This window comes from Ruegeria sp. AO1 (assembly GCF_056535985.1).
This window is the reverse complement of record NZ_JBQFJC010000001.1, coordinates 2,817,672-2,872,723: the sequence shown is the minus strand read 5'-3', so window position 1 is coordinate 2,872,723 and position 55,052 is coordinate 2,817,672. Positions and strand designations below refer to the sequence as shown.

Here is a 55,052-nt window from a genome sequence, read left to right as displayed (position 1 = left end):
GGTGCCCTGAACCGTCTTGTTGGCCAGGGGGCGGTATTTGTCCTGCGTCAGGATCTGGTAATCCGCGACCGAGATACCGCGCACGAACAGGTTGGGGTCGAAGCTGGGGGCCGAGGCCATTGCCCGCAGATCGCCGGTTTCGCAATCAATGACAACGGCGGCGGCGCTTTCTCCGGCAAGCCGTGCCTGAGCATATTGCTGCAGGTCCGCGTCGACCGAGAGTTGCAAATCGGCGCCCGGTTGGCCTTCCTGCCGGTCCAATTCGCGCATGACGCGGCCGGTGGCGTTAACCTCGACCCGTTTTGAACCGGCCCGGCCGCGCAGGTCGATCTCTTGCTTGGCCTCAAGGCCGACCTTTCCGATCTGGAAACGGGGGATGCGCAGTACCGGCTCTGGGTCTTCGATTTGGCTGAGGTCATAGTCGCTGACGGGGCCGACATAACCGACGATATGGGCGAAGTCCTCATAGCGCGGGTATTGCCGGGTCTGGCCGACCTCAGGCGTGACACCGGGCAGAGCGGGCGCATTGACGGCGACTTTCGAGATATCTTCCCACGTCACCTGATCGACCAGCGTGACCGGCAGGAACGGGGCCGAGCGTCGCATTTCCGTGCGCGCGCGCTCAATCTCATCCTCGTTCAGGGGGATCAGGTCCGAGAGTTTGGCGATCACCTTGTCGATGTCACCGGCATCCTCGCGCACAATAACGATGCGGTAGGACGGTGAGTTCTGCCCGATGACCTGCCCATTGCGGTCATAGATGCGCCCCCGCGTCGGCGGGATCAGGCGGATGTTGATGCGGTTTTCTTCGGCCAGAAGGCGATATTCATCCGCTTGATCGACCTGCATGTACCGCATGCGTGCGGCCAGCCCGCCAATGAAAACCGCCTGCAGACCACCCAGCAGCAGTGCCCGCCGGGGCAGACGTTTGTAGGCGACACCTTCGCTTTTGATTTTGCGCTGTTTCATGCACGCGCCCCCGCAGCACTGGCATCGGCGGCCGAGACGCGGCGCACGCCGAATACACTCTGAGACAGCAGCACAATGACCGGATAGGCCAGAATTGTCAGCACAAGCTGGATCATAACCGGTAACAAAGCCGCCTGATCAACAGACAGGATCGCAAGGAAAACCCGGTTGCCCAGAAACACGCCAGCAACGACTGCTGTGACTGACATCCATTCCGCCACAAAGCCCGCATCTCGCATCCCAGGTGCCGCAGACCGCAAGTAAGCCGCGCCCAGCACCACCAGTGCGGCCAATAGGCCCGGAGGGCGTTGCAGCAGCAGATCGGCCAGCAACATGACCAGCGCAACCAATAGGGTCGGCACGTAGTCCGGCCGCCGAAGCACCCACGCAAAGGTCAGAACGATCAGAAAGTCCGGAAAAGGCCAGCGGTCCGGCTGTGTATCCAGCGGCAGCAGATGCAGGAAAAGAACAAACACTGCGAGCCCCCCGTAGAGACCGCGCATCGCCCATCTATGAGAGGCAGGTTTATCCATCACCAGCTTCCTCAGGAGACAGTGACGCAGCAGGCAGTGAGGGGCCAACAATCTGACCTGGATCGCGGATTTCGGGGGCCGAGTTGTAGCGAAGAACGCGCAGAAACTCCAACCGTTCGAAATCGGCAGAGAGGCGCACGCGCAAGCGGCCTCCGGGGTCGGCGGCGATCTGGCCGATCAGCAGGCCGGCGGGAAACACGCCGCCATCGCCCGAGGTCACGACCCGGTCGCCGGGGCGCACAAGCTCACGGTTTTCCAGAAACTCGACGGATGGGGCCGGGGTATTGTCGCCCGTGATCAAAGCGGTCTGGCCCGAGGGCTGGATGGTTGCGGGAATGACGCTTGAGGCGTCAGTCATCAGAATGACGCGCGCAGTATCTGGCCCAACGCCCGAGATACGGCCAACCAGGCCGATCCCGTCCATCGTGGCCCAGCCATCGACGATCCCGTCCCGTTCCCCTACATTCAACAGCACTGACTGCCGGAACGGAGAGCCACTATCGGCCATCACAACGCCAGTGACATAGGTTAGGCGCGGATCGAGCCGCACATTGTTCAAATCCAGTAGCCGCGCGTTTTCCTGTTCCAGCTGCAACGCTGCCTCTTTCCAGGCGCGCATCAGCCGCAGTTCCGAGCGCAGCTCGCGGTTCTGCTCGCTCAGGCTCTGATAGCTTTGGAAATCACGGAACAGGTTGACGGTTGCGGTGACCGGAACCATGGCCCAATCCATTGAGGGCACAACAGCATCTACAACCTGCGCGCGGAACCGTTCAACCCGAGGGCTGTCGATCCGCCAGACAATGAAGATGCCCAGCAGGCACAGTACAACGATCCCCAGAAGCAAACGCCTCAGTGGGGCCGTGTAGTCGTCGCGCTGTGATCGGTCTTTTGCCACAGGTTACCTTCCCGTGCTGCTCGGGCCGAGTTTACCCTATTTTCTAAAGGGTGCGCGCCTTAGCTTTCGTAGTCAATCGCGTGGCGCAGCTGTTTTTCGTATTCTAGCGCCTTGCCGGTGCCCAAAGCCACACAATTCAGGCTTTCATCGGCAATTGACACGGCCAGACCTGTCTGTTCGCGCAGGGCAAGATCCAGATCACCTAGCAGAGCGCCGCCACCGGTCAGCATTACGCCGCGATCCACGATATCTGCTGCCAGATCGGGAGGCGTGGTCTCCAGCGCGGTCATTACAGCCTCGCAAATCTGCTGGACGGGTTCCGATAGTGCCTCGGCCACCTGAGCCTGACTGATCTCGATTTCTTTCGGCACGCCGTTCAGCAGGTCGCGACCGCGGATATGCATCGACTGGCCGCGGCCGTCATCGGGCATGCGCGCGGTGCCGATAGTGGTCTTGATGCGTTCAGCGGTGGATTCGCCGACCAGAAGGTTCTGCTGACGACGCAGGTACGATATTATCGCCTCGTCCATACGGTCTCCACCCACGCGGACCGAGCGGGCGTAGACGATGTCGCCCAGCGACAGAACCGCAACCTCGGTGGTGCCGCCGCCGATATCGACGACCATGTTGCCGGTCGGATCGGTGATCGGCATGCCTGCGCCAATCGCCGCTGCAATCGGTTCGGCAATCAGACCCGCGCGGCGCGCGCCTGCGGACAGAACCGACTGACGGATCGCACGTTTTTCAACCGGGGTCGCGCCATGCGGGACGCAGACGATGATCTTGGGCTTCGAGAAGGTCGAGCGTTTATGCACCTTGCGGATGAAATGCTTGATCATTTCCTCGGCGGTGTCGAAGTCGGCAATCACGCCTTCGCGCATCGGGCGAATGGCCTCAATCGATCCCGGCGTCCGGCCCAGCATCAGCTTGGCGTCTTCGCCAACCGCCAGAACCTTTTTCACGCCATCCTTGACGTGATAGGCCACAACCGAGGGTTCAGACAGGATCACACCGCGCCCCTTGACGTAGACCAGCGTGTTTGCCGTTCCAAGGTCGATAGCCATGTCCGCTGTGAACAGGCCGCCCAGATTGCCAAAGATCCCCATGTTTCCCCTGATCCTGTATGTCGGTTTTTCTACTGCCCGCGACTCGACGGTTCCGGGACGGATGACTTATAGGGTGCCAACTCGCCCGGTAAAAGGGCTGATTCCGCGGCAATCAGCACCTTTTCGCCTCATTTGCAGGGACTGTAGAAGGCAATATGCTCTCATATCAACATATTTACCACGCCGGGAATCTGGCTGATGTGCAAAAGCACGCTTTATTGGCATGGACGCTGTCCTATCTGACCCAAAAGGACAAACCGCTGACCTATGTCGAAACCCATTCGGGACGTGGGCTTTACAAGCTAGATTCAGATGAGGCGCGCAAGACCGGAGAAGCAGCCGCCGGGATCGAGCGGGTGCAGCGTGGTGCATGGTTTGGCGATGATCATCCGCTAGCGCAGGCGATCGAGTTGACCCGCGCGCGTTTTGGAGAGGCCAGCTACCCCGGATCGCCCCTGATTGCGGCTAGCCTGCTGAGGTCACAGGACAGTCTGCACCTCGCCGAATTGCATCCGCAGGAATATGCGGCATTGTCACTGGCAGTTCCGGGGGGCAATACGCGTGTCTACAAGCAGGACGGGTATGCGCTGGCGCAGTCCCTTTTGCCGCCGACGCCCAGACGGGGTATGCTGTTGATTGACCCCAGCTACGAGGTGAAGGTGGAATATGACCGCCTTCCGGGGATCATCGCCAAACTGCATCGCAAGTGGAACGTGGGCGTGATCGCTTTGTGGTATCCGATCCTGAAAAACGGGCGTCAAAAGTCGATGGTGGATGCGCTGACGTCTCAGGATTTCCCGAAGGCGCTGAAACACGAGGTGACATTCCCCGCAGCGCGCAAAGGGCATGGGATGGTCGGGTCTGGAATGTTTGTGATCAACGCGCCCTTTGGTTTGGATCAGGAAACCCACAGACTGTCTGCTTTGTTCAAAAAACTTTGAGGTCTTGGAGAGGAGTAAGCAAAGCTCCCGTCCCGTTTGCCTGCATCAAAGATGCCGTCAAACGTGTTGGGCAGCGCGCCGCAGGCGCGCGCCGGCCCAAAACCCAAGGTGGTTCGGCGAAGCCGGACCGCCGCGGGTGCGGGAGCCCTTTGCCGTTTCTAGGTCAGGTCTTTGTAGCTGATCTCACGCGTGTCTGCTCCGGGGCCGGTTTTCTCGCGACGAACGATCAGGCGGTTCAGCGCATGGATATAGGCCTTGGCTGACGCAACAACCGTGTCTGTGTTGGCCGATTGGCCGGTTGCGATCATGCCGTCTTCGCTCAGGCGGACCGAGACGGTGGCTTGCGCGTCGGTACCTTCGGTCACTGCGTGAACCTGATACAGCTGCAACCGGGCGGTGTTGGGATAGATCGCGCGGATTGCTTTGAACGTAGCATCCACAGGCCCGTCACCATGCTCGGTGGCGATGATGTCCTTGCCGTCCATCTCAAGCTCAACGGTTGCTTCGGCCTGACCGCCGGTGCCGCAGGTCACTTTCATCGAGACAAGCTGAAGATAGTCGTCATGCTCGTCCATGGTCATAAGTGCGATGAGGTCGTCGTCAAAGACTTCTTTCTTGCGGTCGGCCAGGTCCTTGAACCGCACGAAGATGTCCTTGAGCTGGTTATCGCCCACATCAAATCCCAACGTCTCGAGCTTGTCGCGCAGCGCGGCGCGGCCCGAGTGTTTGCCCAAGGGCAGTGAGGTCCCGGACAGGCCGATATCCTCAGGGCGCATGATCTCGAAGTTTTCGCGGTTCTTCAGCATGCCGTCCTGATGGATGCCGCTTTCATGCGCGAAGGCGTTCTTGCCGACGATGGCCTTGTTGAACTGCACGTTGAAGCCCGACACGGTCGCCACGCGGCGCGAGATATGCATGATCTTGGTAGTGTCGATGCCCGTGTGCCAAGGCATGATGTCGTTGCGGGTACGAAGCGCCATCACGACTTCTTCCAAAGCCGTATTGCCCGCCCGTTCGCCCAGACCGTTGATGGTACACTCGATCTGACGCGCACCGCCTGCAACAGCGGCCAGAGAGTTCGCGGTCGCCATGCCAAGGTCGTTGTGGCAGTGGGTGGCAAAGATCACCTCATCCGCGCCCGGTACGGTCTCGATCAGGCGTTTGATCAGGTCAGCAGACTCCACCGGGGCGGTGTAGCCCACCGTGTCAGGGATGTTGATCGTGGTTGCGCCCGCTTTGATCGCAATCTCGATTACACGGCAAAGGTAGTCCCACTCGGTCCGCGTCGCATCCATCGGTGACCACTGCACGTTTTCACATAAGTTGCGCGCATGGCTGACGGTTTCGTGGATCTTCTCGGCCATCTCGTCCATCGTCAGGTTCGGAATGGCGCGGTGCAGGGGGGATGTGCCGATGAAGGTGTGAATACGGTTCTTCTCGGCGTGTTTCACCGCCTCCCAGCAACGGTCAATGTCGGCGAAGTTCGCACGGGCCAGACCGCAGATACGGCTGTTTTTCGCTCGTTGCGCAATCTCGGAAACGGCCTTGAAGTCGCCCTCGGATGCGATGGGGAAACCGGCTTCGATAATGTCGACGCCCATTTCGTCCAGCAGCTCGGCAATCTCGAGCTTTTCGTCATGGGTCATGGTTGCGCCGGGGCTCTGCTCGCCGTCGCGCAAAGTGGTATCGAAGATCAAGACGCGGTCTTGGTCGGTCACGTTAGTCATGGGGTTCTCTTTCTTCTTCTGTCCTAAAGCCTCTTGGCGCGCTGGCGTCCTCCTCTGAGCGGGCGCGCCGGATGGCACGCTCAGAGGCGGATTAGGATCAGTAGGCCACGCAGCGATGCACCGCGATGGGCGGTGTCGGCAACAAGGATATCTGCGCGGTCGATCATGAAGATGAGGTTATACCCAGCTTGCGCGGAATGAAAAGAACCAAAATGAGGGCATGTTCCTTTCTCTGCGAATTCTTCGAGACCTATCATTGATCCACCCATCGCCGCCGCTAGGTCCTGAGACATGAAAACAGCTTTGGTTATAGGTGCCTCTGGCGGAATTGGCTCGGCGCTTTGCATGTGTCTTCGGGAGCAGGACATTCAGGTCACCAGCCTGTCCCGGTCGGTTGACGGGTTTGACCTGACCCAACCGGAACAGGCGCTGAAGGTTTTGGATGACTTGCCTGACCCGTTCGATCTGGTTCTGGTGGTTTCTGGCGCGTTGGAGATCAACGGGGCAGAGCCGGAAAAGACGATCCGCACTGTATCTGCGCAGGCCATGATGGATCAGTTTGAGTTGAATTCGGTTGGTCCGGCCTTGGTCCTCAGCCGTGCGCACAGGTTGCTACCACGCGATAGGCGATCTGTTTTTGGTGTCCTGTCGGCGCGTGTGGGGTCGATCGGGGACAACCGGATCGGGGGTTGGATCAGCTACCGGGCCGCGAAAGCTGCGGTGAATCAGATCGTCCACACCTCGGCCATTGAACTGGCGCGCACGCACAAACAGGCGATCTGCGTGTCTTTACATCCCGGCACCGTCAAAACGGCCTTCACGCAGAAATACCTTGGACGGCATCCGGCAGTAGAGCCTGAAGAGACCGCGATGAACCTGCTGAACGTGGTCAACGGTCTGACGACTGATGACACGGGCGGGTTCTTCGACTGGGCCGGAAAACCCGTTCCGTGGTAGTGGGTTAACCGTCGGAGGGTTCAGCCTCGGTTGGTTCCTCAGCGTTTTCCGCCTGAGCGGGTTCATCCTCTTGAGCAGGCGCTTCTTCTGCTGCGCTTTGCGCAGGCAGGGCGTCATTCTCCCACACGCCAGACTCCTCTTGGCCGTTGGCATAGCGCATGGTGCCTTCGCCGTGGCGTTTGTTATCGAGGAAACCGCCTTCGTACACATCGCCTGTGCTGTAGGTCGCGACACCCACTCCGCTGATTTTGCCGTCAACCCAATCGCCCGTGTAGGTGAAGGTGCTAGGCGTTGTGATCGTGCCTTTGCCGTGGCGCTTGCCATTCAGGAAATCTCCGTCATAGATCGTGCCGTCCGCGTAGCTGGCCTTGCCTTTGCCCTGCCGCGCGCCATCGACCCATTCGCCCTCATAACGGTAGCCATTGGCAAAGGTGACGACGCCGGTGCCGTGGCTGACCGCATTCCGGAACTCGCCGGTATAGACGACGCCGTTTGGGTATGTGGCCTTGCCTCGGCCCTCGAAGACACCCGCAACCCACTCACCATCATAGACGGTGCCGTCGGGATAGGTGTTCTGGCCCTTGCCATGCGGCAGGTCCGCACTGAGTTCACCGATATAGGTTGAGCCATCGGGATAGGTGATCTCACCAAAACCTTCGATCTGACCACGGGACCAGTCGCCTGTATAGCTGTAGCCATCTGTCCCGGTGAAGGTGCCTTTGCCGTGGCGCTGATCGTCTTCGTAGTCGCCCTCATAGACGTTGCCGTTGGCATAGGTTTCCTTGCCTTTGCCCTGACGGCGCCCGTCCAGCAATGAGCCCTCGTAGACATCCCCGTTGGCCAGCGTCAGCCGCCCGGTGCCTGTCATCACGTTGTTCTGCCACTGACCGTCATATTCAACGCCGTCCGACTGAACCAGACGACCTTGACCATGGCGCTGACCCTGTTCGATCTCACCTTCATAGACAGATCCATCGGCCGAAGTGATCTTGCCTATGCCCTGCTTTTCACCCTCAACCCAGTCGCCCTCGTAGGCGTATCCGTTGGGGTCGGACAGAGTGCCCTTGCCGTGATGGCGCGCGTCTTTGAACGCGCCTTCATATCGCAGGCCATTGGCATATTGGGCCACGCCGGTTCCGTTGATGGCCCCGTTGGACCACGTCCCTTCGTAGGTGCCGCCATCGGGATAGGTGATCTTGCCCTGGCCGTCTGGCTGGCCATCGGCGAAGGAACCTTCGTAGATCGCGCCATTTGCAAAGCGCGCCGTGCCTTGCCCCTGAATCTTGCCTTCGATCCATTCGCCCGAATACTCGAACCCGTTGGGTAGCCGATACGACCCGGTCCCGTGCCGCAAGCCGTTCAGGAAGGTGCCTTCATAGACACCTCCGACCTCGTCATCCTTGACGATGACGGTTCCGTCCTGTGCAAAGGCTGCCGCTGCGATCAGGGTCATGGCCCCTGCAGCAATCGAATTGCGGATCACATCCATTGTTGTTCCTGCCTGCCCGGTCATCATTGCTTGCTTTCTTCGGCGCAAAACTAAGGGACCGTCACGGGCAGAGCAACGGCTTTTGCCGCATGGCCCTTTCACTCGCGCGGTGATCTGCTAAATGCAAATGGACTGACGAAGGCAAGAGGGCAGCATGGCCGACCGTTTCCGCATCACTCTGGCGCAGCTTAACCCCACCGTGGGGGATATTCCCGGCAATGCTGCCAAAGCGCGCGCAGCGTGGCACGAGGCCCGCGAGGCCGGGGCTGACATGGTGGCCTTCCCTGAGATGTTCATCACCGGCTACAACACGCAGGACCTTGTGATGAAGCCCGTGTTTCACCGCGCTGCAATGGCCGCGATTGAGGCATTGGCCGTGGACTGTGCCGAGGGTCCCGCCATTGCCATCGGTGGGCCGTGGGTCGAGGACGGGCGCCTCTACAACGCTTATGTGATTCTGAATGGCGGGCGAATCACCAGCAAGTCCCTGAAACACCATCTGCCGAACGAAACGGTCTTTGATGAGGTGCGTCTGTATGATTCCGGCCCGCTGGGTGGGCCGTACTCGGTGGGCAATTTCCGCATCGGTAGCCCAATCTGCGAAGATGGCTGGCACCCGGACGTGGCTGAGACGCTGGAGGAAACCGGGGCCGAGTTTCTACTGATCCCCAACGGCTCGCCCTATTTTCGTGATAAATACGATGTGCGCCTGAACCACATGGTGGCCCGCGTGGTCGAGACCGGCCTGCCGCTGATCTATCTGAACATGGTTGGCGGGCAGGATGATCAGGTCTTTGACGGGGCAACCTTCGGCCTGAATCCGGGTGGTGAGCTTGCATTCCGCATGCCCGTATTCGACGAAGCGATACGCCACGTGGACCTTGAGCGTGGCGATGACGGCTGGCGCATCGTCCCGGCCGAGATCGTCCCCCAACCGGATGTGTGGGAGCAGGACTACCGCGCGATGGTCCAATCCTTGCGAGACTACATGGGTAAGACCGGTTTCAAAAATGCGGTTCTCGGGCTGTCAGGCGGGGTCGATTCAGCCCTGGTTGCGGCCATTGCCGTTGACGCGATTGGCGCTGACAATGTGCGCTGCGTGATGCTGCCGTCGGAATACACCAGCCAGGCCTCGTTGGACGATGCCGAAGCGGTCGCCAAGGCGCTGGGCGTTCACTATGACTACGTGCCGATCTCGGACAGTCGTGCTGCGGTGACCGAAACTCTGGCCCCTCTGTTCGCCGGTCGCGATGCCGATCTGACCGAAGAGAACATCCAATCGCGCCTGCGCGGTGTGTTGCTGATGGCGATCTCGAACAAGTTTGGAGAGATGCTTTTGACCACCGGCAACAAATCCGAGGTCGCCGTGGGCTATGCCACCATCTATGGCGACATGAACGGGGGCTACAACCCGATCAAAGACCTCTACAAAACCCGCGTGTTCGAGACCTGCCGCTGGCGCAACGCCAATCATCGCGACTGGATGAGGGGGCCTGAAGGCGAGGTCATCCGACCGTCGGTCATCGACAAACCCCCAAGCGCCGAGCTGCGTGAAGATCAGAAGGACAGCGACAGCCTTCCGGACTATCCGGTTCTGGATGGCATCTTGGAAATCCTGGTCGATCAGGATGGCTCAATCGCTGATTGTGTTTCGGCCGGTTTCGATGAGGCCGATGCTAAACGGGTCGAGCATCTGATTTACATCAGCGAGTATAAACGGTTCCAATCCGCCCCCGGCACGCGCCTGACCAGCCGGGCCTTCTGGTTGGATCGTCGCTATCCGATCGTGAATTGTTGGCGTGATCAGGGGTAAATAAGGCGCATTGTTTCCCGTTTGTGGTTTAGTGTTGCCCTGAGCTCTTGCATTGTTTCCGATAGAGCGCGTGCCCCGTTCATTTTCCGGGGTGATCCGCAGGCTGTCCTTGTTTTTGTGACATTTTTCCGCCACATTTATGCTTGGATATTGTCTCATGTGAGGCGGGTGTGACGTATTGCTGCGAGGGGCGCAGGGTCATGGCAAATTGTTTTTAGCCTGACGACGCCACATCCGGGTGGGATGTCTGAGTGAACAGTGTGGTGTTACGATGAATGAGCAATATGATAAATCGCTTCACGCGCCGTGGGCGCTGAATACTATGGAGTCGCCTCCTCAGGAATTGGATGAGGCGAAGCTTGATGCAGCCATTGCGGACATGCTGAGGGAAGAAGCGGGTCAACAGAATGTCGCGCCGATGAAGCGGCCTGAATTCCCTGATCTTGTCCCTCAGGAAGAGGTCCGAACCGGGTCAAAGCCCGAGGCGACCGGCTTCTCGGCCAATCTGCGTCAGAAATGGGCTGAGCTGTCAGGCGCGGCGTAAATCGCTGGGCTAAAGTCGTAGAAGGTGCTGCGTATTTCGCGGCACCTTTGACGTGCGCGCCACAGGTCTGCACAATCCTGTTGTGAACCTCAAAAACAGGTTGCCAGTGGCGCAGTGGTCGGTCTCCATGGCGGTCCATGCGATTGTCCATGAGCTTTTGATGCCCGGTCCCAAGCCTACTGTCTTCGATTCCGATCTTTCATTGCCGAAACAAACCGATGTCGTCGTGATTGGCGGCGGTATCATTGGTGTATCCACAGCCTTGGAACTGGCCGAGCGGGGCGTTTCTGTCCTGCTATGCGAAAAGGGTCAGATCGCGGGCGAGCAGAGCTCTCGCAATTGGGGATGGGTGCGTCTTGGGATGCGCGACCCGAGGGAGATCCCTCTGATGCAAGAATCGCTGCGCCTTTGGCGTGGGATGGATGACCGGATCGGGCGTCAGACCGGCTATACGCAGTCTGGGATTTTGTTCGGAGCTTCAGGCCAGCGGGATGCGCGCAATCTTGAACGTTGGATGCGCCATGTCGACGGGTTGGACACCGGCGCACGGATCGTCGCCGGGGCCGAACTGGCCGAGCTTATGCCCGGGGCGCAGTCGGATATCTCAAGCGGTCTTTATATGCCGCAAGACGGTCGGGCCGAGCCGCAATGGGCCGCCCCCGCCATCGCCGAGGCGGCGCGTGATCGCGGGGCGATCGTCATGACCAGTTGCGCCGTACGTAGCGTCGATATGCGAGCGGGTCGCATTGCCGGAGTGTTCACCGAACGGGGCCGCGTGGCGTGTGACCGGGTGGTTTTGGCCGGAGGGGCGTGGTCGCGCCTGTTTGCGGGAAATGCCGGGATCGACCTGCCTCAACTGAAGGTGTTGAACACGGTCATGCGCGTGTCGCCCGTGGCCGAGGGGCCCGAGGTCGCGTTGTGGTCGGATGGGTTTGCAATCCGAAAGCGGGCGGATGGCGGCTATACCATCGCTTCGGGCCATGAAAACACGGTGGATATCGTGCCCGACAGTTTCCGGCTGGCCCTCAAGTTCCTGCCAGCCTTCGCGCAGGAATGGAGATCGCTGCGCTTTCGCCTGTCAGGCCGATGGACGACCGAGGCGCGCGAGGATCGGCGCTGGCTGCCCACCGATGTGACTCCGTTCGAACATTGCCGCGTGCTGGATCCGGAGCCGTCGCAAAAGGTCATCCGCAGCGCATGGGCGAATGCGCGCAAGAGTTACCCGGCGCTGCAGCAGGCCGAGATCGTCCAAAGCTGGGCGGGGATGATTGACGTGACACCCGACGCGATCCCGGTGATGTCGTCTGTCGATGATCTGCCGGGCCTGTTCATTGCCACCGGGTTTTCTGGCCACGGCTTCGGCATCGGCCCCGGTGCGGGCCTGTTGATGGCAGATCTGGTAATGCACAGAACGCCCTGTGTGGATCCGGCCGCATTTCGCCTTTCTCGTTTCACCGATGGCTCAAAGGTCCGGCCGGACCCGGGGTATTGAGGGCTTAGCCCATCATTTGATAGCTGACGGGTACAAAGCGGAAGCCGTCGCCTCGGGTCTCGACATAGCCAGCGCCCGGGAAGGGCATGTGATAGCCGATCATCGGCACCTTGTCGGCGGCCAGCAGGCCCAAAATCTTGCGGCGTGATTCCGTTGCCGCAGCTTTGTCCATGTCGAACCGAACTTCCCATTCGGGGTGCGCAAAGGACCAGACATAGTGATTGGCAAGGTCCGCAGTCAGAATAAGACGCTGGCCGTTGCTTTCCAGGTGATAGACCATGTGACCGGGGGTATGCCCAAAGGTCGCCATCGCCGTCACGCCCGAGGCCACGTCGCCGCCATCCTCAATAAAGGTCATCTTCTCTGCCAGGGGGGTGACCTTGGCAGCAACCAGATCGCCGACCCGGTTCCCGGCTTCTTGAGCGGACCAGAAATCATATTCCGGTGCAGCAGTGACATAGCGCGCATTTGCGAATGTCGGCGCATCATCGGCGGTCATGCCGCCGATATGGTCTGGATGCATGTGGGTCAGCACAACCACGTCAATCTGATCGGGCGTGACACCTGCATCTGCCAAAGCGGCCTGAATGCCGCCCTGACCAAGTCCGGTATCGAACAAGATCAGCTCCGAGCCTGTATTTACCAGAGTCGGCGTGAAAAAGAATTGTGCCACGTCGGGCGAGATGAAGTTTTCGGCTGAAACTTTGGCGAATTCCTCATCCGAGGCGCCGCCACCAAAGATTTCCTGCGCGCCGTCGCGCGGCAGGCTGCCATCAAGCAGGGTCGTGACCGTGAAGTCGCCCAGCTGGAATGATCTTGCGATAGTCGAGTTCGCCTTTGTCTCGGCTCCGGCCGCCAAAAGTGGGGTCGCTGCGGATGCAAATGGAAGGGCTGCTGCGGCGCCCAAGGCCGCTCTGCGTGTTAAATTGATGGCCATTTCTTAGTCTCCCTGTCAGAACGCCAGCGAAAAAGGTAGTTCGCTGCGGGTCGCGTGCCACTTTATACACCGGTACTTAGTCTGCGTGGATGAACATTGCGTGTTAATATTTGTTCATCTTGCGATCTGGGGGGCTGAGGAGCTTGGGTAGTCCGAAACGCCTGCTGGACAAAAACGCGCCTTTGTGACAAGAGCCGCGCCAACAGGAGACACCCATGACAACCACCCGTTTCGCCCCGTCGCCCACCGGTTACATCCATGTGGGCAACCTGCGCACCGCTCTGATGAACTACCTGATCGCCCGCAAGGCAGGCGGCACCTTCATCCTGCGCATCGACGATACCGATCCTGAGCGCTCGAAAGAAGAATATGTCGACGCGATCAAACAGGATCTTGAGTGGCTGGGCCTGCATTGGGATCGGGTTGAGCGTCAGTCCGAACGTTTGGACCGCTACGCCGAAGCCGCTGACAAGCTCCGAGAAATGGGCCGGTTCTATGAGGCGTTCGAGACACCGACCGAGCTGGATCTCAAGCGCAAGAAGCAGCTGAACATGGGCAAGCCGCCGGTCTATGACCGAGCCGCGCTGAACCTGAGCGAGGCCGAGAAAGACGCGCTGCGCGCCGAGCGTGGCAATGGCGTCTGGCGGTTCAAACTGGATCACGAGCGGATCGAGTGGAATGACGGCATCCTGGGTGATATCTCGATTGATGCGGCCTCGGTTTCCGATCCTGTCCTGATCCGGGGCGATGGGCAGGTTCTCTACACGATTGCGTCTGTCGTGGACGATACCGAGATGGGCGTGACAGATGTGGTGCGTGGCTCGGACCACGTCACCAACACCGCAACGCAGATTCAGATCATCGAGGCGCTGGGTGGCACTTGCCCGCGCTTTGCCCACCATTCTCTGTTGACCGGCCCTCAGGGCGAGGCGCTGTCGAAACGTCTGGGCACACTGGCCCTGCGTGATCTGCGCGAACAGGGCGTGCAGCCGATGGCGCTGCTGAGCCTGATGGCGCGTTTAGGATCGTCTGATCCGGTTGAGCTGCGGTCCGAGATGGCCGAGTTGATCGACGGGTTCGACATCAACCGTTTTGGCGCGGCTCCGACCAAGTTTGATGTGCAGGACCTGTTCCCGCTGACTGCGAAGCACCTGCAATCGCTGCCGCTGGGGGATGTTGCAGACGCCGTTGCCGAGGCGGGCGTTCCTGCTGAACTGGCTGAGCCGTTCTGGGCCATGGCGCGCGAGAACATCACCACTCTGGCTGACCTCAAGGGATGGTGGGAGCTGTGCCGGGATGGGGCCGAACCTCTGATCGCCGATGAGGATCGTGACTTTATCGCTGAGGCAATTGCGCTATTGCCAGAAGGCCCCTTCGATGGCGACACCTGGGGCACTTGGACCAAGGCCGTCAAAGAGGCCACGGGCCGCAAAGGCAAGGGCCTGTTCATGCCGCTGCGCAAGGCGCTGACCGGGATGGAGCGCGGGCCTGAGATGGCTGCACTCTTGCCGCTGTTGCAAGTGATCCGCGCGCGAGGCTGATTGCCGGGCCTTAGAACTTGAAAGAGGCAGGCAGTTCGTCTGCTTCTTTTTGTTGGTGCGGTTGGATGACCCGCACCGACGCCCGGCGCAAGCGATCGTCAACAAAGTCTGTCTCGTCAGGTTTGAGCTGTTGGTGGCGCGGGTATCTTGGCTCGGCCCTGTCATTCACGACAGGTGCGTCCCAGCCATCCGTTGTTGCGAAGAACCGGTCGACCCCGTCCGGCCCAAAAACACGCAGATATCCTTGCACAACGACGTCGATGTAGCTCAGCAGTAGCGGATGATGATCTGTCGGCGCATTGTGTCGGTCCTGCGGCACTGCATAAACAGCGATTTCAACATCCTGCTTAAGCGAATGCGTGACTGACGGCGTGGCGGGGATGCGGTCATAGGCCCACTCACGCTCATCCAGCGCGGCCCAGTCGTTTTTAGGTACGTGGGCAATCATACCTTCGATCTCGGAATCAGGATCAGGTACCGCCGTCAGGAACGCGACCGAGCGCAAGTCGGTGTGCTTCCATGCCCGCCGCCAACCTTTGAGCTTTGCAGGCCGAGGATCGGGAAAGTCATGTGTGGCCAAGTTTACGAGGCTGCCATAGCCAAAGAAATAGGGGTCTGCCATCAGCGCGAGATGTCCTTTGGGTCGATTGATGTATGTCAAACCGCTTTTTTGCCGGACATGCAATAAGATCACATCATTGATTTAGGGAGGCCCTTATGCGGATTACCAAACGGACGAATATTGCCGTGCGCCTGTTGATGTATTGCGCGGCACATCCCGACAGGCTGGTGACCAAGGCCGAGATCGCCGAGGTCTGCAACATTTCCGAAAACCATCTGGCACAGGTGATCAACCAGTTGAGCCAACTGAACTATCTGAGCACCCAACGGGGCCGCAACGGGGGCATGTCGCTGGCGCGCTCGGCTGATGAGATCCGGGTTGGGGCGGTGTTCCGAGATGTGGAAGGCGCATTGCCAATTGCCGAGTGTTTTGCGGATGCCGACAACACCTGCCCGCTGACCGATGCATGCCGATTGAAACTGGCGCTGAAGGACGCGGCTGAGGTGTTTTATGCCTCGTTGGACGATATCACGCTGGATGCTTTGGTTTGCGACAACGATCCTTTGTTGAAAATCCTGCAACCCGTCGCCTGCGTGCGCTAAGGGGTCAATCGCTGGCGCGCAGGATGCGGGCTGGTCTTACCGATAGCGGACGTAGAGCGAATGCAAGCCCTGCACCCAGTGTCACGACCATTCCGGCCAATACGATGCCAACGGCTGAAGGCCAGATAACCGTATAGCCGGTGTCGAAGATATAGGTGGCGACGGCCCAGCCCCCCAGAATTCCGACCAGAAGGGCGACTCCCCCAGCGGCTGCTCCCAGCAAGACAGCACGCAGAGCAAAGCTTTGCAGGATGCGCTGCCGGTTCGCCCCGAGTGTTTTCAGCACCGCAGCTTCGTAGCGTCGCGCAGGCTCTCCGGCAGCGGCTGCGCCGATCAGGACCAGAAACCCGGTCAAAAGCGAGACACCTGCCCCGTAGGAGGTTGCCGCCGCCAACCCGGCCAGCAGGCCCGACACCCGGTCAATCGCGTCCCGCACCCGGATCGCGGTGATATTGGGGTACTGGTTGGCCAGATCGCGCAGGATCGCGGTTTCGGCCTGTTCCTCGGCATAAACGGTGGCGATGAAACTGTGTGGTGCACCGGCCAGCGCCGAGGGGTTCATCGACATTATGAAGCCCATGCCTGCCGTTGAAAAGTCGACCTCGCGCAATGACGTCAGGCGCGCTGTGATATCTCGGCCCAAGATGTTGACCGTCATTTCATCCCCAAGGGTCAGGCCCATCTCAGCGGCCTCTTCAGCGGCGAAGCTGACCTGGGGCTCGCCAGAATAGTCTTCGGCCCACCAATCGCCTGCTGTGACGCGGGCGTTTTCGGGCGGGCGGGTCGAATAAGTGATACCTCGGTCGCCTTCCAGTACCCAATGGTCCCCAGCAACGTCGCGCGCGGGGCGTCCGTTGATCTGGGTGATGATGCCGCGCAGCATCGGTGCGCTTTCGATGCGGCTGACGGATGGGTCGGTTTCGAGACGCTCGGTGAACCCTGGCATCTGGTCTTCTTGGATGTCGACAAAGAAATAGGACGGCGCGACGTCAGGCAAGTTGCCTGAGATCGCGTTGCGCAAGGTTCCATCAATCTGTCCAACAGCGGCCAGAACAGACAGGCCGAGACCGAGGGACAGGACCACCGATGCCGCACCCTCCCGCGGGTCGGAAATGGCCGAGAGCGCCCATCGCAGGGCAGGGCGGCCACGCGCGGCGGGTTTGCCCGCGCGGGCGATGCGGCCGATCGCGATGGCCGACAGGGACAGAAGGATGAGCGCGCCCACCAAGCCAGTACTGGTCCAGAGCGTCAGTCGGGCCGAGCCGCTGAACCACGCGGCGATTGCAATCAGCAGAACCAGCCCGAAACCGGTGGCCATGACATAGATGGGTCGAGGGAGGGCGCGGGCCGTCGTCAGCGCATCGCGGAACAGGGTGGCGGCGCGCACTTCCTCAGTTCGGGCCAGTGGCCACAGGGTAAACAGGAAAGCGGTCAAAATCCCGTAGGTCGCAGCCTCGGCCAAGGCTTGCGGGTAGAGGGCGAAAACCGCCGGGATCGGCAGCAGGCTTTCGATCATTGGGGCCAAAGCCAGCGGCAGAACCCCGCCCAATGTGACGCCGATTGCTATTCCGATGCCCGACAACAGCCCGATTTGGATCATATAGGTCTGGAAGATCGTCGCGCGGTCGGCCCCCAAGGTGCGCAAGGTGGCGATGGTTTCGGTCTTCTGCGAAAGGTACGCGCGGACGGCTGCGGATACGCCAATGCCTCCGACTGCCAGCCCCGAAAGGCCGACCAGAACCAGAAACGCGCTGAGGCGGTTGACGAATTCAGTGATACCCGGTGCCCCGTTGCGGGCATCGGTCCAGCGCATGCCGGTGCCATCGAAGGCCTCCTTGGCTTGCTGAGAGAGGTCTGCAAGATCAGTACCTCTGGGCAGGTTAAGGCGGTATTTGGTCGAAAACAGCGTGCCAGGGGCCAATAGGCCGGAGGCCTGCAAGTCCTCGGTTCGGACCAGTGTTCTTGGCCCAAGGGCGAATCCGCCCGCACCGTCCGGCTCATGACGCAGGGCCGCCATCAGGACAAACTCCTGTGTGCCCAAGGCGAAGTGATCGCCGACCGCCAGCCCCATCCGGTCGATCAAAGCGGGGGCCATGACGGCACCAGGCAGGCCGTCTGCGCCCGTAAAAGCGTCGTCCAGCGGCATCTCCGGGGCCAGAGTAACGGCCCCCACCAAAGGGTAAGTGCCATCCACCGCTTTGACTTGTGTCAGGGCCCGCTCGGTTCCGATGTCTTGCGCGGCGACAGCCATAGACCGGAAATCGACAACCTCGGATACCAGTTGTGCTGTCTCGTCCATCCAGCGCCGTTCTTCGTCGCTGGCAAAGCGATAGGTGAACTCAAGCTGCGCGTCTCCGCCCAGCAAGGCGGCCCCTTCCTGCGTCAACCCTGTCTGGATGGCCGAGCGGACCGTGCCGACCGCAGCGATGGCGGCAACCCCAAGGGCGAGACAGGCGAGGAAGATACGGAAGCCGCGGAGGCCTCCGCGCAGTTCACGACGTGCCAGCCGTCCGGCCAGTCGCAGGCTCATTCCGCTGCCTCTTGCTTGGTCTCATCCGAGATGCGGCCGTCGCGCAGGCGCACAACGCGGTCGCAGCGCGCCGCCAGTGATGGGCTGTGCGTAACCAACACCAAGGTCGCGCCGTGCTTGTCCCGCAGACCGAACAGTAGATCGACGATTGCGGCACCGTTGGTTTCATCCAGATTGCCTGTCGGCTCATCAGCCAGAAGGATCTGGGGTCGCGGGGCCGAGGCGCGGGCCAGGGCAACACGCTGCTGCTCACCCCCGGACAATTGCGCCGGATAATGGTCGCGCCGATGGGACAGGCCGACGGTGTCGAGTTCTGCCTCCGCGCGGGTGAATGCGTCCTTGTGGCCGGCCAGCTCCAGTGGGGTGGCAACGTTTTCCAGTGCCGTCATGGTGGGGATCAGGTGGAAATTCTGGAACACAATACCCATCGTGTCGCGCCGAAAGCGGGCCAGCGTATCCTCATCCATTGTCGTTAGATCCTGACCCAAAGCCGAGACGCGACCGCCGGTCGCTTGCTCCAACCCGCCCATCAGCATCAGCAGCGAAGATTTGCCCGACCCGGATGGCCCGATCAACCCCAAACTCTCACCCTTCAATACGGACAGAGAGATTTCATGCAGAATATCGACCCGCCCGGCATTGCCATCCAGAGACAAAGAGGCATTTTGGAGCGTAAGAACAGCTGAAGTCATCGGTCTTTCCATGGGAGGGCAGTCTATTGGGATATGGAGCGTTTGCAGCTCTTCGCAAGGTTCTGGTTTCAGGGCTGTTTGTCAGTTGGGGCTATACGGCAACAGCCGAGCCTGTCGTAATTGCAGCGCTGGGGGACTCGCTGACCCAAGGCTATGGGCTGGTCGAACAGGATGGGTTTGTCCCACAGCTGGAACGCTGGCTGCAGGCGAACGGGGCCGAGGTTCGTTTGATCAACGCAGGTGTCTCGGGGGATACAACGGCGGGCGGCGCGGCGCGGGTCGAGTGGACTTTGACGCCGGATGTGGACGCGATGATCGTTGCGCTGGGTGGCAACGACTTGCTGCGCGGTCTCGATCCCGATCTGTCGCGCGCCAACTTGACCGCAATCCTGAGCGCGGCTGAAACAAGCGATGTCGACGTTTTGCTGATCGGCATGCAGGCCCCCGGCAACTATGGTCCGGACTACAAACAGGCGTTCGACACGATCTACCCGGATTTGGCTGAACAGTTTGATGTCCTCTACGCCGAGAGTTTCTTTGACGGTCTCGCCTCGAGTGGTGATCCGAACGCAGTCAGCCAATACATGCAGCCTGATAGGATTCACCCGAATGCCCAAGGCGTCGTGCGGATTGTTGAGGCGCTTGGCCCATCCGTGCTGGAACTGGTCAAGATGTCGGGTGAACAGGGCTAGGGGCCGTCAAACCACTGTGACGACCGTTCCGATCGGCACACGGTTGTAGAGATCTACCACGTGTTCGTTCATCATCCGGATACATCCGTTCGACGCGGCCCGCCCGATCGTCTGTGGCTGCGTTGTGCCGTGGATACGGAAATAGGTGTCTACCCCGTTCTGGAATAGATAGAGTGCGCGCGCGCCCAACGGATTGTCGCCCCCGCCGGGCTGAACATAGTCGTTATCCTTGAAACGGGCATAGGCCACCGGATCCCGCTCGATCATCTCTTGCGTGGGACGCCAGGTGGGCCATTCCTTCTTCACGTCGATGGTCGCAGTGCCGGTGAACTCCAACCCGGCTCTGCCGACACCACAGCCATAGCGGACCGCCTTGCGCGGTTCGGTCACGTAGTACAGGTAGAATGATCGCGGCACGACCAGCAGTTGCCCCGGCTGAAACTGCTTTTTGATCCGGACAAATTGCGGTGTGGGATCATACTCGGCAGCCTTCTTGGCAACGGCAATACCGGGGAGAAGGCTCAGGGCCGTTCCGGCCAGAAAAACACGACGTGTAAACATGTGCGCCTCTTGAATTGACCTGAAAAATCATCACTCGAATTCCAGAATGATATCTTAATTGGTCAATTATGGGGCAGATATTACGAAATTGTGATATGAGGCCTTTCGGCCACAAAAAAGGGCGGGGTTTACCCCCGCCCGTCTGAGTGACTTATGCCAGTTCGATATTGTCTGCGCTTTCGCGACCGTCACGACCCGAGCGCAGCTCATAGGTGACTTTCTGGTTGTCGGCCAGACCGGTCAGGCCCGAACGCTCGACAGCCGAGATGTGAACGAAGATGTCTTTGCCGCCATCTTCGGGTGCGATAAAGCCGTAGCCTTTGGTGGTGTTGAACCATTTTACGGTGCCTGCAGGCATATCCGTGTCTCCTGTTTAGTGCTGCCCACGTGGATGCGGCAGCCTGGCGTCGTCGGTCTGGATCGAATGACTGAGCGCCGTAGAAGGAGACAGTGGGTCGAAATAGAAAAACGTTAGCCCTTTGGATATGGCATTGGGGTGCGGGTGTGGCAAGAGTGGATTGAACAGGATGCGCTGTGAATTCAGGGCGTAACGGGTGATTTGAACGTGAATCCGCCGACGAAATTTCACCTTTGGCTCCACCGCATTCGTCTCTCCATCGCGATATTCGCGCGGGCAGGGTTGATCCGGAGTGGAGCGGTATGGTCACCGAGGGCGCGTTCGGAGAGCCGTAGGATGGGGTTTCACCCCATCATTTGAGAGGTCGGAGTTTGCATAGCATATTGTTTGGTGCGCGGGAACAGATCGTGCGTGTGTTCGGGTAGGGTCGTTGAGTGAGTGATGGGGTGAAACCCCATCCTACGCTTGCTACCTGCTGCGCCTATTCGGGACCCTTGATTTGTATGGGTTTTTCCTGTGCTATTTGCTTCTGCGCTTCTTTTTTGGCGGCTATTTCACCAAGCTTTTCGAAGCGCTTTTTTCTTCGCTCTCTTTCTACATACCATTCATCAAAAAGACTTTCGATCAACTCAATGAGAATCTGTGCTTCTTGTGGATCAACATCAATTATAGTATTGATGTCTTTTTCCATATGAGCGCCTATGTTGCCAATTTTCCTAACATGATCAATAGCTTCTACACTTTCCGCCGATACACCCTTGGGAGCCTTTTCGGCTTCAACTCTTTTTTGAAGTTCATTGATCTCGTCGACTAGACGACCTTTCCTAATCTCGCAAAAATCACGGATCATTCCTTGCAAGCATCGTCTTGCAAGAGTCGCGGAAGCTTTCGGGCTTAGGTCCCGAATTTCGCAAGCTTCGATATAGTCTGGGCGTAACGCAATCGGAATGAAATCAGGTTGGGGCTTAGCGGAATTGCGCGGTATAAGTCTTTCGTGAAGCATTGGGTCGGCTTCAGACGAAAAAAACCGTCCATCTAGTGCGTTGACACCATACTGTGAATATTTTTCCGCAGGTAATAAGCTAACGTCCACAGTCACTTTAAGACAATCAGGGTTTGAGCAGCAAATGGCTTGTCCCTCTAACCCGAAGAAGCCCCAAGCAGTTTCGCCAACGAGGAAATGAAAACGATCGGAGGAGATGCGTTCGCGTGTCACAGTTTGAGTTTGGCTACAGTAAGGACAGGTCCAATTGAATGACATTTGTACTCTCGTTTGGAATGTGATGGACCTAATTTCTAGGTAGATCAGCTACCTCGCAAACTTCTTATGCTTCAACCGCTTGGGCTCCAGCGCATCCGGTCCCAGACGGCGCTTTTTGTCCTCTTCGTAGTCCTCGAAGTTGCCCTCGAACCATTCCACGTGCGCGTCACCTTCGAACGCCAAGATGTGCGTGCAAATCCGGTCGAGGAAGAAGCGGTCGTGGGAGATGACGACGGCGCAGCCGGCGAAGTCGACCAGCGCGTCTTCCAGTGCGCGTAGGGTTTCGACGTCGAGGTCGTTGGTCGGTTCGTCGAGCAGCAGGACGTTACCGCCCTCTTTCAGCAGGCGGGCCATGTGGACGCGGTTGCGCTCACCACCTGACAGCAGCGAGACCTTTTTCTGCTGGTCGCCGCCCTTGAAGTTGAAGGACGAGCAATAGGCGCGGGAATTGACCTGCGCGTCGCCCAGCTGGATGATCTCGGCGCCGCCGGTGATTGCCTCCCACACGGTATCGCCATCCTTAAGGTCGTCGCGGGACTGGTCGACATAAGACAGTTCGACCGTGTCGCCCAGCGTGATGGTGCCACTGTCGGGCTGTTCCTGACCGGTGAGCATCTTGAACAGGGTCGATTTACCGGCACCGTTGGGGCCGATGACGCCGACGATGCCGCCGGGGGGCAGGGCGAAGTCCAGCCCTTCGATCAGTTGCTTGTCGCCCATGTGTTTCGACAGGCCCTCGACCTCGATCACCTTGCCACCAAGGCGCTGGCCGTTGGGTATTACGATCTGGGCGCGGGTCAGCTTTTCGCGTTCGGACTGTTCGGCCAACTCGTTGTAGGCGTTGATCCGGGCCTTGGATTTGGCCTGGCGGGCCTTCTGGCCCTGACGCATCCATTCCAACTCGCGTTGCAGGGTCTTCTGCTTGGACTTGTCCTCGCGGGCTTCCTGCTCCAGCCGTTTGGCCTTTTGTTCCAGCCATGCGGAGTAGTTGCCCTCGTACGGAATGCCACGGCCGCGGTCGAGTTCGAGGATCCAGCCAGTGATGTCATCCAGGAAATAACGGTCGTGGGTGACGATCAGGATGGTGCCCTTGTAGTCGATCAGGTGCTGTTGCAGCCAGGCGATGGTCTCGGCGTCCAGGTGGTTGGTCGGTTCGTCGAGCAGAAGCATGTCGGGTGCTTCCAGCAGCAGCTTGCACAGCGCCACGCGGCGTTTCTCACCCCCCGAGAGGTTGGCGATGTTGGCATCGTCCGGCGGGCAGCGCAGCGCCTCCATCGAGACGTCGATCTGGCTGTCGAGGTCCCACAGGTTTTCCGCGTCGATCGCGTCCTGGAGGGTGGTCATCTCTTCCATCAACTCGTCCGAGTAATTCTCAGCGATCTCCATGGCGATCTCGTTGAAGCGGTCGACCTTGGCCTTTTTCGCGGACACGCCCAGCATGACATTTTCGCGGACGGTCAGGGATTCATCCAGCTGCGGTTCCTGTGGCAGATAGCCCACCTTGGCGCCTTCAGCCGCCCATGCCTCACCGGTGAAATCCGTATCAAGGCCGGCCATGATCTTCATCAGTGTCGATTTACCCGCGCCGTTGACGCCGACGACACCGATTTTCACGCCGGGCAGAAAGCTCAGGTGGATGTTTTCAAAGCACTTCTTGCCACCAGGATAGGTCTTGGAGACACCCTGCATGTGGTAGACATATTGATAGGCGGCCATGTCGCGTCCTCTGGGTCGGGGAAATCAGGTTGAAACGCTTGATATCCAAGCGGGGCGGGCGGGGCAAGCTGGTGGTTTCGTGATTTTTGCTGAGACCTTGGGCGGCTAGAGTGGCTTCGGTTTGAGAGGCGTGTGAGATGTCAGAACTTGCGGAATTGATTGACGGGTGGGCAAAGCCCGGTCGGGTCGATTGGATTGGTTTGCGTCCAGCCCGACGGGCGAAGATCGTCACTTTAGGCGACGCTATGATTTCCGCTGATGGTTTGGATGGAGATCGCAGTCGCACGGGCAAGCGGGCGGTGACGTTGATCCAGCAGGAGCATTTGGCGACGATTGGCTCGTATCTTGGACATGGGCCGATTGCGCCAGAGATATTGCGGCGCAATCTGGTGGTTTCGGGGATTAACCTCTCCGCGCTTAAAGGCCGAGAGGTGCAGGTGGGTGAGGCGGTTCTGCGTTTTACTGTGATCTGTGCGCCCTGCAGTCGGATGGAGCAAGCGCTGGTAAAAGGCGGCTATTCCGCCGTGCGTGGGCATGGCGGGTGGTGTGCCGAAGTGTTGCGCCTTGGACGCGTTCGGGTGGGCGATACGGTGCAACCGATTGATTGACAAGCTGCTTCAGTTCTGAACATCAGCAAGGGATGTTGCGCAGCCAGATACCATATGCTCGACCCGGACAGGTCATTGGGCTGTTCGGAGGGTCCTTTGATCCTCCGCATCAAGGTCACGTGCATGTTTCGCTTGAGGCGATGAAGGCTTTCGGTTTGGATCGTGTGTGGTGGCTGGTTTCTCCGGGTAACCCTCTGAAACAGCACGGGCCTGCGCCTTTGCCGCGTCGGTTAGAGGCCGCGCGGGCGGTGATGCAGCACCCTCGGGTGGAGGTGACGGACATCGAGGCGCTGACGGGCACGCGGGCGACTGCGGATACTCTGGCGGTCCTCCAACGGCTTTACCCTCAGGTTCGGTTCGTCTGGATCATGGGGGCCGATAATCTGGCGCAGTTTCATCGGTGGAAGGACTGGCGGCAGATTATGGACCGCGTCCCCGTGGGCGTTGTGGCGCGACCGGGGGATCGGATTTCCGCGCGGATGTCGCCAGCGGCACGGGTTTATGCGCCATACAGGATTGACGGGCAGGCGCGGCATTTATTGGGGCGCGCTCAGGCTCCGGCATGGTGTTTCGTGAACGTGCCGATGGTCAATCTCAGTTCAACTGATCTTCGCAATCGCGGCAACTGGGCAAACGGAGTGTTGCCCGAATAGCCACATTGCCTGCATATTCTCATGCAATGGTTGTCCAAATTTCATCTCTGGGATTTTAATTGACCCATGGTTGATCGTATTTCACGCCGTTTGTTTCTGGCAGGGTTGAGCGCAGCTGCGATCCCTGCGGCTGCCGTGGCGCAGGCCCCCTTGGTGTCCCTGCGGCCTCAGGCCCGAGGGCCTCAACTGACCGGGGCCGAGCGGTTCGTGCGCGCAGCCGGGCTGCGGGGCGATGTGATCTTTGCTGTGGCAGATGTTGAGACAGGCACTCAGCTTGAGGAGTTCGGGGGTGAGGCCGGGTTGCCTCCGGCCAGTGTGGGCAAGGCGCTGACCGCGCTTTATGCGTTAGACGTACTGGGTCCAGATCATCGCTTTGAGACCAAGCTTCTGGCGGATGGACCAATTGAGAATGGCATTCTAAAGGGCGATCTGATCCTTGTCGGTGGCGGGGACCCTCTGCTGGACACGGATGCATTGGCAAGCATGGCAGCCAATCTGCGCGAGGCCGGGGTGACCGAGGTGCGCGGGGCGTTCAAGGTCTATGATGGAGCCTTGCCCTATGTGTTCAGCATCGACCCCGGGCAACCGGATCATCTGGGCTATAGCCCGGCGATCAGTGGAATTTCTTTGAACTTCAACCGCGTTCATTTCGAATGGAAGCGGGCCGGGACGAACTACAAAGTCACGATGGATGCGCGCAGCGCCAAGTACCGGCCGGATGTCGATATGGCCGTGATGCGGGTGGAACCGCGCAGCCTGCCGATCTACACCTATCAACCCAGCGCACGTCAGGACCGCTGGACCGTGGCCAAAGGCGCGCTGGGCAACGGCGGCGCACGTTGGTTACCCGTTCGAAAACCTGCGCTTTATGCGGGCGATGTGTTTCGTACGCTTGCCCGCTCAAACGGGATTGTTCTGGGTCGGGTGCAAGTCACGCAGGAAACCCCGCAGGGCACTACGTTGGTTGTGCATCAGAGTGACCGGTTAGAGAGCATCCTGCGCGGGATGCTGAAATACTCGACCAATCTGACGGCAGAAATGGTTGGTATGGCGGTTACTAAAGCACGCGGGGTGAGGCCGAGTGATCTGGCGGACTCGGCGGCTGAGATGAACCGCTGGGCGGCGGAGACCTATGGTGCCAACCAAATCGCCATGGTGGATCACTCTGGTCTTGGTGATGCGTCCCGCATGCCTCCGGGTGATCTGGTGAAGGCGCTTGTTGCGGCGCGCAAAACCGGGGCGCTGCGGCCGCTGCTCAAACCTTTCACGCTGACTGATAGTCAGGGTCGGGCGGTCAAGGATCACCCCATCAAGGTGAATGCAAAAACCGGAACGCTGAACTTCGTTTCGGGTCTTGGTGGGTTTCTGACCACGGCTGACGGGTCTGAACTGGCCTTTGCGATTTTTACGGCAGATGTGGACCACCGCGCCACGATCCCGCGCGAACAACGCGAGCGTCCCGAAGGTGCCCGTAGTTGGAACCGCCGGTCGCGCAAGCTGCAGCGGGCGTTGATTGAACGCTGGGGGTCTCTCTACGGCAGTTGAACCTAAATCGTGTGGCGCGCGCGGGCACCGCGTTCGATCGCGGCTGCGTGCAGGCGGTCGATGTTCAGCTCATAGCGGATTTCTTCCAACAAACGCAGCTCGGTTTCGGCCAGTGAACCGTCTGCGGCGGCAACGTCGCAGGCCAGTGCATAGGCCGTTTCGTTCAAGCGTTCGGGCAAGTTGTCACGGATCAGGCCGAAGAGGGCGTCCAAACCATCTTCCTGTTCGAACAGGTCGAACACGATTTGCGAAACCCGGCGGGTGCGGTCGATGTCATAGCCCGCAAAAACAGGCAGCATATTCACCGCGCCTTCGATCTTGACCAGTTCGGCGGTGCGGATCGTCTCATCCGACGCCGAGATCGCGACCATGATCGCCACAAGGCAATCTTGCGGAGACATCGGGTGTGGTACTTGATCGGTCATTGGGTCGTCCTGAGTCATTTGCTGCCGTCGCACGATAGGAGGGCTGGCGGGCAGGTTCAACGGCTTTTGCTGGCAAGGGTCAGAGAATTGGCAATGGCCCCCGAGTTTTGGTTTGGCGCAACACGAAATTGCTACGGGTGTCACGTACCAGGCCTGACTTCAAAAGGCGCTGCATGATGAAAAGCTCAAGATCTTCGGGCGATTTGGCATAGACCTTGAGGAGGAAGTCATGATCCCCGGTAATCGACGCGCATTCCACGATCTGAGGTTCCGTCTCTACCAGCCGGAGGAACGCGTTGATGCTGTCTTCCTGATGGCTCTGCAAAGCGACGTGGATGTAGGCAATGGCGTTCAGCCCGACAGACTTGGCGCGAACCTGCGCGGTGTAGCCGGATACAACGCCCGATGCCTCAAGATCCCGCACCCGACGCCAGCATTGCGAGGCCGACAGGCCCGTGCGGTCTGCAAGCTCATGCATCGATAGTCGGCCATCTGTTTGTAGCTGCTGCAGGATGGCGAGGTCAGCGGGCTGAAATGTTTGTGTCAACTTTCCCCCCAAAATAAAATGAACCATTCAACTTTAGTCGATTTCTCCACCGAGAGAAACTGAATTCGCCATCTCGCTTGAATAGAATGTCTGCGAAGGGGAGGAGAAGATGCCGAAATCAACGAAATACCGCGCTAAAATCGCCGATGCGAAGGGTCATATCGCGTATACGGCTGAAGAGGACGCCGTTTGGGCTGATCTCTACTCGGCGCAGCAGGACAACGTGCAGAAATACATGGCGCGTGACTATCTGGACGGCCTAAAACGGTTGGAGTTGCCGAAGACCCGTGTGCCCTCCTGCACGGATATCTCGGAACGTTTGTTGGACCTGACTGGATGGCGGGTTCAGCCTGTGCCGGCTCTGATCGGGTTCGAGACCTTCTTCGGGATGCTGGCTGACAGGGTGTTTCCGGCAGCGTCCTTTATCCGCTCACGCGAGGATTTCGACTATATTGAGGAGCCGGACATCTTTCACGAGATCTTTGGGCATACGCCCTTGCTCAGCGATCCCAGATTTGCGGCGTTCAGTCAGGCCATCGGCAAGGCCGGGGTGCAGGCTGGGCCGAAGGACTATGCTTGGCTGATCCGGCTCTATTGGTTCTCGATCGAGTTCGGGTTACGGTGGCAAGACGGTGAGATCAAAGCGCTTGGATCGGGGCTGGCGTCCTCGCCCACTGAACTTGTCTATGCGGTCGAAAGTGATATGCCGGACCGGGACCCGTTCGACGTGCTGACGATCCTGCGTACTCCATACCGGATCGACATGCACCAGATGGGCTACTTTGTTCTGCAAGACCCCGAGGCGCTGTTCGCCGCGGCCGACAGGGACCTGTTGGCAGATGTAAGACAGGCGCAGTCGCTCGGTCTATTGCCCAACAAGTTCCCACCCAAAGCAACAGCAGCGGAGTGATCGAAAATGACCACAACAGGACAAACCTGCAACTTGTCAGACCGTACGTGCGTACCTTGTTCCGGCGGCATTCCAGCCCTGACGGCAGACGAGGCGAATGTTCATATGGGCGAGCTGTCATCGGACTGGGCACTGAACGCTGGATCGACCGAGCTAAGCCGCCACTTCGCGTTCAAGGGTTTCGCTAAGGCGACATATCTGGCCAATCTCTGTGCATGGCTGGCGGATCAGCAGGGCCACCATCCCGATATCTCATTCGGCTGGGGCTATGTGGATGTCAGGCTTACGACCCATGAAATCGGCGGGCTCAGCGAGAATGACTTTATCTGGGCGGCGAAACTGGACCAGTTGACCGCTTAAAACGGCCTTTGCCTTCGGAAAAACCCCGTGCTTTTTTTGACTCATGCTGCACCGACACGACAGGAGGGGGCGTTGGGCGGTTCAATTGGAATGTGGTTGCGCACGGGTTTCATGCTGCCCCCGGATTTTTATTCGAGATAAAACCAGTTCCCGGTGCCCAATTTTTCAAGGTCAATGACATGCATACCGTCCTGAAAGCTGTGTGCTCCCACGGCGGCTTTTCTCTGGTCGGGGAAGCGAAGCGTCAGTTCAGGCTGTGCTTTGATCTGAAGCCGTCCGACTAAAGGCTCGATCCGGAAGGAGAGTTCTTCCGGAACAGCGCGGCCGGCCAGTGAGACCAGAATGCGTCCTGAAGTTGTGATCTCTTCATCATCAAGGCTTTGGACAACAACAGCCGCAGTTGGGTTCTCGACCTCGAAAGCCACATTCGTGGTGGCAACCGTTTTGTCCGAAAGGTGTCCTGCGGCGGCCTGGGTCTTGGCCGTGTCAATGACAATCAGGCCATCGTTGAATGCCCGATAAAAATCACCAGTATCCGCCGCAACGGTTTGAGCGTCCGGTTCCAGGTAAGAGCGCTCGGTATCGAGTATTTCATATGGCTGCCCCTCCAGGACCGAGGCTTGCAGCCAAGGCAGTGCCGGCGTGTCTGGCATACAGGTGACCAATCTGCTTTGCTCGACGATTGTTCGTATCCCGACCGAGGATGCTGGGGTTATCGAACTGCCAAAAAAGGCCTCGTGATCGGGGCAAAGGGCATAGGTCTTGTCCGCAAGGCGCACATGACCCTGCCGATAGAGAAGAGCAGCCGCCGGCATCATGGCCATCATCGCGGGGTCTTCAGCCATGCTCCAGTTGGTGGGGCGAAGCGGGCCATTCAAGGGCTGCTGCGCGTAGCCATAGACGATGGGGGCGTCCCACCCCTGATGGGCTGCGCGCAAGGCGACATTGAGCGGTGCAATAAACCTGTCGTCGCTGGGAAATTCGCCGATGTTCCATTCGGAAATGCTGAACGGCATTCCAACCACCTGTCCGATGGCCAGCCAATCCAGAAAGCCGGACTGCGTTCTTGGGTCGTAAAAAATTTCGCCCGAGCTTCCATAGCTATGCCCGTCAACCATGGAGCCGCGTGTGAGAGAGGGCAGCCCGGCGATCGACATCCCGCCCCACAAGCTGGTTGTGGTGATCAGACCTTCAAACCCGGTGGCTTCGATGTTCTCGATCATTCGGTCATTGAAGCGGCGTTCAAGTTCGTTCAGGAACAGCTTGGACGGCCCGTGTAGCCAGGATCGCCAGGTGAGTTCCGGGTCAAGGCCTTTTTCAACGGCAAATTCGCGCGCGGCCTCCATATAGACAGCGTTATGCCGGGGGACGTTCTTGTCTGGCAACAGCGCATTTCCGAAGTGATGTGTCAGATCATTTTCGTTCGTGATCATAACGGCGATGACCGCAGGATCTTCTGCGTATGACAACCCGGTTATCTTGTTGATGTGTGGTAGATACTTGTCCTGAAATTCAAGCATCAGCGCTTCGATACTGGGTGAAATGTAGCTGAATCCCTTGACGCGAATCGAGGTCTCACCCTTGGCGATCTCTTCGAAATCCTCGACCCCGTCTTCGGGTGTAAAGCTGCGACCGACATGAAGGTCGAGCCAGATGTAAAGGCCCTCGGCCTTTAGTGCCGCGATCCATTGGTCCAGTTTTTTCAATGAGAAGGCATCGAGCTTGCGGGTTGTCTGCGCTTCGCTGCCAAAGATGTTGGGCTGCACCCAATGCGAGTCGTGGTGGTGGATGCGCACCAGATTGAAGCCCAACCGAGAAAGGCGTTGGGCGTGGGCCCGCATGAAACGAGGTTCGGTCGTGAACAGGGCATAGGCTTGAAGGTTCGCCCCCCAAAATCGGGTCGGGGTACCATCCGCGAAGAAAAGCCCATCGCCGACGGCCTGTATCTTACCGTGACGGCCGGCAGGCCGGTGGTTCAATGCACTTAAGTCGGGAATGGGGGTTTCCAACCGCAGCGCCCCTCTCGGCCAAGTCTTCACATCTTCGCTTGGCTGCGACGTTGCCGATCTGGGGCCTGATGCGATGCTAACCACTAGGATGAGCAAAAAAGCAAAGATATCTGGGCGGTTCATCAGGCACCTCGTGCTTGTGCAGTGTATCTTTTAGGAAGGTTACTGCGTTGCCCAGGAATTCAAAATGGTTCAGTGCACTGAGTTTATGCTTATTTGCAGGGGGCGGCGCTAGAAAAACCCCGCGCTTTTATTGACTCATGCTGCACCGGCACAATAGGAGGGGCCGGTCGGTTGCAAAGCGCGACCGGCGCTGTTTTTCCCGATGGAGCAAATCTGATGTCTGAACTGCGTGAAACCGCAATGTCGTCCAAGGCCTGGCCTTTCGAAGAGGCGCGCCGGTTGCTCAAACGCTATCAGAAGAACGCTCCGGAGAAGGGGTTTGTGCTGTTCGAAACCGGCTATGGCCCCTCGGGCCTGCCGCATATCGGCACCTTTGGTGAGGTCGCGCGAACCACGATGGTCAAGCGCGCGTTCGAGGCCCTGTCGGATATCCCGACCAAGCTGATCTGTTTTTCGGACGATCTGGACGGTATGCGCAAAGTGCCCAGCAATGTGCCGAACCCGGATCAATTGCAGGACTATCTGCAATGCCCGCTGACCTCGGTGCCGGATCCGTTCGGCGAATATCCCAGCTTTGGCGAATACAACAACGCGATGCTGCGCCGGTTCCTCGACACCTTCGGGTTCGAGTATGAGTTCTATTCGGCGCGCGACTTCTACCGCTCGGGTCAGTTCGACGAGGTGCTGAAACGCGCTGTCGACAACTATGAGGCCATCATGGCCATCATGCTGAAAAGCCTGCGCGAAGAGCGTCAGCAGACCTATTCGATCTTCCTACCGATCCACCCTGAAACCGGGCGGGTTCTGTATGTGCCGATGAAGAAGGTCTGCGCCGAGACCTACACCGTGACATTCGACGATGAAGACGGCAAGGAATGGACCGTGCCCGTGACCGGCGGCAACGTGAAGCTGCAGTGGAAGCCGGACTTTGGCGCGCGCTGGGCTGCGCTTGGCGTCGATTTCGAGATGTACGGCAAGGAACACGCCACCAACGAAAAGATATATGACGCGATCTGTCGTGCTTTGGGTGGTCGCGCGCCCGAGCATTTCTCGTATGAGCTGTTTCTGGATGAAAACGGCCAGAAGATCTCGAAATCGTCGGGCAATGGCGTGTCGATCGACGAATGGCTGACCTATGCGCCGACGGAAAGCCTGTCGTATTTCATGTATCAAAAGCCGAAGACGGCCAAGCGGATGCATTTCGACGTCATCCCAAGAGCCTATGATGAATATCATCAGCAGTTGCGGGCCTATCCAGGGCAGGATCTGAAGGCGCAGCTGAACAACCCGGTCTGGCATATTCATGGCGGTGACGTGCCGGAATCGACCCTGATCGTACCGTTCGCCATGTTGCTGAACCTCGCGTCGGTTTCAGGGGCAGAGGACAAGGAGGCGCTGTGGGGTTTCATTCGCCGTTACGCGCCTGAGGCGACGGCAGAAAGCCACCCCGATCTGGACTTGGCGGCCGGTTTTGCCGTGCGCTATTTCAACGATTTCGTCAAACCAACGCGCAAACACCGAGCCCCGACGGATCAAGAACGAGAGGCGCTGGAGGCTCTGAAAGCCGCGCTCGAGGCCTATGACGGCCCGGCCGAAGATGAGGCACTGCAATCGGTGGTCTATTCCATCGGGCGCGAGCGGTTTGATCCGATGCGTGGCTGGTTCACCGCCCTCTACGAGGTGCTTTTGGGGGCCTCGCAAGGCCCGCGTTTTGGTGGTTTCATTGCCCTCTATGGCGTGCCGGAAACGATCGCGCTGATCGACAAGGCCTTGGCCGGAGAGCTGGTCTGATTTGACCTGATGCCGCATGGGGCTACCGTTCCATCAGGAGGTAGCCCCATGCGTCGTTTACTGCTCGCCCTGTCCCTGAGCGCCGGTTTGGCCTCGGCTGCGTTTGCCCAGAGCGCCGAGATCGAGGCCAATATCGCGGCCCAGATTCAGGCCTTCAAGGCGGATGATTTCGCCACGGCCTTTACCTTTGCCAGCCCCAATATTCAGCGTCTTTTCGGAAACCCGGACAATTTCGGAGCGATGGTACGCAATGGCTATCCCATGGTCTGGCGTCCCTCTGATGTGCGGTTTCTGGAACTGCGCGAGGTCGCAGGCGCGCTATGGCAGAAGGTCATGATCACCGATGGCGATGGTGCGGTTCACATTCTCGACTATCAGATGATCCAGCAGGAGAATGGCTGGAAGATTAACGGTGTACAGCTACTTGGGCGCGCCGATCCCGCAGCCTGATGCAACAGCATCGTCACGGTCAAATGACTGGCGGTTAATCCCTTTTGGATACTCAGATCGTCGCGTTCGGGATGGACCTGAACATGGCTTTTGAACGCGCGACCATTGGGCTGCGCGACGAGGAAAGGGATTTCTATGAACAAGGCAATCACCGACGGCATTGTGTTCATGCCGCCTGCTTTCGAAAACGGTCTGGGCGTGTGGTCTGCGGGCGATGGCACGCCGGGTTCACCGACCTATGATGGCTCGGGCACCGGGGGGTTTGTGCCGTCGGATGCGGATTTTGGCGGCTGTCTTGAGATCCTGAAGATCAACAACCCGCAACAGCTGCGATACATGGGCCAGACTCAGATCCTGCCGGGGTGCTATTTGCAGATCAAGGCGCGGGTCAAGGCGATCAGTGGCCCTCTGCCCGAGGTGCGGATCGCTGCCTGGGCCGGTGCAGCAGGCGACACCCATCTGACAGGCGTGATCGAGCAAGGCCCAGCCACCCAGCTGACAAGCTATGGTGCAGTGACCGAGATCACCGCCATTGTGGGCACCGGTCAGCGTCCGGGCGTGGACATGGCTTGGGGTGTCAGTGCGCTCTACGGTCATTTCGGCATTGATATTGAGGGCGCCAACGGGGCCGTCATCCGCGTCGATGATCTGGAGATTACGGATGTCACGGGCGTGTTCCTGCGTGAGATCATCAGCCGTGTGGACGTGCGCGACTATGGTGCTGTGGGCGACGGCAATGCCGACGACTCGGCCGCGTTCGAGGCAGCGGATCAGGCCGCTGGGGGCCGACGCATTTTTGTACCCCAAGGCACCTATCGTCTGGCCGAGAACACCACCCTGTCCTCGGAGGTCGAGTTTGAGGGCACTGTGACGATGCCTGACGACAAGATGCTTCTGCTGCTGAAAAACTATGACCTGCCAGCTTATATTGCCGCGTTCGGGAATGAAGAGCTGGCTTTCAAAAAAGCGTTTCAGTCACTGTTGAACAACTCGGACCATGAATCGCTGGACCTGGGCGGGCGCAAGATCGAAGTGACAGCCCCTATCGACATGTTTGCCGCCGTTCCCAACAAGCCGGGGTTTTCGACCCGCCGCGTCGTTCGTAACGGTCAGTTCGATGTCAAAAGCAGCTCGGCCTGGGATACCGAAACCTTCACCTCGGTCGCTACTTATGATCCGGCAGACTCGACCCGGCTGACCAATGTGGCGAACGTCGCGAACATCCCCATCGGTTCGCTGGTTCAGGGCAGCGGCGTCGGGCGCGAGATCTACGTGCGCGGCAAAGATGAAAGCGCCGGAGAGCTGACGCTGAACGCGCCGATGTATGACGCGGCAGGCACCCAGACCTTCACCTTCGTGTCCTTCAAATACCTGCTGGATTTCGTCAATTTCGGAGTGCTGCGCAAGTTCGGAATGGAGCAGATCGAGTTTCAGTGCAACGGCCGCTGCAGCGCCATCCGTCTGGCACCTGCGGGCAGCACGTTTTCCCTGTCGGATTGTTTCATCAGCCGTCCGCTGGATCGCGGCATCACCTCGATCGGCACGGGCTGTAAGGGGATGCTGATCGACAATTGCCAGTTCTTGTCGTCAGAAGAGTCGTTCATTGTACCGGACCGCAAGTCGATCGCGCTGAACACCACCTCGAACGACGTGAAGATCCGCCACAACCGGGCGGTGCGCTTCAAGCATTTTGCGGTTATCGGCGGGGACAACAACATGATCCTTGGTAACCACTTCTTCCAAGGCGACAGTATTCCGCAAGGGGTGCGGACCGCAGGGCTGATCATGATCGGTACCTACAACAGCTCGACCATCGCCGAGAACTACGTGGACAATTGCTTTGTGCAATGGACGAACGAGCGTGACACGACACCCGCCTATGTCTCGGGCTATTCCTTCAGCGCCATGAGCATCACCGACAATATCTTCTATTCCAGCGAGGCGCCGCCCTGGTTCAGCTATATCGTGATCCGTCCGCACGGTCCGGGGCATTTTCTGAACGGGCTGGCGGTGACCGGGAACAAGTTCCGCTCTAGCGGGACGGACATAGAGCGCGCCGACCGGGTGGATACGTCCTTTGCGGATCTGGATGCGGATCAGCACATCAACGTCACGTTCAGCAACAACACCTATCACGGTATTGACGCCAAGGTCGAAAACCCGCTGCGTGTGCGACACAGCCAGAACTCGGCCTCGCAGGTCTGGACCATTGACTCGGACGGTCGGTTGCCGTTTAGCTCCAAGGCGCGCAGTTGCGATGCGGTGGCGGTTCTAGGGCCGCTCAGAACGGCGCTGGGGTCGGTGCGTTATTCCTTTCCCTATGCTGATGTCGAACAGGGCAGCAATGGCGATGCCGTCCAATTGCGCTGGGCCGAAAGCCTGAGCGGCGATGTATCGGTACAGATGCGTCTGGAAGAGTGACGATAGCAGCCAGTCGCCCCTGTATCGGGGCGGCTTCGCTTTGGGTGACAGGAAAGACAAGACGTTTGGGAATCCTGTGCTAGGCTGAGGGTAAGCCAAAGGAGGACTCAGATGCCGACCATAGCCAAAACCGCCAGTGTTCAGACCGTTATCACGACATTTGAGATGACACCCGGCACCTGTCAGGACCTGCTTGAGGCGCTGACGGATGCCTATTCCGAATTCATCTCAAAACAGCCCGGATTTGTATCGGCCGGCCTGCATGTCAACGACGCCCAGACACGTATTGCTAACTACTCGCAATGGGAACGGCGCGAGGATTTTCTGGCCATGCTGCGTACCCCAGAAATGCGCGACCGCAACCGCAAGATCAATGAGCTGTGCAAGAGTTTCGAGCCGGTCATGTATGACGTGGCTGAGACATTCAATTGACGTAGGCCCCGTGCTCTGGGGTCAGATGTCTGTAGCTTCTACGCGGTAGGCCTTGCCAAACCCGCCGTTCAGCAGCCCATCTTCAATCTCAAAGCGGGCAAAGCTGAAATCCGCGAAATCTGCATAGAGTTTAGCCTTGGGGCGAAGTGACAGATACCTCTGGCGGAGGTTGTCATGATCCGCCGTTCCCCTTGCAACCAAACGAGCCGTCGCGTGCAAGGTCAGCCGAGGATGCGTCAGCGGATCCCCCTTAGGGCCTGGATCCCCGATCAGAAGGGCGCAGGCCGGGTTGTTCTGTAGCGCCCGGCTATGATCCGACAGGCTTGAAATCAGCGAGATCGGCTGCCTCTCGGCATCTGTTGCAAGAGCAATCCGCGATACTGATGGCAAAGCGGTGCCAGGGCTCAGAACGGCGAGCGCGGCATGGGTCGAGTCATCCATCAATTCGCGGATCAGGCCCCGGGCGGTGTCGTCCAACGGTTGGTAGGGGTCTTTGGTTGGCATTGTGCCTCGCATTGGTGAGCGTGAGGGTAATCCTATACCCGCTGATCTTTGTGTGCGAGCCGTGTTCTGCCTCGGCTTCGCCACAAAGTCCCTGTATCGCGATGGCATGATGTTTCGCAAATCCAATCTGGACGAACCCTTGCCGACCAAACGTCAGCGCCGGGCCGAAGCCGCCCGGCGACGCGCACTCTCTCCGGTGCGTATTCTGCTTATGGTTCTGTGCCTGCCGCTGACCGTCGCGTTGATCTCCTTTAACATGTTCGTGCGCCTTTCAGACTATGGCCGGGATGAGGCCATGGTCCATCTGATCGCGCTGGCCGGTTGCGATGCCTCTCGGGCCGTGGGGTTCGGCACGTTTTACGAAGGCTATGCGGGCTATCATCCGCGCAACGACCCCGACGGTGATGGAGTGGCCTGTGGACCGGATGTGGCGCAGCGCCAAACAGCCCCCTCGCCAAGTATGACCACGCCCCGCGAAACAACTGCCAACCAAAGGTCCTTGGGCAACGCCAAGTTCATCAAGCCTTGAAACCCGTGGGTTGAGGGTCGTTACCTCCGCGACCGCTTGGCCTGTGACGCTGCGGGAATCTGCCAGTTCATGCTATGATGCGCCGCGTTGGTACCAGTTTGGTGCCTCCATCGGGCAATTTCGCCCAGTTTGGGAGGACAAAGATGTTTGCACGCGTAACTCAATTTAAAATGAAACCCGGCACGCGCGAGGCGGCCACGGCGAAGATGAACGAATTGAAATCTGAAATCATGGGCATGCCCGGCATGCACTGTTTTACCAATGTGATGAACGAGGACGGCACCGGATACGTGATCTCGGTGGTCGAAAGCGAGGATATCTCAAACGCAAACGCCCCAAAGGTGGCCGAGCTTTGGGGGCATTTCGCCGAGTTCATGGAAGCGCCGCCAACCCCAGCAGGCTTTGACGTGATTGCCCATTGGGACAAAGGCTGAACGCACGTTTGACCACTGGCCGATCCGCGCCACTTCAGACAATGCTACGAGAGCAGCGACGCTGCGCAGGTGCGAAACTTGCGCACCTCTGGCGCTGCACCTTCCAGTGAGAATTCACTCAGGTGGTCTTGCGTGAAGGCATAGGCTGTTTGGTTGAACTCAAGGCCATCCAAGACGTTGCCGAAGCCGGTGTCTGAGACGAACAAGGACATCGCATCGTCCGACAGCTTGTGTCGTGGCGTTCCGATCTCAATCGGGTTTGGCCCTTCAAATCGCATGGCGAACCACGGCGTTTGCGTCCAGCCTTCGATGCGGCGCATGATTTCGAGGGTATAGAGCGGCTGCGCCGGATCGTAGGTGAGCCTGATCGACTCTGCCTCGGTCTCGTGTGTCAGCGTGCAGATGTCGCCAATCGTGGCGTTCCACGCATAGGCGGGGCTGCCGAGCAGCAGTGAGAGCAGGACAAAGCGCATGGAGAGGAACCTAGCCGCAGATTGTCCTTTGGCAAGTGTGTGACGGGCTAGCCCTTCATTGCATTCAACAAGTCCAGCAGCCGCTTTCGGTCATCATCGTCAGCATAGTCACCGGTGGCCAGGCGCTGGGCAATGCTCAGGCGCAGGCGTTCCTGCTGGGTTCGGACATCTTCGCTGGCGGTTTCGGCCAGCGTCTTCATGATCGCTGCCACAGCCTGTTTGCGATTGGTGCTGGGGCTGGCGATATAGTCAACAAGGCTCTGCTTACCGGAATCGAGGATGTTTTCGGCCAGATCGCGCAGTTGCGCGCCATTGGGCAGCAGCGGGGCGGGGGCACCTTCGGGCGGCAGGATTTCCGGTACGCTGCGCGGGGTCTCGGCCAGCGCGTTCGCACCGTCGACAAAGGCCTCGGTGATCATCCGAGTGATCTTGATCGCGCGCGGGTCCTTGAACAGGGCCGAGGCGATGGCCACGCCGTAATCCGTATAGACCCACGGATTGACCCGCCGCCCGCCGCGGCCCTTGGGTTTTGGGATCACATTCCGTGATATCAAATCGGCGACTTCGGCGTCGGTCAGTTGAAAGCGGTATCCCTCGAACAGCTCCTTGTTGCGCGACACCGCCTGATTGAAGGCGCTGACGGATTTTCCGTAGAATTGCGCCAGATCCTCGGCCAGAACCACGCGGGTGCCGCGCACCCGGTGAATGGCGCTTTGGACCTTAGTCGTGCTGGGCAGGGTGTTCGGGTTCGTCATGGCAGCCGTTTGGAATCACAATTTGTGATTTCAAACTGGAGGAGTGCGCGCTGGGCTGCAAGGGTGGAGTGATGGGTGGCGTGTAGGATGGGGTTTTACCCCATCATGCGTTTAGGGGTATCGGAGTGATGGGTTGGAAACCCATCCTACGCTTGCTATTCCCATACAGAAATTTGTTGATTTGAACATTGGCCGAATTCAAACTGTCATAAGTACGATTAAGCCAGGTATCGATTATGAAAATTAAAAACCCAAGAATTCTGTCATCAGCTTTCACGTTATGGGCTGGGTTTTTTTTGTATCCAACAATGGTTTGGTCACATGGAAATTGCGCGAAAATTGAAAACGACATAGCTCGCCTAAGCTGTTTTGATGAATCCCATATTTCAAGTGTTCAATCCGACCTGACTCCCATGACCGCTTACATAGAGCATTCAAATTTGCTTTATTCAGGCTGGTGGGATGGCCCAAAGGGCCAGATAGTCAACTCAGCTTTTGACGACACAACCTGTAACTACGTATTTGGGCGTCTGGATGGAACTCTGGAGACAGGATTCTGGTTCAACGTGATAGCATTTAACGCTGGTGAAATTGAGAGAATTACCAGACAAGGCAACAGGACGCTATTTACCATGAAGCGTCGAGCGGAATTGGCTTTCCATTGGGCGGCATCTCGACAGGCACTCCCTGATCAGGGCTCCGCAGAACGGTTTCTCGCGATTATGTTGAACACAGTTCTAGAGGATGAGATGCAGGGCGAAGCGCTTAGGCTCGAGTATGCCCCCACGCAAAAGCTGTCGATAACGACACCTGCGTCAGCAGTAGACTATGAGAAAATCATTAACTCATTCTCTGACCTTGTTCGGTCATGCGAGAATAGTTGAATCAAAACTATTACCTCTTCCGTCTCTTCACATTCCCACCCCGCTGCCCCGGCCTGCCAGCCGTTGACCGACCACGCGATTTTACCGCGTCTTCCGAGGCTTTCTCGACCGCCCATTGGCGCGCCATGGGGTCGTCGGCGACGGCCAGATCGACCGCTTCCAGACGTTTGATTTCATCCCGGATATTGGCGGCCTCTTCGAATTCCAGGTTCTCGGCGGCTTTGCGCATCTGGTCACGCAACCCGTCCAGATGGGCTTCGAGATTGGCGCCGTGCATCGGTTTGTCGATGGTGGCGGTGACGCGGTTCATGTCGACGTCGCCTTCGTAGAGCCCGGCCAGAACGTCCTCGACATTCTTTTTCACGGTCGCAGGCGTGATGCCGTGTTCTTCGTTATAGGCGATCTGTCTTGCGCGGCGGCGGTTGGTTTCGTTCAGCGCGCGCTCCATCGAGCCGGTGATCTTGTCGGCATACATGATCACCCGGCCATCGGCGTTGCGCGCGGCGCGGCCGATGGTCTGGATCAGCGAGGTTTCCGAGCGCAGGAAACCTTCCTTGTCGGCGTCCAGAATGGCGACCAGTCCGCATTCGGGGATGTCGAGCCCTTCGCGCAGCAGGTTGATCCCGACCAACACGTCGAAGGCACCCAACCGCAGGTCACGCAGGATTTCGATACGTTCCAGCGTGTCGATGTCCGAATGCATGTAGCGGACTTTTATTCCCTGTTCGTGCAGGTATTCGGTCAGGTCCTCGGCCATGCGTTTGGTCAGCGTGGTGACCAATGTGCGGTAGCCATCGGCGGCGACCTTGCGCACCTCGTCCAGCAGGTCGTCGACCTGCATGGATACGGGGCGGATTTCGACCTCGGGGTCCAAGAGGCCAGTGGGGCGGATCACCTGTTCGGTGAAGACGCCGCCGGTCTGTTCGATCTCCCACTTGGCCGGGGTGGCCGAGACGAAGACGGATTGCGGGCGCATGGCATCCCACTCTTCGAACTTGAGGGGTCGGTTGTCCATGCACGACGGCAGGCGGAACCCGTGCTCGGCCAGCGTGAACTTGCGCCGATAGTCGCCCCGGTACATGCCGCCGATCTGCGGGACGCTAACGTGGCTTTCATCCGCGAAGACAATCGCGTTGTCGGGGATGAATTCGAACAGGGTAGGGGGTGGCTCGCCCGGCGCGCGGCCCGTCAGATAGCGCGAGTAGTTCTCGATCCCGTTGCAGACGCCGGTGGCCTCCAGCATTTCCAGATCGAAGTTGGTGCGCTGTTCCAGACGTTGCGCCTCCAGCAGCTTGCCCTCGCCCACCAGTTGGTCCAGCCGGATACGGAGTTCCTTTTTGATGCCGATGATCGCTTGTTGCATCGTCGGTTTCGGCGTCACGTAGTGCGAGTTTGCATAGACCCGCACCTGTTCCATCGTGGCGGCGCGTTCTCCGGTCAGGGGGTCGAATTCGGTGATCTGTTCCAGTTCCTCGCCGAAGAAGGATAGCTTCCAGGCGCGATCCTCAAGGTGGGCGGGCCAGATCTCAAGCGAGTCACCCCGAACCCGGAAGGACCCGCGCTGAAACGCCTGATCGTTGCGGCGATATTGCTGAGCGACGAGATCGGCCATGACCTGCCGTTGATCATATTCATTGCCGACCTTGAGGTCCTGCGTCATCGCCCCGTAGGTCTCGACCGAGCCAATCCCGTAGATGCAGGACACCGAGGCGACGATGATCACGTCATCGCGCTCAAGAAGCGCGCGGGTGGCCGAGTGGCGCATCCGGTCGATCTGTTCGTTGATCTGCGATTCTTTCTCGATATAGGTGTCCGAGCGCGGCACGTAGGCCTCGGGCTGGTAGTAGTCGTAGTAGGACACGAAATATTCGACCGAGTTTTCGGGGAAGAAGCCTTTGAACTCGCCGTATAGCTGTGCGGCCAGCGTCTTGTTAGGCGCAAGGATTATGGCAGGGCGCTGGGTTTCCTCGATCACCTTGGCCATGGTGAAGGTCTTGCCCGTTCCGGTCGCGCCAAGCAGAACCTGATCGCGCTCGCCGTCCATAACGCCGCCCGCCAGCTCTTTTATGGCTGTGGGCTGGTCTCCGGCAGGCGCAAAATCGGTGTGCATCACGAACGCCTTGCCGCCCTCAAGCTTGAGGCGGGCGCGGACGTCTTCTGAGGTCAGCTGGGTCTTGTCGGAGTGAGCATAGGCCATAGAGGGGGATTCCTTTCGCGCCTGATTTTGATCTGTTTTTGTTCCGGTTCAAGGGGGCATTTCCATTGCACGCAATTGCGACAATTGCGGACTTGTCCGAATGGATGCTGTGACGCATAAACATAGCCAGCCAAGTGAGCACGGAGAGGCGAGATGCGCGCACGGATATATCAGCCTTCGCGGAATGCGATGACCTCGGGCATGGCCAAAACCCGCAAGTGGGTTTTGGAGTATGCGCCTGCGTCCTCGCGTGAAGTTGATCCGCTGATGGGCTGGACCTCATCCGATGACACCCAGACCCAGGTGCGCCTGAAATTCGATACCAAGGAAGAGGCGCTGGATTACGCCAAGGACAATGGTATCGACGTGCAGGTCAGCGAGCCGCACAAGCGCAAGCCCAATCTGCGTCCGCGCGGATATGGCGAGAATTTCGCAACGGACCGTCGCAGTCCCTGGACGCACTGAATGATCGAAATTCGTTTGGCCGACCCCACGTCGGATGCCTTGCGCCCTGTGATTGAGGCGCATTTTGCCCATAGCGAACAAGCGGGTCCGGCGGAAAGCAACCACACCATGGGGCCCGAGGCCTTGTCGGGTGACGGCATCCGCTTCTGGGGTCTTTTCGAAGAGGGCCGCGCCTTGGGCTGCGGCGCGTTGAAGACGCTACCCGATGGTACGGCAGAAGTGAAATCGGTGCACGTTGTCGAAGTCGCACGCGGGCGCGGTCTCGCGCGGGTGATGATGGCATACCTTGCCGATCTGGCAGCCAATGAGGGCACAAAGGCGCTTGTGCTTGAAACGGGTGCGGCGCATCTGCCAGATTATGATGCTGCGCGTAAGCTCTATGAGGCGTTGGGTTATTCCTATTGCGGCCCGATCTATGGGTATGAAGAGGATCCAAACAGCGCCTTCATGCGCTTGGCTCTTGAACCCCGCCCTTAAAACCAGCAAGAAGGGCGCAGCGGTCCCTTAGCTCAACTGGATAGAGCAGCTGACTTCTAATCAGCAGGTTGAGGGTTCGAGTCCTTCAGGGATCGCCATTTCACTCAAAAAAAACACGGTTTGTCCGATCGGTTCTTCGCTTTGGCGGGGAAGGGTCAGAAGGGCTGGCTGAGGGGGTCGCGCCAGCCCTTCTTAAGAGGGTTACTGAGTGGTAGGTAAATCAGTAACCAATGGTTAACAAATGCGCACAGCGCGCGAAATTGGGGGATTCCCGTAGTTACTGTGCCGCAACGCGGGATCCTGTGGTGTTCAAACGGGATAGATGGGACCTGAGAACAGCCGCTTCATGTGGCTTTAGAATAGGTGCAGCCGTCGGCCCATAAGCGTCGGGATTTCCGCGCAACTCTGGGAAAAGTGACAGTATTTCAACACGCTGCGGGCGATCCAGCGCTCCGATCGAGGTTGGGGATACGAAAAAACTCTCGCTGAGGACGCCCTCAGATCTGACGATCTGATGCTGATCGAACATGATATGCCAATAGCTGACATGCCCGCCTTCGCGAATCGATACACCCTCCAAGCCGCATAGGAATTTGGCCGCCACCAAAGCGCGGGGTGCGCCAAACAGAAGCTCGGCTACACTTGTGTCGATCATCATCCGGTGCTGCTGCGAGACGACCAGTTCGCGCGAGTTGCCGAGCGTGTTGGGGCCGAAAACCACAGGGGCAAAGCGCCCGGTTGCCGGGACGGTTGTACTCCCGACCCACAAAACGGGCTGCAGGCCGTTGTCCCGTGTCCAGACCTTCTGACCCACATTAATCTGCTGCACGGGAACCAGGCCGTCGGCTGTTTCGATCAATGTGCCGTCAGCAAAGCAAGCCACATAGTCCGAATACAGCGATGATCCTGCATTCGATCCCGCAACCTTGACGTAGGAGGCCCCATCTATCAGCCGCTCCGAGGCCGCAAAGCCCCAGACATCCGAGGTCACGCCGTTTTGCGAAAAGACATACAGCCGGATAACAGGTCCGGTTGCTACTCCGTTTTCGTCAAGCTGCCGAATATCGATGAAGGACTCGGATTCCACAGGAGTACCATTGGCCACGATGCCACCGCCATCGGTGACTGTGTGACCAAAGGCCTGATCATCTTCGAACACATCTGGATTGCCCGAGGTGTCATCCACGGTGATCGTGGTTCCGCCGCCCGCAGTATATTGGAAAATAGTACCGTCCGGCGTGTCCGAGTTGTTGCGGATCGGTGTGCCTACGATCCCAGCGCTGGGGCTGGACGTAACCATCATGTTTTCGCTGTCGATCGAAAAGAAACTGCGTAGAACCATCACACACCCATCATGTTTACTATTGCTTCGAGTTGCCCGAACAGACAATTCGCGACGCACCCTAGGGTGGTTCTTGGCCTCGACCAATTCACGTCATCTTGAGCGTCAGGTTATTTGAGGCTTCGCGCATTCAATTGTGGTTGAGGTGCCGACTACATAGCCGGCAGACCTTGATCGGAGGACCAGTGATAAAACTATTGCAACCGGTTGCAAAAAAATCCATTGTTGCGCCAGAAAACAGGATTCGAGGGTTTGGATGTTGAAGGTTGGATTGCTGGGCGCCGGACGGATCGGGCGGGTGCATGCGCGGGCGATATCGGCCCATCCGGGCAGTGTGTTATGTGCTGTCTCGGATGCCATGGCTCAGGCGGCAGAGGATCTGGCCAATGACCACGGTGCCGAGGTTCGAACCTCGGACCAGATCATAGCGGATCCAGAAATTGACGCTGTGCTGATCGCGACGCCGACAGACACGCATTCAGACCTGATCGAAGCCGCAACAGCGGCAGGCAAAGCAGTTTTGTGTGAAAAACCCGTGGATCTGGACCTTCAGCGGGCCATTTCCTGCCAGCACTCGGTCGCAGCTCATGGTCAGCCCGTGATGATCGGCTTCAACCGTCGGTTTGATCCCAACTTTTCGGCATTGAAAGCGGCTGTGGATGCAGGCGAGATCGGCAAGGCTGAACTGTTGTCCATCACCTCGTTTGACCCGGCACCGCCGCCGGTGAGCTATGTCAAGGTTTCGGGTGGCCTGTTCCGGGATATGATGATCCACGATTTCGACATGGCGAATTTCTTGATGGGAGGGGTTCCGACGACGATTTCCGCTGTTGGTTCGTCGATCGTCGACCCAGAAATCGGCGCGGCTGGAGATGTGGATACTGCCGTTGTCACAATGACTTACGCGGATGGTCGTATCGCGGCCATCAAGAATTCACGCCGGGCGGCCTATGGCTATGATCAGCGGATCGAGCTGCTGGGTTCCGAAGGTCTTCTGCAAGCGCAGAACATGCTGGAGAACACGGTTGTCAAATCGACCTCCGCCGGCGTCGTCGGGGCCAAACCCACCTATTTCTTTCTGGAACGATACATGCCAGCCTATCAGGCCGAGTGGGCCGCTTTTGTGGAGGCGGCGGCCTCGGGCGCGCAGGTTCCGGTCTCGCTGGAAGATGGGGTTGCAGCCCTCGCCATGGCCGAGGCAGCAACGCTGTCGGCGCAGTCCGGTAGGCCGGTTCATCTGGCTGAAGTTTTGAAACCGGTTGCAAAATGACAGGATTTCCGGAAACTGTGCAAAGCTCCGCCGGTTTCAGGAGTGCAAGAGATTCGGTTCGTCCGAATGATTGGGGCTGACGCCTCGACAGAAAACAAACTGTTCTTATGGGAGGAGATATAATGAACAAGTTCGTAAAAGGCGCGTTGGCGGCCGGTGCCCTGGCGCTCGCCACCCCTGCATTTGCACAGGAGATCGTGGTCGTATCGCACGGCCAGGCGAATGACGCATTTTGGAACGTGGTCAAAAACGGCGTTGAGCAGGCCGGTAAGGATGTCGGTGTGAACGTGGAATACCGCGCGCCCGAGACCTTCGACATGGTCGCGATGTCCCAGCTGATCGACGCCGCCGTCAATCAGGAACCCGATGGTCTGATCGTTTCGATCCCCGATGCGGATGCGCTTGGCCCGTCAATCGAACGCGCCGTCGCGGCGGGTATCCCGGTGATTTCGATCAACTCGGGTTCGGACGTGTCCAAGGACCTTGGCGCCTTGCTGCATGTGGGTCAGGATGAATTCGATGCAGGCAAGGCCGCTGGCGAAGCACTGTCGTCGATGGGCGGCTCGACCGCGATCTGCGTGAACCACGAGGTCGGCAACGTGGCGCTTGACCTGCGCTGCGCCGGCTTTGCTGAAGGCTTCGGCGGCGATGTAGAAGTTTTGCCAACCTCGAACGACCCATCCGAAATCGAATCGAAAGTTGCAGCGGCTCTGGCTGCAAACGAGGCTGTCGATACGGTTATGGCACTGGGCGCGAGCTCTGCAGGTGAACCGACGGTTGAGGCCGTCAAGGCTTCGGGTCGCGATGTGAATGTCGCCTCGTTCGACCTGTCGGCGAACTTCCTGCAGTCCATCGCGGATGGCGATGCAGCATTTGCCATCGACCAGCAGCAGTACCTGCAGGGCTACCTGGCGGTGAACTTCATGGGTCTGCACGCCAAATACGGCCTGATGCCGGGCGGCAATGTGCCTTCTGGCCCGAACCTGATCACGCAGGACAAAGCGGCACAGGTGATCGACCTGTCGGCGCAGGGCATCCGCTAAGCCTTTTGGCCATACACAAACGAAACGGCGCGAACTGCGCCGTTTCAACCGAATTGGGAGGACAATATGAGCCAGTCAGCGCCAGCCGCCGATGAAAGGGTCAAAAGCGAACCGTTTCTAACCCGGCAAATGAAACGCCCCGAGCTTGGCGCCATGGCCGGTGTCATTTTGGTGTTTATCTTCTTTGCGATTACCGCAGATGATTCCATGTTCACGCTGGCCGGGGTGATGAACTTCATGACGCCCGCCGCTCAGTTGGGCATCCTGGCCATCGGTGCGGCGTTGCTGATGATCGGGGGAGAGTTCGACCTGTCCATCGGCTCCATGGTGGCGTTCTCGGGCCTGTTCTTTGGCGTTTGCGTGGTGACATGGCAGCTGCCTCTGATCGCTGCGATCCCGATGACCTTTGTCTTTGCGGCCATGGTGGGCGCGATCAACGGCAACATCGTGATCCGCTCGGGTCTACCGTCCTTTATCGTGACGCTGGCCTTTCTGTTTATCCTGCGCGGTCTGTCGCTTGTCGGCTTGAAAATGGCGACCGGAGGGTCAACGCAGCTGCGCGGCGTCCGCGACGCCACTGAAACTGACTGGCTGGCCCCGGTCTTCTCGGGAGAGGCCTTTGGTGGTCTGTTTACCTGGCTGGCCGAGAAAGGCGTCATCGACACATTCAAAAGCGGTGCGCCGAAAGTACCGGGCATTCCGGTTGAGATCCTGTGGTTTATCGCTCTGGCATTGGCCGCAACCTATGTCTTGCTGCGTACCCCCGCGGGGAACTGGATTTTCGCGTCGGGCGGAGACAGAACTGCTGCATCGAACTCGGGTGTGCCGGTGAACCGTGTGAAGGTGTCTCTGTTCATGCTGACGGCCTGTTGCGCCGCACTGGTGGCGATCATCACCGTGATGGATGCGGGGTCGACCGATGCGCGCCGTGGCTTCCAGAAAGAGTTTGAGGCGATCATCGCAGCCGTGATCGGCGGGTGCCTGCTGACCGGCGGATACGGCTCGGCCATTGGGGCGTTCTTTGGTTCGATCATCTTCGGCATGGTGGTCATCGGGCTGACCTATACCGATTTCGATCAGGACTGGTTCCAAGTGTTCCTGGGAGCCATGCTGCTGATCGCCGTTCTGTTCAACAACGCGATCCGTAAGCGCGTAACGGGAGAGCGCTGATATGACCGAAGATACCAAGTTCCACCACGGTGACGCCACTGATGCCGCGCCCATCGTCGAGATGAAGAATATCGAAAAGCACTTTGGCAACATCATCGCTTTGGCAGGCGTCAGCTTTGACGTCAAGCCGGGTGAATGCCACTGCCTTTTAGGTGACAATGGTGCGGGCAAATCGACCTTCATCAAGACCATGTCCGGCGTTCACAAACCCACCAAAGGCGAGATCTTTTTCGAAGGTAAACCGCTGCACTTCGACACTCCGCGCGACGCGATGGAGGCGGGCATTGCGACTGTGTTCCAAGACCTCGCGATGATCCCGCTGATGAGCGTGACGCGGAACTTCTTCATGGGGCGTGAGCCGACCAAGGGGAGGGGTCTGCTGAAACGGTTCGACGTCGAGGCAGCCAATGACATCTGCATGGAAGAGATGCGCAATATGGGCATCAACCTGCGCGGCCCGGACCAGGCCGTGGGTACCTTGTCCGGCGGTGAACGTCAGACGGTTGCGATTGCGCGGGCGGTCTATTTCGGAGCCAAGATCCTGATTTTGGACGAACCGACTTCGGCCCTTGGGGTGCGGCAGACTTCGAACGTGCTGGCGACCATCGACAAGGTGCGCAGCCAAGGCGTCGGAGTGGTTTTCATCAGCCACAACGTGCGCCACGCGCTGGCCGTGGGCGATCGCTTTACCGTGCTGAACCGAGGCAAAACGCTGGGCACTGCAAAGCGCGGTGAAATCACCCCGGAAGAGCTTCAGGATCTAATGGCAGGCGGGCAGGAGATGGCCCAGCTCGAAGGCTCACTGGGCGGAACGGTATAGCGCCGCGCCCTCGGGCATCTGACAAAATCGCAGAACTGGCCGGAATGGCCTTGTGTTGAAAGGGATCACAATGGACAAGACCGTCCGACTGACCGCAGCGCAAGCTTTGGTGCGCTATCTGGGTGCCCAGATGAATGAGGCCGGAGAGCCTTTCATCGCAGGTGTCTGGGCCATTTTCGGCCATGGCAATGTGGCCGGGCTGGGTGAGGCGTTGCATGGCGTCAAAGACACGCTGCCCACCTATCGTGGCCACAATGAACAGACGATGGCGCATTGCGCGATTGCCTATGCCAAGCAGATGCGGCGCTCGCGGGCGATGGCGGTGACCTCGTCCATCGGGCCGGGCGCGACTAATATGGTCACCGCCGCCGCGCTGGCCCACGTGAACCGCCTGCCGGTTCTGCTGCTGCCGGGCGACGTCTTCGCCTCACGCGGGCCGGACCCGGTGTTGCAACAGATCGAGAGTTTTGGCGATGGTACAGTCAGTGCCAATGACTGTTTCCGCTCGGTCAGCCGCTACTATGACCGTATCTCGCGCCCTGAGCATCTGCTGACTGCTCTGCCGCGTGCTTTCCGCACGATGACCGATCCGGCGGATTGCGGGCCAGTCACTTTGGCCTTCTGTCAGGACGTGCAGGCCGAGGCCTATGATTACCCAGAAAGCTTCTTTGAACCGCGCGTGTGGTTCCAACGCCGTATTCGCCCGGACGAAGGCGAGCTGGCGCGCGCTGTGGCCGCGATTTCAGCGGCCAAACGTCCGGTAATCATTGCGGGCGGTGGGGTGCACTATTCGGACGCAACGGATGCGCTGCAGAGCTTTGCTGAGACACACAATATCCCAATCACCGAGACGCAGGCCGGCAAATCCGCTTTGGCCTGGGATCATCCTCTTAACCTGGGTCCGATCGGTGTGACAGGCGGCGAGCCGGCCAATGACATCTGCGCCGAGGCCGATCTGGTGCTGGCCGTTGGAACGCGCTTGCAGGATTTCACGACCGGCTCTTGGGGTCTGTTTTCGAACCCCGCGCGCGAGATGATTTGCCTCAACACCGCCGCCTATGATGCCGAGAAACACGGCGCCATGCCTTTGCAATCCGATGCGCGCGTTGGCTTGCAGGAGCTGGGCGCAGCGCTGCAGGGCTACAGTGCTGATCCCGTGGCTGACACGCTCAAAGCGGATTGGTTTGGCAAGGTTGACGGGCTAACCGATGCGCCGGGGGACGGGAACGCTCTGCCCACCGATATGCAGGTGGTGGGCGCAGTTCAGCGCGCCTCGCATGACGACACGGTGGTGATGTGCGCCGCTGGCACAATGCCGGGTGAACTGCACAAGCTGTGGAAAGCGCCACGGCCCGGGGCCTATCACATGGAATACGGGTTCAGCTGCATGGGGTATGAGATCGCAGGCGCCATGGGCATCAAGATGGCCCAACCGGATCGCGACGTGATCTGCTTTACGGGCGACGGCACCTACATGATGGCGAACTCGGAAATGGCGACGGCTGCGATGATGCGCGTCTCCTTCACCGTCGTAATCACCGACAACCGGGGCTTTGGCTGTATCAACCGCCTGCAAATGGGCACTGGCGGGGCCGAGTTTAACAACCTGCTGGATCACACCGTCCACGAAACCGCCTCGAACATCGATTTCGCGGCACATGCGGCGGCGATGGGGGCGACCTCGGTCAAGGTCAGCTCGATTGCCGAGCTTGAGGACGCGCTGGCCAAACGCGGCGACATCACAGGGCCTTACGTGGTTGTCATCGACACCGATCCTTACCCCTCGACCGAATATGGCGGCACATGGTGGGAGGTTGCGGTGCCCGAGGTCAGCACCCGCCCCGAAGTGAACGAAAAACGCGCGGCCTATGAGGTTGCCATCAAGGAAAGAAACACGAAATGAGCGTGAAAATCGGGATCTCTCCGATCGCGTGGCAGAATGACGATCTGCCGGACCTGACCGCTGCATACACAATGGAACAAGCGCTGCAGGAGTCGCGTCAGATTGGTTACACCGGCGTCGAACGGGGCCAGCGTATGCCCAGCGATACCGAGGGGCTGCGCGCCTACCTTGAGGGCAACGATATCGCGCTCTGTGGCGGCTGGTGTTCCGGTGCCTCGCTGGTCAATGACTTTGCGACGGAACAAGACGCGGTACGGGAACAGGTCGCGCAATTCGTGGCCCTGAACAGCCCGTGTATCGTTTACGCCGAATGCTCCAACACCGTTCAGGGCCAGATCGGGACGCCGGTCAATGACCGCCCGATACTGTCGAAAGATGAGGTGCTCTCCTACGCGGCCAAGCTGACCGAACTGGCAAAATGGATGGGTGATCAGGGCATGACAATGGCCTATCACCACCACATGGGCACGATCATTGAAAGCGAAGATGACGTGAATTGGCTGATGGAGGGTTCAGGCCCCGAGGTGAAACTGTGCTTTGACACCGGCCACCTGCTGTTTGGCGGAGGTGACGTGATGGCGACCCTGAACCGCTGGGGCGACCGCGTGCATCACGTCCATTTCAAGGATATCCGCCCCGCCATCGTGCAGGACGTGCGGGAAAACAACCGCAGTTTCCTGGACGCCGTGATTGCAGGCGCGTTCACGGTGCCAAGTGACGGCTGCATTGATTTTCAGGCGGTCGCAAATGCGCTGAAAGCGATGGATTATGACGGTTGGATCGTCGTTGAGGCAGAACAGGACCCAGCCAAAGCGCCGCCCTATGAGTACTCCAAAAAAGGCTACGACCATATCGTTGACGTCTGCGGCAAGGCAGGATTGGAGATCACCGCTTAGCACACCGCCCCAAGGGGCAACACCGAAGCCATGAGAAAGGAGAAAGTCATGGTAAATCAAGAACTCGGATATGTCGGCTATTTTGACCGGGAATCCTGTGATCTGGATGAATTCAAGGTGTTGACCTCACAGGCCCTTTCGGCGGACGCGGTGCCTTTTGCTGCGTCCGTGGAAAACAATGTGCCCGTCTATGACATGCAGGCTTTGCGACCGGTGCTAGGGCAAGCAGACAAGCGGCAGGCTTTACTGGCCGAATGGGCTTGGGTACTTGCCAAATCCGCAGGCGTCATCGCTCTGAAACAGGCGTATCCGGACACGAGTGTGATTGACCGGGCCACAGATGTGTTCCGCCATATCATCGACGACGAACGTCAGGGCGATGGGGGTGAGGGCGACCACTTTGCGGCCTCAGGGGCCAATGACCGGATCTGGAATGCGTTGCAGAAACAGTGCCTGCACGACCCCGAGGGCTTCGCGCTCTATTTCGGAAACACCTCGATTGCGGCCGCGGGTGAGGCTTGGCTCGGCCCGAACTATCAGGTCACGGCGCAGATCAACCAGGTGCGTCCCGGCGGGCAGGCACAGCAAGCGCATCGTGACTATCACCTTGGCTTTCAAACGGCAGACAGTGCTGCGCGATACCCCGCGCATGCGCATTTTCTGACGTCAGCTTTGACGTTGCAGGGCGCTGTAGCGCATTGCGATATGCCGGTAGAGTCCGGCCCAACCAAACTGCTTCCGTTCTCGCAGCTTTATGCGCCAGGATATCTCGCCTTCCACGACACGGATCACCGCACGCATTTCGAAGAGAACTACGTGCAGCTACCTTTGCAAAAGGGCGATGCCGTGTTCTTCAACCCTGCGCTGTTCCATGCGGCAGGTGAAAATCGCAGTGCGGACATTCATCGCATGGCAAACCTGCTTCAAGTGTCCTCGGCCTTCGGTCGGGCGATGGAGGCCGTGGATCGCCGCGCGATGTCCGAGGCGGTGTTTCCGTGGCTCATCGCTTTGAAGCAGCGGGGCGATCTGACCAGTGCAGAGCTTGAAGCCGCGATCGCCGCCACTGCCGAAGGCTATCCTTTCCCAACCAATCTCGACACGGACCCTCCGGTCGGGGGGAATGCGCCGGACAGTCAGGCAGACATCCTGCGCCGCGCTGTGGCTGACGGGTGGTCTGAGGTGCAGCTATCGAATGCGCTTTCGGCGCTGACCACACGGCAATCCACCTGAAATAAGAACCGGGCGGTCTGAAAGGCCGCCCATTACCGGAGACCAACATGGCAGATTTGCTCAAGAAACCATTCGGCACCCGTGGCAAGGTCCACGATATCACTCCGGCCAGCGCCGGGTGGCGTTATGTCGGGTTCGGCCTCTACCACCTGCGCGCGGGCGACAAGGCGGCCGAGGTCACTGGAGATCGTGAGGTCATTCTGGTCATGGTCGAAGGCAAGGCGCAGATCTCCGGCGCCGGGCAGGATTGGGGCGTTCTGGGCGACCGGATGAATGTGTTCGAGAAATCACCGCCTCATTGCCTTTATCTGCCCAACGGCACCGAATGGGAGGCCGTGGCCGAAACCGATTGCGTCATCGCCGTCTGCTCAGCCCCCGGCAAAGGCGGGCATCAGGCCCGGCGGATTGGGCCGGATGGCATTACTCTGACCCAACGTGGCAAGGGCGTGAACACACGCCATATCAACAATATCGCGATGGAGAATGAAGACTACGCCGATAGCCTGCTGGTGACCGAAGTCTTCACCCCAAACGGCCATTGGTCCTCATACCCCAGCCACCGCCATGATGAGGATGACTTCCCGCGTATCACCTATCTTGAGGAAACCTACTACCACCGCCTCAACCCGGCGAACGGGTTCGGAATTCAGCGCGTCTATACCGATGACGGCCAGCTGGATGAAACGATGGCGGTCTCGGATGGCGATGTTGTGACCGTTCCGCGCGGCCATCACCCTTGTGGCGCACCCTACGGGTTTGAGATGTATTATCTGAACGTCATGGCCGGACCCTTGCGGAAATGGCGCTTTGTTGCGGCCCCCGAGGTCGAATGGATCATGGAGCGTGACGGATGACCCCAGAATTTGCCACCTATCCCAGTCTGAACGGCAAGACCGTATTCATCACCGGCGGGGCTGGAGGAATCGGAGCGGAAACGGTTCGGGCCTTTGCTGCGCAGGGGGCCAAGGTGGGGTTTCTGGACCTCAACGCGGATGCCGGCCATGAGTTGCTTGCGGAGCTGGAAGGCGAGCATGCCTTTGCCCAATGTGACCTTCGCGACATTGACTCGCTGCGCGATGCGCTGGAGCAACTGACCGAGGAACTGGGCCCCGCTCATGTTCTGGTCAACAACGCGGCACAAGATGACCGACATGACTGGCGCGAGGTTACTGCGGACTATTGGGATGAACGCATGGCGACCAATATCCGCCATATGTTCTTTGCCATTCAGGCGGTTGCCCCCGCAATGATCGAACGGGGCGCGGGTTCAATCGTCAATCTGGGGTCGAATTCCTGGTGGGAGGCCGGCGCAGGTTTCCCTGCCTATGCCACCGCCAAATCCGCCGTGCATGGCCTGACCCGAACCATGGCGCGCGAGCTGGGAGTTCACCGGATCCGCGTGAACACTGTTGTCCCCGGTTGGATCATGACCCAACGCCAGAAAGACCTGTGGGTCACGCCCCATGCGCTGGCAAAACAGGTTGACCGCCAATGTCTGCCGGACCCGATCGACCCGGTCTACGTGGCGCGGATGGTGGTATTTCTGGCCTCGGACGACGCCGCCATGTGCAGCGCCGGGAATTTCATGGTCGAGGGCGGCTCGATCTAGACTTAGTTTGATCATTCGGCATGGGCCAAGCAATTGTTGTCCCGTCGCCGGATATCTCAATGAAGCACCGGCTTATAGTTTTAGACAGATGGTTTCGAAACCTGCCATCCAAAACGATTCCATCGAGGGACGAGTTGCGGGACAAATTGAGCTTTCGCTACAGTTACGCCAATGACAGCTTTGCCGGCGAGTATTTCATTTCAAGAACTGCCCAGCCGCTAGCTGTTCTTCTAACTCTGGGCGTAAGTATACCTTTGCGTGTTGTTCCTCTCCTCGGCATGCACCGATCCATTCCCCAGAGTATTTTGCGAGAGCTTCTTTCAGAAAAGCTATCGCGTCCTCTTGCTGCTCGATTGAGATAAAATGCTCGTCAAGAGCAACAGGCTCAAAGCGGTGGGATGGGTTGCGGACGTGGCGTGACGTATGCGTTTGTGCCAATGTATCGAAATAGAGTGGCATACCAAGAGAGCCTATTTCCCAAGTCGTTTCTCGCTTAGGCCCCTGATAAACGCTGGGAGGGAACGGTCTGCCTCCCTTTTGACCGATCTGAATACTCAGACCGTCCAATTTTAAAAACAAATACAATACCGCTTCCATTCCGCCGGTTCTGACAAAATTCAACGATACACTAGGGTTTGACGTAGCGATCCGTTTGCTTTCGTGCTCATACCAGAACTCCAGACCTCCAGTTGTTCGGTGGTTCTGGGGGGTACATACGAGTTTCTTGGGTTGAGGTACGATGCGTTTACTTTGCTGAGCCATAACGCTATCCCGCTTCTCCACGTACCCTGCAATTCCAGAGTTGCCTTCGAGCCCAAGTTGGCCCACTCGATTGCACCTCCAGAACACATAGCGGACA

Annotated in this window: 55 protein-coding genes and 1 tRNA gene (1 of these 56 only partly in view); 32 read left to right on the top strand and 24 right to left on the bottom strand. The window is 58.8% G+C overall.

The genetic code is table 11. The features are described from left to right. The 4 genes in view from mrdA to ACR3FB_RS14245 are tightly spaced (at most 59 nt apart) and all read right to left on the bottom strand, a layout consistent with a single transcriptional unit that may run on beyond the window. Positions 1-969, bottom strand: the beginning of a protein-coding gene (mrdA, locus tag ACR3FB_RS14260; RefSeq protein WP_480565890.1) for a penicillin-binding protein 2. The gene continues 981 nt to the left of window position 1, outside the view; the window shows 969 of its 1,950 coding nt (coding positions 1-969); its start codon is at positions 967-969; the stop codon falls past the left edge of the window. After that, positions 966-1,502, bottom strand: a complete 537-nt coding sequence (locus ACR3FB_RS14255; RefSeq protein ID WP_480565889.1) for a rod shape-determining protein MreD — start codon at positions 1,500-1,502, stop codon at positions 966-968. Before ACR3FB_RS14255 ends, mrdA begins: the two co-directional genes overlap by 4 nt. Then, positions 1,495-2,397: a rod shape-determining protein MreC gene (gene mreC, locus ACR3FB_RS14250; protein WP_480565888.1), complete on the bottom strand. Its 903-nt coding sequence runs from the start codon at positions 2,395-2,397 to the stop codon at positions 1,495-1,497. The genes ACR3FB_RS14255 and mreC overlap by 8 nt, the downstream gene beginning before the upstream one ends. Positions 2,398-2,456: 59 nt before the next feature. Further along, positions 2,457-3,503, bottom strand: coding sequence for a rod shape-determining protein (locus tag ACR3FB_RS14245; RefSeq protein WP_039523195.1), 1,047 nt, complete (start codon positions 3,501-3,503; stop codon positions 2,457-2,459). Between the two features lie 155 nt (positions 3,504-3,658). Here ACR3FB_RS14245 and ACR3FB_RS14240 point away from each other — a divergent pair, with 155 nt between their 5' ends. Next, entirely contained in the window at positions 3,659-4,444 is a 786-nt protein-coding gene (locus ACR3FB_RS14240) for a 23S rRNA (adenine(2030)-N(6))-methyltransferase RlmJ (protein ID WP_480565886.1), read from the top strand. Positions 4,445-4,602: 158 nt separating this feature from the next. Here the strand turns inward: ACR3FB_RS14240 and ACR3FB_RS14235 are convergent, their stop codons facing one another. Further along, positions 4,603-6,171 (bottom strand): 2-isopropylmalate synthase, encoded by a 1,569-nt coding sequence (locus ACR3FB_RS14235; protein ID WP_480565885.1) that lies wholly within the window; start codon positions 6,169-6,171, stop codon positions 4,603-4,605. Positions 6,172-6,251: 80 nt separating this feature from the next. Beyond that, positions 6,252-6,464 (bottom strand): hypothetical protein, encoded by a 213-nt coding sequence (locus ACR3FB_RS14230; RefSeq protein WP_480565884.1) that lies wholly within the window; start codon positions 6,462-6,464, stop codon positions 6,252-6,254. Between ACR3FB_RS14230 and ACR3FB_RS14225 the strand changes: the two genes are divergently transcribed. Next, positions 6,463-7,128 (top strand): SDR family NAD(P)-dependent oxidoreductase, encoded by a 666-nt coding sequence (locus ACR3FB_RS14225; protein WP_480565883.1) that lies wholly within the window; start codon positions 6,463-6,465, stop codon positions 7,126-7,128. The genes ACR3FB_RS14230 and ACR3FB_RS14225 overlap by 2 nt on opposite strands. A gap of 4 nt (positions 7,129-7,132) precedes the next feature. Here the strand turns inward: ACR3FB_RS14225 and ACR3FB_RS14220 are convergent, their stop codons facing one another. Continuing rightward, positions 7,133-8,644: an MORN repeat-containing protein gene (locus tag ACR3FB_RS14220; RefSeq protein WP_480565882.1), complete on the bottom strand. Its 1,512-nt coding sequence runs from the start codon at positions 8,642-8,644 to the stop codon at positions 7,133-7,135. Between the two features lie 127 nt (positions 8,645-8,771). On the opposite strand from ACR3FB_RS14220, the gene ACR3FB_RS14215 reads away from it, so the two are divergent. From ACR3FB_RS14215 to ACR3FB_RS14205, 3 genes are all read left to right on the top strand, one after another. Then, positions 8,772-10,430, top strand: coding sequence for an NAD+ synthase (locus ACR3FB_RS14215; protein ID WP_480565881.1), 1,659 nt, complete (start codon positions 8,772-8,774; stop codon positions 10,428-10,430). A gap of 271 nt (positions 10,431-10,701) precedes the next feature. Then, positions 10,702-10,974, top strand: a complete 273-nt coding sequence (locus ACR3FB_RS14210) for a hypothetical protein (protein ID WP_480565880.1) — start codon at positions 10,702-10,704, stop codon at positions 10,972-10,974. Between the two features lie 160 nt (positions 10,975-11,134). Next, positions 11,135-12,466: an NAD(P)/FAD-dependent oxidoreductase gene (locus ACR3FB_RS14205; RefSeq protein WP_480565879.1), complete on the top strand. Its 1,332-nt coding sequence runs from the start codon at positions 11,135-11,137 to the stop codon at positions 12,464-12,466. 4 nt (positions 12,467-12,470) lie between these two features. On the opposite strand, the gene ACR3FB_RS14200 is transcribed toward ACR3FB_RS14205, so the two are convergent. Then, entirely contained in the window at positions 12,471-13,403 is a 933-nt protein-coding gene (locus tag ACR3FB_RS14200) for an MBL fold metallo-hydrolase (protein ID WP_425084260.1), read from the bottom strand. A 215-nt stretch (positions 13,404-13,618) separates the two neighbouring features. Between ACR3FB_RS14200 and gltX the strand changes: the two genes are divergently transcribed. After that, on the top strand, positions 13,619-14,944 hold the full coding sequence (gltX, locus tag ACR3FB_RS14195) for a glutamate--tRNA ligase (RefSeq protein ID WP_480565878.1): 1,326 nt from the start codon (positions 13,619-13,621) through the stop codon (positions 14,942-14,944). Between the two features lie 10 nt (positions 14,945-14,954). On the opposite strand, the gene ACR3FB_RS14190 is transcribed toward gltX, so the two are convergent. After that, the gene (locus ACR3FB_RS14190; RefSeq protein ID WP_170678834.1) at positions 14,955-15,566 is read right to left on the bottom strand and encodes a gamma-glutamylcyclotransferase family protein; all 612 of its coding nucleotides are present in this window, start codon (positions 15,564-15,566) and stop codon (positions 14,955-14,957) included. 95 nt (positions 15,567-15,661) lie between these two features. Between ACR3FB_RS14190 and ACR3FB_RS14185 the strand changes: the two genes are divergently transcribed. Further along, a complete protein-coding gene (locus tag ACR3FB_RS14185; RefSeq protein ID WP_480565877.1) occupies positions 15,662-16,108 on the top strand; it encodes an RrF2 family transcriptional regulator in 447 nt (148 codons plus the stop codon). A 4-nt stretch (positions 16,109-16,112) separates the two neighbouring features. Here the strand turns inward: ACR3FB_RS14185 and ACR3FB_RS14180 are convergent, their stop codons facing one another. Together ACR3FB_RS14180 and ACR3FB_RS14175 are read right to left on the bottom strand one after the other, a co-directional pair. After that, complete coding sequence (locus ACR3FB_RS14180; RefSeq protein ID WP_480565876.1) at positions 16,113-18,638, bottom strand: ABC transporter permease; 2,526 nt, start codon at positions 18,636-18,638, stop codon at positions 16,113-16,115. Further along, entirely contained in the window at positions 18,635-19,330 is a 696-nt protein-coding gene (locus tag ACR3FB_RS14175) for an ATP-binding cassette domain-containing protein (RefSeq protein ID WP_170490774.1), read from the bottom strand. Before ACR3FB_RS14175 ends, ACR3FB_RS14180 begins: the two co-directional genes overlap by 4 nt. Positions 19,331-19,356: 26 nt before the next feature. On the opposite strand from ACR3FB_RS14175, the gene ACR3FB_RS14170 reads away from it, so the two are divergent. Beyond that, the gene (locus ACR3FB_RS14170; protein ID WP_480565875.1) at positions 19,357-20,022 is read left to right on the top strand and encodes an arylesterase; all 666 of its coding nucleotides are present in this window, start codon (positions 19,357-19,359) and stop codon (positions 20,020-20,022) included. Between the two features lie 6 nt (positions 20,023-20,028). On the opposite strand, the gene ACR3FB_RS14165 is transcribed toward ACR3FB_RS14170, so the two are convergent. From ACR3FB_RS14165 to ettA, 4 genes are all read right to left on the bottom strand, one after another. After that, on the bottom strand, positions 20,029-20,583 hold the full coding sequence (locus tag ACR3FB_RS14165; protein WP_480565874.1) for a L,D-transpeptidase: 555 nt from the start codon (positions 20,581-20,583) through the stop codon (positions 20,029-20,031). 151 nt (positions 20,584-20,734) lie between these two features. Further along, on the bottom strand, positions 20,735-20,941 hold the full coding sequence (locus tag ACR3FB_RS14160) for a cold-shock protein (RefSeq protein ID WP_170378838.1): 207 nt from the start codon (positions 20,939-20,941) through the stop codon (positions 20,735-20,737). 481 nt (positions 20,942-21,422) lie between these two features. Next, a complete protein-coding gene (locus ACR3FB_RS14155) occupies positions 21,423-22,202 on the bottom strand; it encodes a DUF4145 domain-containing protein (RefSeq protein WP_480565873.1) in 780 nt (259 codons plus the stop codon). Between the two features lie 48 nt (positions 22,203-22,250). After that, positions 22,251-23,918 carry an energy-dependent translational throttle protein EttA gene (ettA, locus tag ACR3FB_RS14150; protein ID WP_170678842.1) on the bottom strand — a complete coding sequence of 556 codons (1,668 nt, stop codon included), beginning with the start codon at positions 23,916-23,918 and terminating at the stop codon, positions 22,251-22,253. A 137-nt stretch (positions 23,919-24,055) separates the two neighbouring features. Between ettA and ACR3FB_RS14145 the strand changes: the two genes are divergently transcribed. From ACR3FB_RS14145 to dacB, 3 genes are all read left to right on the top strand, one after another. Further along, a complete protein-coding gene (locus ACR3FB_RS14145; protein WP_480565872.1) occupies positions 24,056-24,526 on the top strand; it encodes an MOSC domain-containing protein in 471 nt (156 codons plus the stop codon). A gap of 32 nt (positions 24,527-24,558) precedes the next feature. After that, entirely contained in the window at positions 24,559-25,179 is a 621-nt protein-coding gene (locus tag ACR3FB_RS14140; RefSeq protein WP_480565871.1) for a nicotinate-nucleotide adenylyltransferase, read from the top strand. A 66-nt stretch (positions 25,180-25,245) separates the two neighbouring features. After that, positions 25,246-26,724 carry a D-alanyl-D-alanine carboxypeptidase/D-alanyl-D-alanine endopeptidase gene (gene dacB, locus ACR3FB_RS14135; protein ID WP_480565870.1) on the top strand — a complete coding sequence of 493 codons (1,479 nt, stop codon included), beginning with the start codon at positions 25,246-25,248 and terminating at the stop codon, positions 26,722-26,724. 2 nt (positions 26,725-26,726) lie between these two features. Here dacB and ACR3FB_RS14130 read toward each other — a convergent pair whose 3' ends face one another. Continuing rightward, the gene (locus tag ACR3FB_RS14130) at positions 26,727-27,149 is read right to left on the bottom strand and encodes a tellurite resistance TerB family protein (RefSeq protein ID WP_170721088.1); all 423 of its coding nucleotides are present in this window, start codon (positions 27,147-27,149) and stop codon (positions 26,727-26,729) included. A gap of 79 nt (positions 27,150-27,228) precedes the next feature. Beyond that, on the bottom strand, positions 27,229-27,696 hold the full coding sequence (locus ACR3FB_RS14125) for an Lrp/AsnC family transcriptional regulator (protein WP_480565869.1): 468 nt from the start codon (positions 27,694-27,696) through the stop codon (positions 27,229-27,231). A 109-nt stretch (positions 27,697-27,805) separates the two neighbouring features. On the opposite strand from ACR3FB_RS14125, the gene phhA reads away from it, so the two are divergent. Further along, positions 27,806-28,606, top strand: a complete 801-nt coding sequence (gene phhA / locus ACR3FB_RS14120) for a phenylalanine 4-monooxygenase (RefSeq protein ID WP_480565868.1) — start codon at positions 27,806-27,808, stop codon at positions 28,604-28,606. Positions 28,607-28,639: 33 nt separating this feature from the next. Next, a complete protein-coding gene (locus ACR3FB_RS14115; protein WP_480565866.1) occupies positions 28,640-28,966 on the top strand; it encodes a 4a-hydroxytetrahydrobiopterin dehydratase in 327 nt (108 codons plus the stop codon). A 128-nt stretch (positions 28,967-29,094) separates the two neighbouring features. Here the strand turns inward: ACR3FB_RS14115 and ACR3FB_RS14110 are convergent, their stop codons facing one another. After that, a complete protein-coding gene (locus tag ACR3FB_RS14110) occupies positions 29,095-30,975 on the bottom strand; it encodes a cellulase family glycosylhydrolase (protein WP_480565865.1) in 1,881 nt (626 codons plus the stop codon). Positions 30,976-31,314: 339 nt separating this feature from the next. Here ACR3FB_RS14110 and ACR3FB_RS14105 point away from each other — a divergent pair, with 339 nt between their 5' ends. The 4 genes from ACR3FB_RS14105 to ACR3FB_RS14090 all read left to right on the top strand — a co-directional run bounded on the left by ACR3FB_RS14105 (position 31,315) and on the right by ACR3FB_RS14090 (position 36,192). After that, positions 31,315-32,889 carry a lysine--tRNA ligase gene (locus ACR3FB_RS14105; protein WP_480565864.1) on the top strand — a complete coding sequence of 525 codons (1,575 nt, stop codon included), beginning with the start codon at positions 31,315-31,317 and terminating at the stop codon, positions 32,887-32,889. A gap of 48 nt (positions 32,890-32,937) precedes the next feature. Next, the gene (locus tag ACR3FB_RS14100) at positions 32,938-33,339 is read left to right on the top strand and encodes a DUF4864 domain-containing protein (protein WP_480565863.1); all 402 of its coding nucleotides are present in this window, start codon (positions 32,938-32,940) and stop codon (positions 33,337-33,339) included. Positions 33,340-33,474: 135 nt separating this feature from the next. Continuing rightward, positions 33,475-35,760 (top strand): glycosyl hydrolase family 28-related protein, encoded by a 2,286-nt coding sequence (locus ACR3FB_RS14095; RefSeq protein WP_480565862.1) that lies wholly within the window; start codon positions 33,475-33,477, stop codon positions 35,758-35,760. Between the two features lie 111 nt (positions 35,761-35,871). Next, positions 35,872-36,192, top strand: a complete 321-nt coding sequence (locus tag ACR3FB_RS14090) for an antibiotic biosynthesis monooxygenase family protein (RefSeq protein WP_170462743.1) — start codon at positions 35,872-35,874, stop codon at positions 36,190-36,192. Positions 36,193-36,213: 21 nt separating this feature from the next. Here ACR3FB_RS14090 and ACR3FB_RS14085 read toward each other — a convergent pair whose 3' ends face one another. Then, the gene (locus ACR3FB_RS14085) at positions 36,214-36,696 is read right to left on the bottom strand and encodes a HugZ family pyridoxamine 5'-phosphate oxidase (protein WP_480565861.1); all 483 of its coding nucleotides are present in this window, start codon (positions 36,694-36,696) and stop codon (positions 36,214-36,216) included. A gap of 109 nt (positions 36,697-36,805) precedes the next feature. Here ACR3FB_RS14085 and ACR3FB_RS14080 point away from each other — a divergent pair, with 109 nt between their 5' ends. Both ACR3FB_RS14080 and ACR3FB_RS14075 read left to right on the top strand, forming a co-directional pair. After that, complete coding sequence (locus tag ACR3FB_RS14080) at positions 36,806-37,225, top strand: excalibur calcium-binding domain-containing protein (RefSeq protein WP_480565859.1); 420 nt, start codon at positions 36,806-36,808, stop codon at positions 37,223-37,225. Between the two features lie 143 nt (positions 37,226-37,368). Beyond that, positions 37,369-37,659, top strand: a complete 291-nt coding sequence (locus ACR3FB_RS14075) for a hypothetical protein (RefSeq protein ID WP_170468737.1) — start codon at positions 37,369-37,371, stop codon at positions 37,657-37,659. A gap of 44 nt (positions 37,660-37,703) precedes the next feature. Here ACR3FB_RS14075 and ACR3FB_RS14070 read toward each other — a convergent pair whose 3' ends face one another. Continuing rightward, a complete protein-coding gene (locus ACR3FB_RS14070; protein ID WP_480565857.1) occupies positions 37,704-38,132 on the bottom strand; it encodes a hypothetical protein in 429 nt (142 codons plus the stop codon). 47 nt (positions 38,133-38,179) lie between these two features. Beyond that, positions 38,180-38,887, bottom strand: a complete 708-nt coding sequence (locus tag ACR3FB_RS14065) for an ORF6N domain-containing protein (protein WP_480565855.1) — start codon at positions 38,885-38,887, stop codon at positions 38,180-38,182. Positions 38,888-39,123: 236 nt separating this feature from the next. Between ACR3FB_RS14065 and ACR3FB_RS14060 the strand changes: the two genes are divergently transcribed. Continuing rightward, positions 39,124-39,771: a hypothetical protein gene (locus tag ACR3FB_RS14060; RefSeq protein ID WP_480565853.1), complete on the top strand. Its 648-nt coding sequence runs from the start codon at positions 39,124-39,126 to the stop codon at positions 39,769-39,771. A gap of 10 nt (positions 39,772-39,781) precedes the next feature. On the opposite strand, the gene uvrB is transcribed toward ACR3FB_RS14060, so the two are convergent. Beyond that, on the bottom strand, positions 39,782-41,968 hold the full coding sequence (gene uvrB / locus ACR3FB_RS14055; RefSeq protein ID WP_480565851.1) for an excinuclease ABC subunit UvrB: 2,187 nt from the start codon (positions 41,966-41,968) through the stop codon (positions 39,782-39,784). A 153-nt stretch (positions 41,969-42,121) separates the two neighbouring features. Here uvrB and ACR3FB_RS14050 point away from each other — a divergent pair, with 153 nt between their 5' ends. From ACR3FB_RS14050 to ACR3FB_RS14040, 3 genes are all read left to right on the top strand, one after another. Continuing rightward, the gene (locus ACR3FB_RS14050; RefSeq protein ID WP_170378795.1) at positions 42,122-42,433 is read left to right on the top strand and encodes an ETC complex I subunit; all 312 of its coding nucleotides are present in this window, start codon (positions 42,122-42,124) and stop codon (positions 42,431-42,433) included. Continuing rightward, positions 42,434-42,910 carry a GNAT family N-acetyltransferase gene (locus ACR3FB_RS14045; protein ID WP_480565849.1) on the top strand — a complete coding sequence of 159 codons (477 nt, stop codon included), beginning with the start codon at positions 42,434-42,436 and terminating at the stop codon, positions 42,908-42,910. It abuts the gene before it with no gap. A 21-nt stretch (positions 42,911-42,931) separates the two neighbouring features. Beyond that, a tRNA-Arg gene (locus ACR3FB_RS14040) sits at positions 42,932-43,008 on the top strand. A 179-nt stretch (positions 43,009-43,187) separates the two neighbouring features. Here ACR3FB_RS14040 and ACR3FB_RS14035 read toward each other — a convergent pair. Further along, a complete protein-coding gene (locus tag ACR3FB_RS14035) occupies positions 43,188-44,252 on the bottom strand; it encodes a Hint domain-containing protein (protein ID WP_480565847.1) in 1,065 nt (354 codons plus the stop codon). A 256-nt stretch (positions 44,253-44,508) separates the two neighbouring features. On the opposite strand from ACR3FB_RS14035, the gene iolG reads away from it, so the two are divergent. The 9 genes from iolG (at position 44,509) to ACR3FB_RS13990 (ending at position 54,193) form a co-directional block, all read left to right on the top strand. After that, positions 44,509-45,522: an inositol 2-dehydrogenase gene (iolG, locus tag ACR3FB_RS14030; RefSeq protein ID WP_480565846.1), complete on the top strand. Its 1,014-nt coding sequence runs from the start codon at positions 44,509-44,511 to the stop codon at positions 45,520-45,522. A 122-nt stretch (positions 45,523-45,644) separates the two neighbouring features. Continuing rightward, positions 45,645-46,565 (top strand): sugar ABC transporter substrate-binding protein, encoded by a 921-nt coding sequence (locus tag ACR3FB_RS14025; RefSeq protein ID WP_170528384.1) that lies wholly within the window; start codon positions 45,645-45,647, stop codon positions 46,563-46,565. A gap of 66 nt (positions 46,566-46,631) precedes the next feature. Continuing rightward, positions 46,632-47,735 carry an ABC transporter permease gene (locus ACR3FB_RS14020; RefSeq protein ID WP_170528382.1) on the top strand — a complete coding sequence of 368 codons (1,104 nt, stop codon included), beginning with the start codon at positions 46,632-46,634 and terminating at the stop codon, positions 47,733-47,735. Between the two features lies 1 nt (position 47,736). Then, positions 47,737-48,555 carry an ATP-binding cassette domain-containing protein gene (locus tag ACR3FB_RS14015; RefSeq protein ID WP_480543267.1) on the top strand — a complete coding sequence of 273 codons (819 nt, stop codon included), beginning with the start codon at positions 47,737-47,739 and terminating at the stop codon, positions 48,553-48,555. 70 nt (positions 48,556-48,625) lie between these two features. Beyond that, complete coding sequence (iolD, locus tag ACR3FB_RS14010; RefSeq protein ID WP_480565844.1) at positions 48,626-50,458, top strand: 3D-(3,5/4)-trihydroxycyclohexane-1,2-dione acylhydrolase (decyclizing); 1,833 nt, start codon at positions 48,626-48,628, stop codon at positions 50,456-50,458. Continuing rightward, positions 50,455-51,354 carry a myo-inosose-2 dehydratase gene (gene iolE / locus ACR3FB_RS14005; RefSeq protein WP_480565843.1) on the top strand — a complete coding sequence of 300 codons (900 nt, stop codon included), beginning with the start codon at positions 50,455-50,457 and terminating at the stop codon, positions 51,352-51,354. Before iolD ends, iolE begins: the two co-directional genes overlap by 4 nt. A 48-nt stretch (positions 51,355-51,402) precedes the next feature. After that, complete coding sequence (locus ACR3FB_RS14000) at positions 51,403-52,584, top strand: phytanoyl-CoA dioxygenase family protein (protein WP_480565842.1); 1,182 nt, start codon at positions 51,403-51,405, stop codon at positions 52,582-52,584. Between the two features lie 47 nt (positions 52,585-52,631). After that, positions 52,632-53,438, top strand: coding sequence for a 5-deoxy-glucuronate isomerase (gene iolB, locus ACR3FB_RS13995; protein ID WP_170528367.1), 807 nt, complete (start codon positions 52,632-52,634; stop codon positions 53,436-53,438). Beyond that, positions 53,435-54,193 (top strand): SDR family NAD(P)-dependent oxidoreductase, encoded by a 759-nt coding sequence (locus ACR3FB_RS13990; protein ID WP_480565841.1) that lies wholly within the window; start codon positions 53,435-53,437, stop codon positions 54,191-54,193. Before iolB ends, ACR3FB_RS13990 begins: the two co-directional genes overlap by 4 nt. A gap of 195 nt (positions 54,194-54,388) precedes the next feature. On the opposite strand, the gene ACR3FB_RS13985 is transcribed toward ACR3FB_RS13990, so the two are convergent. Continuing rightward, entirely contained in the window at positions 54,389-54,955 is a 567-nt protein-coding gene (locus ACR3FB_RS13985) for a hypothetical protein (protein ID WP_480565839.1), read from the bottom strand. Positions 54,956-55,052: the final 97 nt, after the last annotated feature.

What these genes read in the sequence shown, in the direction of transcription:
- ACR3FB_RS14255 (WP_480565889.1), bottom strand. Translation starts at nt 1,502, where the DNA reads ATGGATAAACCTGCCTCTCATAGATGGGCGATGCGCGGTCTCTACGGG.
- ACR3FB_RS14245 (WP_039523195.1), bottom strand. Translation starts at nt 3,503, where the DNA reads ATGGGGATCTTTGGCAATCTGGGCGGCCTGTTCACAGCGGACATGGCT.
- ACR3FB_RS14240 (WP_480565886.1), top strand. Translation starts at nt 3,659, where the DNA reads ATGCTCTCATATCAACATATTTACCACGCCGGGAATCTGGCTGATGTG.
- ACR3FB_RS14235 (WP_480565885.1), bottom strand. Translation starts at nt 6,171, where the DNA reads ATGACTAACGTGACCGACCAAGACCGCGTCTTGATCTTCGATACCACT.
- ACR3FB_RS14225 (WP_480565883.1), top strand. Translation starts at nt 6,463, where the DNA reads ATGAAAACAGCTTTGGTTATAGGTGCCTCTGGCGGAATTGGCTCGGCG.
- ACR3FB_RS14230 (WP_480565884.1), bottom strand. Translation starts at nt 6,464, where the DNA reads ATGTCTCAGGACCTAGCGGCGGCGATGGGTGGATCAATGATAGGTCTC.
- ACR3FB_RS14220 (WP_480565882.1), bottom strand. Translation starts at nt 8,644, where the DNA reads ATGATGACCGGGCAGGCAGGAACAACAATGGATGTGATCCGCAATTCG.
- ACR3FB_RS14215 (WP_480565881.1), top strand. Translation starts at nt 8,772, where the DNA reads ATGGCCGACCGTTTCCGCATCACTCTGGCGCAGCTTAACCCCACCGTG.
- ACR3FB_RS14210 (WP_480565880.1), top strand. Translation starts at nt 10,702, where the DNA reads ATGAATGAGCAATATGATAAATCGCTTCACGCGCCGTGGGCGCTGAAT.
- ACR3FB_RS14205 (WP_480565879.1), top strand. Translation starts at nt 11,135, where the DNA reads ATGCCCGGTCCCAAGCCTACTGTCTTCGATTCCGATCTTTCATTGCCG.
- ACR3FB_RS14200 (WP_425084260.1), bottom strand. Translation starts at nt 13,403, where the DNA reads ATGGCCATCAATTTAACACGCAGAGCGGCCTTGGGCGCCGCAGCAGCC.
- gltX (WP_480565878.1), top strand. Translation starts at nt 13,619, where the DNA reads ATGACAACCACCCGTTTCGCCCCGTCGCCCACCGGTTACATCCATGTG.
- ACR3FB_RS14190 (WP_170678834.1), bottom strand. Translation starts at nt 15,566, where the DNA reads ATGGCAGACCCCTATTTCTTTGGCTATGGCAGCCTCGTAAACTTGGCC.
- ACR3FB_RS14185 (WP_480565877.1), top strand. Translation starts at nt 15,662, where the DNA reads ATGCGGATTACCAAACGGACGAATATTGCCGTGCGCCTGTTGATGTAT.
- ACR3FB_RS14180 (WP_480565876.1), bottom strand. Translation starts at nt 18,638, where the DNA reads ATGAGCCTGCGACTGGCCGGACGGCTGGCACGTCGTGAACTGCGCGGA.
- ACR3FB_RS14175 (WP_170490774.1), bottom strand. Translation starts at nt 19,330, where the DNA reads ATGACTTCAGCTGTTCTTACGCTCCAAAATGCCTCTTTGTCTCTGGAT.
- ACR3FB_RS14165 (WP_480565874.1), bottom strand. Translation starts at nt 20,583, where the DNA reads ATGTTTACACGTCGTGTTTTTCTGGCCGGAACGGCCCTGAGCCTTCTC.
- ACR3FB_RS14160 (WP_170378838.1), bottom strand. Translation starts at nt 20,941, where the DNA reads ATGCCTGCAGGCACCGTAAAATGGTTCAACACCACCAAAGGCTACGGC.
- ACR3FB_RS14155 (WP_480565873.1), bottom strand. Translation starts at nt 22,202, where the DNA reads ATGTCATTCAATTGGACCTGTCCTTACTGTAGCCAAACTCAAACTGTG.
- ettA (WP_170678842.1), bottom strand. Translation starts at nt 23,918, where the DNA reads ATGGCCGCCTATCAATATGTCTACCACATGCAGGGTGTCTCCAAGACC.
- ACR3FB_RS14145 (WP_480565872.1), top strand. Translation starts at nt 24,056, where the DNA reads ATGTCAGAACTTGCGGAATTGATTGACGGGTGGGCAAAGCCCGGTCGG.
- ACR3FB_RS14140 (WP_480565871.1), top strand. Translation starts at nt 24,559, where the DNA reads ATGTTGCGCAGCCAGATACCATATGCTCGACCCGGACAGGTCATTGGG.
- dacB (WP_480565870.1), top strand. Translation starts at nt 25,246, where the DNA reads ATGGTTGATCGTATTTCACGCCGTTTGTTTCTGGCAGGGTTGAGCGCA.
- ACR3FB_RS14130 (WP_170721088.1), bottom strand. Translation starts at nt 27,149, where the DNA reads ATGACCGATCAAGTACCACACCCGATGTCTCCGCAAGATTGCCTTGTG.
- phhA (WP_480565868.1), top strand. Translation starts at nt 27,806, where the DNA reads ATGCCGAAATCAACGAAATACCGCGCTAAAATCGCCGATGCGAAGGGT.
- ACR3FB_RS14105 (WP_480565864.1), top strand. Translation starts at nt 31,315, where the DNA reads ATGTCTGAACTGCGTGAAACCGCAATGTCGTCCAAGGCCTGGCCTTTC.
- ACR3FB_RS14100 (WP_480565863.1), top strand. Translation starts at nt 32,938, where the DNA reads ATGCGTCGTTTACTGCTCGCCCTGTCCCTGAGCGCCGGTTTGGCCTCG.
- ACR3FB_RS14095 (WP_480565862.1), top strand. Translation starts at nt 33,475, where the DNA reads ATGAACAAGGCAATCACCGACGGCATTGTGTTCATGCCGCCTGCTTTC.
- ACR3FB_RS14090 (WP_170462743.1), top strand. Translation starts at nt 35,872, where the DNA reads ATGCCGACCATAGCCAAAACCGCCAGTGTTCAGACCGTTATCACGACA.
- ACR3FB_RS14085 (WP_480565861.1), bottom strand. Translation starts at nt 36,696, where the DNA reads ATGCCAACCAAAGACCCCTACCAACCGTTGGACGACACCGCCCGGGGC.
- ACR3FB_RS14080 (WP_480565859.1), top strand. Translation starts at nt 36,806, where the DNA reads ATGTTTCGCAAATCCAATCTGGACGAACCCTTGCCGACCAAACGTCAG.
- ACR3FB_RS14075 (WP_170468737.1), top strand. Translation starts at nt 37,369, where the DNA reads ATGTTTGCACGCGTAACTCAATTTAAAATGAAACCCGGCACGCGCGAG.
- ACR3FB_RS14070 (WP_480565857.1), bottom strand. Translation starts at nt 38,132, where the DNA reads ATGCGCTTTGTCCTGCTCTCACTGCTGCTCGGCAGCCCCGCCTATGCG.
- ACR3FB_RS14065 (WP_480565855.1), bottom strand. Translation starts at nt 38,887, where the DNA reads ATGACGAACCCGAACACCCTGCCCAGCACGACTAAGGTCCAAAGCGCC.
- ACR3FB_RS14060 (WP_480565853.1), top strand. Translation starts at nt 39,124, where the DNA reads ATGAAAATTAAAAACCCAAGAATTCTGTCATCAGCTTTCACGTTATGG.
- uvrB (WP_480565851.1), bottom strand. Translation starts at nt 41,968, where the DNA reads ATGGCCTATGCTCACTCCGACAAGACCCAGCTGACCTCAGAAGACGTC.
- ACR3FB_RS14050 (WP_170378795.1), top strand. Translation starts at nt 42,122, where the DNA reads ATGCGCGCACGGATATATCAGCCTTCGCGGAATGCGATGACCTCGGGC.
- ACR3FB_RS14045 (WP_480565849.1), top strand. Translation starts at nt 42,434, where the DNA reads ATGATCGAAATTCGTTTGGCCGACCCCACGTCGGATGCCTTGCGCCCT.
- ACR3FB_RS14035 (WP_480565847.1), bottom strand. Translation starts at nt 44,252, where the DNA reads ATGGTTCTACGCAGTTTCTTTTCGATCGACAGCGAAAACATGATGGTT.
- iolG (WP_480565846.1), top strand. Translation starts at nt 44,509, where the DNA reads ATGTTGAAGGTTGGATTGCTGGGCGCCGGACGGATCGGGCGGGTGCAT.
- ACR3FB_RS14025 (WP_170528384.1), top strand. Translation starts at nt 45,645, where the DNA reads ATGAACAAGTTCGTAAAAGGCGCGTTGGCGGCCGGTGCCCTGGCGCTC.
- ACR3FB_RS14020 (WP_170528382.1), top strand. Translation starts at nt 46,632, where the DNA reads ATGAGCCAGTCAGCGCCAGCCGCCGATGAAAGGGTCAAAAGCGAACCG.
- ACR3FB_RS14015 (WP_480543267.1), top strand. Translation starts at nt 47,737, where the DNA reads ATGACCGAAGATACCAAGTTCCACCACGGTGACGCCACTGATGCCGCG.
- iolD (WP_480565844.1), top strand. Translation starts at nt 48,626, where the DNA reads ATGGACAAGACCGTCCGACTGACCGCAGCGCAAGCTTTGGTGCGCTAT.
- iolE (WP_480565843.1), top strand. Translation starts at nt 50,455, where the DNA reads ATGAGCGTGAAAATCGGGATCTCTCCGATCGCGTGGCAGAATGACGAT.
- ACR3FB_RS14000 (WP_480565842.1), top strand. Translation starts at nt 51,403, where the DNA reads ATGGTAAATCAAGAACTCGGATATGTCGGCTATTTTGACCGGGAATCC.
- iolB (WP_170528367.1), top strand. Translation starts at nt 52,632, where the DNA reads ATGGCAGATTTGCTCAAGAAACCATTCGGCACCCGTGGCAAGGTCCAC.
- ACR3FB_RS13990 (WP_480565841.1), top strand. Translation starts at nt 53,435, where the DNA reads ATGACCCCAGAATTTGCCACCTATCCCAGTCTGAACGGCAAGACCGTA.
- ACR3FB_RS13985 (WP_480565839.1), bottom strand. Translation starts at nt 54,955, where the DNA reads ATGGCTCAGCAAAGTAAACGCATCGTACCTCAACCCAAGAAACTCGTA.